This is a genomic window from Mycobacterium sp. (assembly GCF_032159565.1).
Taxonomy (GTDB): Bacteria; Actinomycetota; Actinomycetes; order Mycobacteriales; family Mycobacteriaceae; genus Mycobacterium.
In genome coordinates this window covers 1-41,846 of record NZ_JAVHWR010000074.1, presented here as the reverse complement: position 1 = coordinate 41,846, position 41,846 = coordinate 1, and the positions used below count along the sequence as shown (strand labels likewise).

Sequence of the window (41,846 nt, the reverse complement as noted above, 5' to 3'; positions counted from 1 at the left end):
CTGCCGCGCCGGAGGCGAGGAGTTTCTGGTCTCCATAGTCACTCGCCACGGTGGCTCAGAAGCTCTTGCCGAGCAATTCTGCGCCGCCATCGCCGAGCTGCCCGACGGAGTCACCGCCAGCATCGGGACACACGCCACCCCCCTGGAACGGCTGCGTGGTCGCGACCCCGACTCGTTCATCGAGGAACTCGTCGCCGCGGCCGACGCCGCGATGTACGTCGCCAAACGCAACGGTGGAAACCAGGTGCACGCCGGTTAGATCCCGTGAAGGACACGCTGATCGGATCCCATTAGGCCCAGCGCGCGAGGATCTCTTTCGCCCGCGCCGCGAGCGCGAACTGGAAGAACGGGCCGAAGCTGATTCGCCCGACGCCCAGCGGGCCAAACGACGCGGGGTCGTCCTGATCCGGGAGCGCGATCGCGTTCACCGGTAGCGGGAGCTCCGACGTCAACCGCCGCAAGACGTCCGGCTCGTGGCGACCGACCGGATACAGCACGTCGGCACCCGCCTCGGCGCACTGGACCAACCTGTCGATCGTGCGGTCGGCCCGGTCGGCTTCGTCACCCTCCTGGCGCAGGAACAGGTCGGTGCGCGCGTTGACCACCACATGCACGCCGGACGCGTCAGCCGCCGCGCGTAAAGCGCCGACCAGCTCGGCATGCTCGCCGGCCGATCGCAGCCGGCGACCCTCACTGTGCACTGTGTCCTCGATGTTCAGGCCGACCGCGCCGACCGACAACAGGCCCTCGATCAGACGAGACGGCGCCTCCGCGTACCCGGATTCGATGTCAACCGAGATCGGTAAGTCGACCGCCGCAGTGATCTGCGCGACCCGCGTGAGCAAGTCGTCGAACGTCATGCCCTCGTTGTCTGGCTTTCCGACCGAATCGGCCACCGGGTGGCTGCCCACCGTCAGCGCCGCGAACCCGGCATCCACGGCCAGCTTTGCTGACCACGCATCCCACACCGTCGGCAGAATCACCGGATTCCCGGGCTGGTGCAGTGCCAGCAGCGCCTCCGCGCGGCCCTTCAAGCGGTCGTCAGGCATGGGTTTCCTCCACTCATCAACGTGATCTGTCTCACCATTGCATTCGTGTTGTGACTAGCATCTATTGCGTAATGTGATGCCCGACACCCTTCAGCCCAAGGAGGTCACTTGTCCAGTACCACCGAACTCGCCGAGCTGCACGACCTGATCGGAAACCTCCGGCGATGCGTCACATCGCTGGCTTCCCGATACGGGAATAGCCCAGGTACGCGTCGCATCGTCAACGACGCCGAACGCATCCTCAACGATATCGACCGACTCGACATCGACGCAGAAGAGCTGGAACTCGCCCGTGGGGTCAGCGGACACCACCACAGCGGCGAGCGGATCGCGATCCCGGACACGCAGTACGACACGGACTTCTGGCGCGGCGTCGACGACGAAGGCCTCGGCGGGACGCGATAAGCGCCGCGTGCCTGCTTCGGCGGCACGTGTTCGGGGGACATAACAGCATCGAAAGGCAAACGTGAGCGCACCCACCGCCGACCGCAAAGCGACCGGCGTCTTCTCGCCTGGCCGCGCGCAGATTTCACAGCGCACACTGCGTACCGACAACTGGCTGAAATCCCCCATCCTCACCGACCTGGGGTTCGCCGCGTTCGTCATCTACGCGACGGTGCGGGCGTTCATGCAGAACAACTACTTCGTCGAGCAGTACCACTACCTCACGCCGTTCTACTCGCCGTGCATCAGCACCGGTTGCACACCGGAGGCGAGCGGATTCTGGCCGCAGATCCTGCCGGACTGGCCGATCCTGCCGTATGCGGCCGCGTCACTGCCGTTCCTGTTGCTGTTCCGGCTGACGTGCTACTACTACCGCGGCGCCTACTACCGCTCGGTGTGGCAGTCTCCGACCGCCTGTGCCGTGGCCGAGCCGCACGCGAAATACACTGGCGAGACCAAGCTTCCGCTGATCATCCAGAACACCCACCGGTACTTCTTCTACATCGCCGGCATCATCTCGGTGATCAACACCTACGACGCGATCGTGGCCTTCCACTCGCCGTCCGGTTTCGGATTCGGGCTGGGCAACGTCATCCTCGTCGTCAACGTCGTGATGCTGTGGGTCTACACCCTGTCGTGCCACTCCTGCCGCCACGTCGTCGGCGGCCGCCTCAAGCACTTCTCGAAACACCCCGTCCGCTACTGGATGTGGACCCAGGTGAGTCGTCTGAACACCCGGCACAAGTTGTATGCGTGGATCACCCTCGGCACGCTGATGCTGACCGACTTCTACGTCGCCCTGGTGGCCAGCGGCACCATTTCCGATCTCAGATTCATCGGCTGATCGGCTGGCTGACAGCCCTTCTCGAACAGCCCAGGCAAGAAAGCAAGTGAGAATTCATGACTGAACCTGATGCTCTTCGCGCAAGCGGCTCATCGGAAGTCGAACGGCATCAATACGACGTCGTCGTCATCGGTGCAGGCGGCGCTGGATTGCGCGCCGTGATCGAGGCCCGTGAGCGGGGCCAGAAGGTCGCAGTCATCACCAAGTCGTTGTTCGGTAAGGCCCACACCGTGATGGCCGAGGGTGGCTGCGCGGCGTCGATGGGCAACGCCAACTCAAAGGACAACTGGCAGGTCCACTTCCGCGACACCATGCGCGGCGGCAAGTTCCTCAACAACTGGCGGATGGCCGAATTGCACGCCAAGGAGGCACCCGACCGGGTGTGGGAACTGGAGACCTACGGGGCCCTGTTTGACCGCACCAAGGACGGCCGGATCAGCCAGCGCAACTTCGGCGGGCACACCTACCCGAGGCTGGCCCACGTCGGTGACCGCACCGGCCTGGAGATCATCCGCACGCTGCAACAGAAGATCGTGTCGCTGCAGCAGGAGGACAAGGCCGAATACGGCGACTACGAGGCCCGCATCAGGGTGTTCCACGAGTGCACGATCACCGACCTGATCAAGGACGGTGACCGCATCGCAGGCGCCTTCGGCTACTGGCGCGAGACCGGCAAGTTCATCCTGTTCGAGACGCCCGCAGTGGTGCTGGCCACCGGCGGCATCGGCAAGTCCTACAAGGTGACGTCGAACTCGTGGGAGTACACCGGCGACGGCCATGCACTGGCACTGCGGGCGGGCGCGTCCCTGATCAACATGGAGTTCGTCCAGTTCCACCCGACCGGCATGGTCTGGCCTCCGAGCGTGAAGGGCATCCTCGTCACCGAGGGCGTCCGCGGCGACGGCGGTGTGCTGAAGAACGCCGAAGGCACCCGGTTCATGTTCGATTACATCCCGCCGGTGTTCAAGGGCCAGTACGCCGAGAGCATCGACGAGGCCGACCAGTGGCTCAAGGACAACGACTCCGCACGACGCACGCCCGACCTGCTGCCCCGCGACGAGGTCGCCCGCGCCATCAACTCCGAGGTGAAGGCCGGTCGCAACTCACCGCACGGCGGCGTGTTCCTCGACATCGCGTCGCGGCTGCCCGCCGAGGAGATCAAGCGCAGGCTGCCATCGATGTACCACCAATTCATGGAGCTGGCCGAGGTGGACATCACCAAGGAACCGATGGAAGTCGGGCCCACCTGTCACTACGTGATGGGTGGTGTCGAGGTCGATCCAGACACCGCGGCGGCCACCACACCCGGTCTGTTCGCTGCGGGTGAGTGCGCGGGCGGCATGCACGGCTCGAACCGGCTCGGCGGCAACTCGCTGTCCGACCTGTTGGTGTTCGGCCGCCGCGCCGGGCTGGGCGCCTCGGATTATGTGCGCGCGCTTTCCGAGCGCCCCGCGGTGACGGACCAGGCCGTAGACGACGCCGTGAAGCGGGCCCTGCTGCCGTTCGAGACCGCGTCGAACGGGGACTCGCCGGAGAATCCGTACACGCTGCAGCTCGACCTGCAGGACACGATGAACACCCTCGTCGGCATCATCCGCAAGGAAGAAGAGGTCACCGAGGCGCTCGACAAGCTGACGGAGCTGCGGGAGCGGTACAAACGGGTCCGGATCGACGGGAACCGGCCCTTCAACCCTGGCTGGCACCTGGCGATCGACCTGCGCAACATGATGCTGGTCAGCGAGTGCATCGCCAAGGCCGCGCTGACCCGCACCGAGAGCCGCGGCGGTCACACCCGCGACGATCACCCGTCGATGGAGTCCGACTGGCGCAAGACGCTGCTGGTCTGCCGCACCGACGGTGATCCCGAGGCGTTGGTGCCCGATGTCAGCGTCACGAAGCAGGACCAGATTCCGGTGCGCCAGGACCTGCTCGACCTCTTCGAGCTGTCCGAACTCGAGAAGTACTTCACCGACGGTGAGCTGGCCGAGCATCCAGAACGGAGCAACTAGATGGCCTACCAGGCGAGCATGCGCGTGTGGCGTGGCGACGACGACGGCGGCGCGCTTGTTGATTACTCGGTCGAGGTGAACGAGGGCGAGGTGGTGCTCGACATCATCCACCGCCTGCAGCAGACCCAGACCCCCGACCTCGCCGTGCGGTGGAACTGCAAGGCGGGCAAGTGCGGATCGTGCTCGGCGGAGGTCAACGGCAGGCCGCGGCTGATGTGCATGACCCGGATGTCCACCTTCGGCGAGGACGAGACCGTCACCGTGACGCCGCTGCGGACCTTCCCGATCATCCGCGACCTCGTCACCGACGTGTCCTTCAACTACGAGAAGGCCAGGGAGATCCCGTCGTTCACCCCGCCGAAGGACTTGCAGCCCGGCGAGTACCGGATGGCGCAGGAGGATGTGAACCGGTCGCAGGAATTCCGCAAGTGCATCGAGTGCTTCCTGTGCCAGAACACCTGCCACGTGGTGCGTGACCACGAGGAGAACAAGAACTCGTTCTCCGGCCCGCGCTACCTGATGCGGCAGGCCGAGCTCGACATGCACCCGCTCGACACGCTGGAGCGCCGCCCCGAGCAGGCGCAGGAGGAGAACGGCCTCGGCTACTGCAACATCACCAAGTGCTGCACCGAGGTGTGCCCCGAGCACATCAAGATCACCGACAACGCGCTGATCCCGATGAAGGAGCGCGCCGCCGACCGCAAGTACGACCCGGTCGTGTGGCTGGGCGACAAGTTGTTCCGCCGCTGACTTTCGCGGGTAGCCTTTCGTCAGCGGCCAATCAACGACGAAAGGCAGCCACCATGTCAGAGACGCACAGCATCAACGACATTCGCACGGCCATCCGTGAGCTTTCCGCCCGCGCCGACCTGGCGCGCCGGGAGGGCAGGCCGGACGACGCAGCAGAACTCGAGCAGCGCATCCAGGGCTACCGCGAGGAGCTCGCCACGCGGCCGTAGTCGGACGACGATCAAGCGGCGAGGCACGAGCCGCGTTGAGGAGTTCGACCAGAAGACCTAGCTCAACGCCTTCAGGCGCCCAACCGCCGAAATGTGCTGCGGTGGAACACGATCGGCGGCACGGCGGAATGCACCGTGATCTCGGCGACCCGCAGAATGACAATCGTGTGATCGCCCGCGGGGACGAGTTGTTCGACGGCGCTCTCCACCCAGACGCTGGTGCCCTCGATGAACACCGCGCCACTTTGCGTCGACACCGTCGACAGGCCCGCGAACCGGTCACCGGTCTTCGCGGCGAGCGCGCGCGCAGCCTCGTCGTGGGCCTCCCCGAGCACGCTGATCCCGAGTCGAGGCAGGTCCTTGAGCTTCGGCCACGTTTCCGACGTGTTCTGCACGGCGAATGACACCAGAGGTGGATCGAGCGACACCGGAACGAAGGTGCTGGCGGCCAACCCGACACGGGTGCCGTCCACCTCCGCCGCGATGGCGATGACTCCGGACGGAAAGTGACCGAACGCCTCGCGTAGCGATGTCGGGCTCAAATCAGTCGTGCTCATATCCGGTCCATTTTCACACGTTGCCGCGCCCGGCGGCCACGTGCGCCGGGCGGTAACCTGACGCTGTCATGTGGATCACGCTGTTGGCAATGGCCGTTGCCGTCAGCCTGGAGCCGTTTCGGATCGGCATGACGATATTGATGATGAACCGCCCTCGGCCGTTGCTCCAGCTACTCGCGTTCCTCGCAGGCGGATTCGCGATGGGCATCGCGGTGGGCGTGATCGTGCTGTTCATTCTGCGGCCCGCCCTGGGGTCGGCCCATTTCACCCTGCCACGGGTGCAGATCGTCGTCGGCGTGCTCCTGCTGATCAACGCCGCGGTGGTGGCCACGGGCGTGGTGGGCAAGCGCAGGGACGGCTCTGCGGGTCCGGCCTCACGGCGATTCGAACCGCTCGCGATGCGAGTCCGACAACTCCTCAACGGGTGTTCACTGTGGACGGCGGGTGTCGCGGGTCTTGGCATCGCGCTGCCGTCCGTCGACTACCTGGCCGTGCTGGCCCTCATCGTCGCCTCGGGTGCCGCGGCATCGGTCCAGATGGGCGCCCTGCTCATGTTCAATGTGGTGGCCTTCGGGTTCGTGGAGATTCCGCTGATCTCCTACCTGCTGGCCCCGGACCGCACCCGCGCAACGCTGTCGGCGTTGCAGGACTGGCTGCGAACGCGCCGCCGCAGTGGCGTCACCATTCTGCTGACCGCGGTCGGCTGCGTGCTGCTAGGCGCGGGACTCACCGGTCTGTGACGGCTCAGACGTCCAACCGGGTGAATTGGTCCTGGCGGTACCGCTTGACGCAGGCGGCCCGCCGGATCTTGCCGCTCGTCGTGGTGGGAATCGATCCCGGCGGTACCAGAACGAGATCCTCGACATTCACACCGTGCGCATTGGAAATCGCGGAGGTGACGTCGCTCTTGACCCCGGTGAGCCAGTGCATCGCCTCTCCCGTGGAATCTGCCCGCTTCTTCAGCTCGATGACGGTGACCAGCTTCTCGGTGCTGTTCACCGGGACCGCTATCGCGGCAACCCGACCACCTGTGATCACCTGGACGGTCGCCTCGATGTCCTCTGGATAGTGATTACGTCCTCGGATGATCAGCAGATCCTTGATGCGGCCGACAATGAACAGCTCGGCGTCGGAGATGAAGCCCAGGTCGCCGGTCCTCAGCCAGGGTCCGTCCGCCGCGCCCGGTGACGGGTCGACGAGCGTCGCGCCGAAGCACTGCTGCTCTTCCGGTGGCCTGCTCCAGTAGCCGGCCGCGACATTGTCGCCATGCAACCAGATCTCGCCGACTACGCCGTCCGGGCACTCTCGGTCTGTGTCGGAATCGACAATCCGCAACATGGGCGATTGCGGCACCCTGTACTTGACCAGCTCGGTGCCTGCCCCTGCCAAAGACCGCTGAGCGCGGCCCGCGGACAATTCGTCGACATCGAAACGGACAGCCTCCGACGATTCACTCCAGGTGCCACTCGTCACGAAGACCGTTGCCTCCGCCAGGCCGTATGACGGACGCAGCATGTGGTCCCGAAAATTGAAGTGCGCAAACCGATCTGCGAAGCGTTCCAACGTCGCCGAATCGACACGTTCGGCGCCGTTGATGATGCCCCGCACCCCACCGAGATCGAGCCCGGCGAGGTCGCTGTCGCTGGTCTTGCGGGCGGCCAGGTCGAAGGCGAAGTTGGGCGCCCCCGAAAAGGCACGCGGGTTCTCGGCCAGCGCGCGCATCCACCTGGATGGCTTCTCAAGGAACGCAACCGGGCTCGTCAGCTTTGCGGGAAAGCCACCGAGGATGGGCGCGCAGACGCCCAGCACCAATCCCATGTCGTGGTAGAAGGGCAGCCACGACACGATCGTGACATCGGTTGAGGAATTGGCGTTCGCATCCGCGAACAAGCTACGCATCAGCTGCTCGAAGTTCACCTGGAGGTTGCGGTGCGAGATCATCACCCCGGTTGGCAGTCGGGTCGAACCCGAGCTGTACTGCAAATACGCCGTGCTAGGGAAATCAGCTATCGAAATACCCGGTCCACCATCGGCGTCCAGATTCATCGAATCGATCTCGACGATCTTCGGAGCGGTGTCCATCCGCGATTGATCAACGTAATCGCCGACGTCTTCCGCGGCCGTAGACGTTGTGAGAACAACCGACGGCGACGTATCGGCCAGGACTGCACCTACCCGCTCATCACTCGAGCCGCGGTGCGGCAGCGGGAGCGGAACCGCGATCAGCCCAGCCTGCATGGATCCCAGGAATGCCGCAACGTAGTCAAGGCTTTGCGGAGCCAGGATCAACGCTCTGTCTCCGACCGACGCATGAAGGCCGAGCTCGCGTGCCACATTCATTGTTCGGCGGGATAACTGTGACCACGTGACACTCTCGGGAACGCCCGCCCAGTCCTTTTCGTAGTCGGTGAACGTGAACGCAATGTCATTGGGGCGCAGGCTGGCTCGTCCGTGCAGCATCGAGAGAATGGAAGACTGAGGCGAAGGCGTCACATCACGTCCGTAGTAACTAGTCGAATTAATCGGGCTGGAAGTCGTTGTCAGCCGCCGCTGTGGTTCAGCACGTACTGGAAGCCGGACAGCAACTGCGACACAGGGTCGGCCGCACCGCCGAAGGCGGCCTGCGTGGCCGGTGCGGTGACGGCGGCCGGGTCGTAGCCGCGTACCGGATCCACCGTGATCGGAGCGGTCAGCGGATCGTCGTTTCGTGAATACCCGGCATCCACCATCGGCTTCAGCACCCCGTCAAGCTTATTCAGCGTGCCTTCATCCACCCCGAGGTATTTGAACGGCAGCACCAGAGGGAGGTGCTCCTCCGGAATCATGTATGTCGTCGTCTTCGCACCCTTGGAGTTGACGGCCGTCCTGATATTCTGCGGCGGCACGTTACTCGGGTTGGTGAAGGCCACCGCGGTGTGGCCGGTCGCGAGACCCACGACCGCGTTGGCGAGGGACATCCAATTGTCCGGCCTGTCCGGCCAGTCGGCGATGCTGTCGTACGCAGAGACGAATTGGTAGGTGTCGTACTGGCTTTCCACCGGAGCCGGCATGCGGAAGTCGAGCGAGGGCACGACGCTGCCGACGGGGAACATCTGGGTCAGGAAGCTCTCGCCGAAGGCGTGCCTGGCAAGCGGGTCGCCATACGTCGCGAAGCTCAATTTATCCGGTGGCGGCGCGGTCGGATCGTTTGCGAGCTTCGCCTGAACGGCGTCGAGCACCATCGCTCCCTCGGACAACCCGATCGCGGTGCCGGGACCGCCGTTGCGGATCGCCGTTTCCAGGTTGCCCTCGCCGTCGTCGACCGACTCACCGATGCTGGGGCCGTCGATGCCCAGGCCAGGAAAGCCGTCACCCAGCCGGCCGATGCCCGGAAACAACCGTTCCAGGGTGTGCCCCTGGACCTGACCCGCGGGATAGTCGACGATCTGCCTGTCCAGTCCGGGGAACCAGTCGGCGCCGGTGCGCTTTATGTACTCGTCATAGGGAATGCCCAGAACGTGCGCACCGCCCAGCGCGTAACCTCTGCCCGGCGTCCCCAGGGGCGGCGGCCCGTCGGTCGGCGCGCCGTGGTCCGGCGTCCAGCCGGCTTGCTTGTCATCGGCTGCCGCGATCGCGGATCCGAAATACCCTGTGGCGCTGACGGTTACCAGCGCAGTGACCACTGCGACCAGTCTCCGCATCCCTGCTCCCGCCTGCTGGCTACGCGTCCGTAGCGGTCCCGACATTACTCCGCCTGGCCCGCTGTTGCCCGCGGCGACCGCTGGTCGCTCAGTCGTGAGGGCCACCAGTTCGCCCGCCCCACCAGCGTCGCCATGGCGGGCACCGTGACGGTCCGCACCAGGAAGGTGTCCAGCAGGACGCCGACACCGATCACGAATCCGCCCTGGACCACGGTGGTGATGCTGGAGAACAGCAGACCGCACATCGAGGCGGCGAAGATCAAACCAGCTGCAGTGATCACCCCGCCGGTCGACGTCAGGGTGCGAATGACGCCGTAACGCATGCCGTGCGGAGATTCGTCGCGCATTCGCGATACGAAGAGCAGGTTGTAGTCGGCGCCCACCGCAACCAGAACCACGAACGCCAATGGCGGTACGCTCCAATGCAATTGCTGGCCGAGTAGGTATTGAAACGTGAGCACGCTGATACCCAGTGCGGCGAAGTACGAGACGATTACGGAGCCGATCAGATAGAGCGGCGCGACGATCGCACGCAACAGCGCCATCAGGATGAGGAGAACGACGACCAGGGTCACGACGATGATGAAACGAATGTCGTGCTCGTAGTAGTCGCGCGTGTCCCGCAGCGAGGCGGGAAATCCACCCATCGATATCTTGGCGTCCGCCAGTTGGGTGTTCGGTTGGGCGCTTTGCGCGGTGTCACTGATCTGGTTGACCTGATCCATCGCTTCGGAGCTGAACGGGTTGAGTGTGGTTTGCACCAGGTACCGGGCCGTGTGGCCGTCCGGCGAGATGAAGATCTTGGCGGCCTTCTTGAAGTCGTCGAGTTGGAGGATTTGGGCCGGAATGTTGAACCCCGCCATCGACGGATCTGCCGCCTCATTCCGCATCGCCAACAAAAACGCGGCGGCCTCATCGAGGCCGGCGCCCATCAGCTTGACTTGGCCGACGAGTTGGTCCACTCCGCCTGCCACCTGCTTGCTGCCGTCTGCCAGCCGATTCGCGCCCTGCCTGACCTGGGTCAGGCCCGCCTGCAGACCTCCGGGTCGATCGAGACCCATGGAGCGCACCGCCGAGCTGAAGTTCGAGAGCGTGTCGTTGAGTTGTTTCACCGTTGCGTTGAGGGTCTGTTTGTCTCCGAACCCCTGTAGTTGCCCGGCCAGAGTATTGATCTGGTCGAGGCGTCCGTCATTCCGGGCGTCGACCAGTTTCTGAAACTGAATGCGGGTGGCGCTGCACGACGGATTGGCATCGCAGATCGCGTTACCGTTCAGCGCCGCCAACACCGGACCCACCCAGGCGAACATGTCCCTGACGGTGGAGAAGTTCACGCCCATTTCGTTACCGAGTGCATTGATGCTCTGCACGAGTTGGGCGGCGGCTTGGACGTCTTTGACCAACTTGTCACCGCCCAGTTGGCTTCGCATCGACGATATGGCGTCGATCAGACGTTGCATGCCGGGAGCGATCCGATTGATCTGAGCCCGCACGTCGCCGAGGCTGTCGGCCAGCGTGCCTGCCCCGTTCGTCAGTCGCTTGAGATCTTTGGTGTTGTCGTTGATCACGGCCGAGCCTGCGGCCATCCGATCACCGACAATGCCCGCTTGATAGGTGGCTCTGAACTCCGGCGGCACGCTTCCGGTGGGCCGGGTGATGCCGCTGATGAGACCGATGTTCGGCAGTTGGCTGATCCGCTGTGCCATCTGCTCCAGGTCCGCGAGGGCCTGCGGCGTGCGCAGGTCGCGCGGCGACTGAACGAGGATGTATTCGGGCACGGCCTGACTGATGGGGAAATGACGTTCCAGCGCGGCGTACCCGACCGAACTCTCCGCCGATGGTCCAACGGCCTTGCGATCGTCGTAGTTGTAGCGCACCAAGGTTGCACAGCTGGCCAGAACGATCAGCACGAGCAGGCTGGCAACCAGATGGGTCTTCGGCCGCCGCACGATGCGTACCCCCGAACGTCGCCAGAACCGCGTAGTCAGTTCGCGCCGCGGTTTGACCCAGCCGCGCGGCCCGGCCAGCACCAGGATCGCCGGCAGCAACGTGATCGCGGCAAGGAAGGCCACCCCGACCCCGATCGCGCACGCCACACCGATCGTCGAGAACACCCCCATCCGGGCGAAGCTGATCCCGAGGAAGGTGACTCCCACGGTGGCCGCTGACGCGGTGATCACCTTGCCGATCGAGATCAACGCCCGCCGCACCGCGTCATCGAGGGCTGCCCCTTGCCGCAGATAGTCGTGATAGCGGCTGATGAGAAAGACCGCATAGTCCGTTCCCGCGCCCGCGATCATTGCGCTCAGAAAGATCACAGACTGGTTCGAAACACCTATTCCGAAGAGTTCCGAGACCCCGGCCACTACGGCCTGTGCTGTCACCAGGGAAATCCCGATGGCCGCCAACGGCAGGAGCATGGTGACGGGGTTGCGGTACACCAATAGAAGAACGAGGAGTACCAGGACGCCGATCGCAATCTCGATGGGCATTCGGTCCTGCTCGCCGGCGACGGTGAGGTCGGCGACGGTGGCCGCGGGCCCGGTGACGTGCACGGTGAGTGGGCCGCCGGCGACGGCGTTGTGCTTGATGATGTCGGCAACTCGGTTGTAGGCCTCGTAGGCACGCGGCGTGCCCAACTCACCCGCAAGGCCTACCGGCAGCACCCAGGTCGTCTTGTCCTTGCTCGTCAAAAACGGCCTCAACTGCGGCGTGGTGATGAAGTCCTGAACCATCGCGACATCGGTCATGTCGTCGCGCAACGCGTCCACCACCTTGCGGTAGGTGGCTTCGTCGACGGGCTTGAGCCCCGTGTCGTTGATAAAAGCGACTACCAGAAGATTGTCCGAGCCCGATTCGTGAAACGCTTCGGTCATCTGCCGGGTGGCGACGCTCGACGGGGCGTCGCTGGGCAGGATGGCCAGCGGATGCCTCTGGGCCATCTCGCTCAGGCTGGGGAAAGTCAGCGGAAGCGCGACCGCGATCGCGATCCAAACCCCGATCACCGCCCAGGGCCATCGCACTACAAGATCGGCGAGCCGTCGCATACCGTCCCTACCTCGTTTTCGCTTTTTGGCTAGGCAACGCGCCCCCAGTGCCCACTGTCAGCCACCAGCACGGTCGTGGACCTCATCGCCTTCATGTAGCGGGCCACCGACTTCTTGGCGATCGGATTGTCGGGATGCATGATTGCCATCACCGTGCCCTCGCCATACCGAAATATGTAGATGGTCAGCTGGTAGGAGAATCGGCCGTCGGGATAGATACCGATATTGTTTGCAAGGCCCATGTCGGCGGCCGCCAGAATGGCGTTGAGCGGAGCGGCGCCGCCGTGCAGGAAGTTCGACACCGGAAAGTTCGGCTGCGGCCATTTTAACGATGGCGCCAATTCCAACACCCGGTAATACGGAACTTTCGCCATGCTCAGACCCGAGTCGAAAGAAGCCTGCGCTGCCCATGCGGCGTGACCGAATGAGGCAGCGCCTATCGGGACGGTGATCGGTATCAAGCCGGTAAACCAACCCTGTGTCATGAAATTATCTGTGGCGGTGCGTGAATCCCTTGGGGTAAGCCCGTAATACGTGAGAGCGCCCGTTAACTCGTGCTCCACCTGAGCAAGGCAGGCGAACAAGCCGCCGACGAAGCGCGCGCCTGCCGCCGTGCAAGCCGATTCGAACCGGTCCGTCTGTGCCGTGTCCATCAAGACTTCAGAGGTCATGCCGCTGCTGGTCGACTCAAGGGGGTTGCCAAGCGGAAGCGGGAACTCGGGAAAGCCGCCGCTGTTCGCCTCGGCGAAGTCGGTCCACGCCTGCACCGCGGGTGCATCCACAGTTAACTGCGACGTGTGCTCGCGCTCGCGCACACAGAAGTCGTCGAAGCTACCGGCATCGGGAAGCGTGAGGGCGTCGCCGCCTCCGCTCAGCGCCGAATACATTCCGTTGGCTTCCAACATTGTCGTGCCAATCAACGTTGCGTCCCCGTGAACATGATCCATGGCGGCGAAGAAGGTAAAGTGGCCTTCGTTCTGGACTATTCCGAAGGTGAAGCAACCCCACTCCAACGGATTCGGTATGCCGACGACATGTGCGTGTATCTCGTCGATTGTCATGGTGCCGTGATTGACCGGCACGAACTCGATATCAGCTGGATCGTTGATCGCATGCCGGATGAACCCTCCATCATCGGAGGGTGCGAACCAACTGCGGAACGTGTCGTGCCGCCTTAGGTATGCATTGACGGCGTGATCCATGGCTGGGATATCACACTGGCCGGCCACTTCACAACTGGCGATGATTTGCCGGGAGAAGTTCAATCCCGCGGCCGTCCGTTCGCAGTAGTTGCGAAGATGCTGGCGCTGCATGTAGCTCACCGGCACCGAACTGACCGGCGCTCGGCGAGCCTTTTCGGCAGCCGCGGCCGTCGGGTGCCAAGACGTGACCGAGCCCGGATTCAACGGCCATTCATCAAGTGCGCCAACAGTTATTTTCCCGATGCGCAAAACGTCGTCCTCCCGGCTTGGCCGGCTCCGGTCCGGCATCACTCGTGGCGCGTCAAACATACCTCCGAATCAATAGCCGTCGCCCGCTGCCGACCCCTCGGAAACCTCGCGTGTCACAGGTTCGCGTGCAATAGTTTTCGACGGCGCTGATTTTGCCGCGCCAACTCTCTCAGGATCACACTCTGACCGTCGAGGCAGGTAGCAAGGAGAACAACCGCATGGGATCCGCCGAACGTCCGACCGAGCCGGCCCCCCGTTTTGCAATCGTCGGCTATGCAGCGCGTTTTCCGGGAGCCCCGGATACCGAAGAGTTTTGGGACGTGCTGCGCGAGGGCCGCGACGCGATATCGGAGGTGCCCAAGGACCGGTGGGATGTCGACGAATTCTTCGACCCTGAACCCGGTGCGGCCGGCAAGGTTGTCACCCGTCGTGCGGGTTTCGTCGATGACGTGGCAGGGTTCGACGCGCCGTTCTTCGGTATGTCGACGCGCGAGGTCAGGTCGATGGACCCGCAGCATCGGCTTTTGCTGGAGACGGCGTGGGCCGCGGTGGAGCATTCGGGCACCGCACCAACGGCGTTGGCCGGCAGCAACACCGGTGTGTTCGTTGGCTTGGCCACCCACGACTACCTGGGAATGGCATCCGACGAGCTGACATACCCCGAGATCGAGGCCTATATGGCCATCGGCACGTCGAATGCCGCAGCAGCGGGACGAATCAGCTACCGGTTGGGGCTGCAAGGTCCCGCCGTCGCCGTCGACACGGCGTGCAGTTCTTCGCTGGTGGCAATCCATCAGGCGTGCCAGGCGCTGCGCCTTGGGGAATGTGACCTTGCGCTGGCCGGCGGCGCGAACGCGCTGCTCACACCGGCGACCATGATCACGTTTTCCAGTGCGCACATGCTTGCGCCCGACGGCCGGTGCAAGACCTTCGATGCGGCCGCGGACGGCTATGTGCGCGGCGAGGGTTGCGGTGTGATCGTCATCAAGCGCCTCGAGGACGCGATTCGCGACGGCGACCGGATCCGGGCCGTGATCCGCGGCAGCGCGATCAACCAGGACGGCGCGTCGGGTGGATTGACGGTGCCGAATGGCATTGCCCAGCAACGGGTTATCGCCGATGCGCTGCAGCGCTCCGACCTAGTACCCAGCGATGTCGGGTACCTGGAGGCACACGGCACCGGGACATCGCTTGGCGACCCGATCGAGGCCCAGGCCGCGGGTGCGGCGTTCGGCGCCGGACGCGAGGCCGGCCAGCCGCTGTTGATGGGTTCGGTGAAGACGAACATCGGACACCTGGAAGCGGCGGCGGGTATCGCGGGCGTCATCAAGGTCGTCCTGTCGCTCGAGAACGAGTTGCTGCCCCGTCATCTCCACTTTGAGAACCCGTCACCCCACATTCCCTGGGACCGGCTTGCGGTGCAGGTGGTCAAGGAGGCCACCGCCTGGGAACGCAACGGTCGGCCGCGCATCGCGGGAGTCAGCTCGTTCGGGTTCGCCGGCACCAACGCTCACGTCATCCTCGAGGAAGCCCCCGAGGAAGCGGTAGCGCCCGCTGCGGCTCCCGGGTTGGATGTCGCCGCCGCTGCGGCTCCGGGCCTGGATGTCGCCGCTGCTGCGGCTCCCCGGTTGGATGTCGCCGCCGCTGCGGCTCCCCGGTTCAGCATTCTTCCCCTCTCGGCGCGGACGCCAGCAGCATTGGTGCAGGTCGCCGACCAATACCGCAGCTGGTTGAGCAAGCACCCCGAGGCCACCCTGGCGGACGTTTCCTTCACTGCCGGTGTGGGGCGAGCACACCTCGAGCACCGGGCCGCGTTGGTGATCAATTCGACAGAGTCTGCCGTCGAGCTGCTCGGCGCGCTTGCCGACGACCGCCCGGCGCTCGGTTTGGCTCGCGGAGAATCCCATGACACACCGAAGACGGCGTGGCTGTTCACCGGTCAGGGCAGCCAGTACCCCGGCATGGCCCGAGAGTTGTTCGACACCGAGCCGGTGTTCGCCGAGACGGTGAATCGCTGCGCCTCAGTGGTGGCCAACATTCTCGAAAAGCCTTTGCTGGATGTCATTTTCGATGTTGATGGCCCGGACAGCGAAGAGGCGCTGCGGCAAACCTCCTACGCGCAGCCCGCCTTGTTCGCGGTGGAGATGGGCCTGGCCCGCCTCTGGCAGTCGTGGGGCTTCGAACCCGACGTGGTGCTGGGCCACAGCGTCGGCCAGTATTCGGCGGCGTGTGTCGCGGGTGTATTCGGTCTCGAGGACGGCGCGCTGCTGATGGCCGAGCGCGGCCGCCTCTTCGGCAGTTTGCCTGCGGGCGGCCGGATGGTCGCGGTGTTCGCCGCCGCCGAGCGCGTCGAGACCCTCACCGACGAGTTCCCGAGTCTGTCGGTCGCCGCTTACAACGGCGCCAACACCGTGCTGTCGGGACCCGCTGACGATTTGGACCGGGCGGTGGCCGCGTTGACGTCCGACGGTGTCCGGTGTGACTGGCTGGACACCAGCCACGCGTTCCACTCGGCGCTGCTGGACCCGATCCTCGACGAATTCGAGTCGTATGCCGAGCGCTTGAGTTACAAGACGCCACAACGGATTCTCATCGACAACCGCACTGGCGGCACGCTCGGCAGGAGCGTGAAACTCGATGGCTCCTATTGGCGCCGTCACGCGCGCCAGCCGGTGGAATTCGCCAAGAGCGTGCGCACCCTTGCCGAACTGAATTGCAAAGTGTTGCTCGAGATCGGCCCACAGCCGGTGCTCACCGCCGCAGCTCTGCGGGCATGGCCTGACCCGGCCACCGCACCGCGGGCGATCGCGTCCCTGCGCCGGAAAACCTCCGACCAGCGACAGATCACCGAAGCCGTTGCCGACGCATATGTCTTGGGCCATCTGCCCGACTTCGGTGCATTCCGGCAGGCGCACGCGCGAAAGCTCGACCTACCGACCTATCCGTTCGAGCGTCGCCAGTACTGGTACAGCGACAATCGGGAGCGGGCCACCCGGCAACAGCACCTCGACGGACCGCGTACCGAAGCCGTCCGCCTGCTCGAGGACGGCCGGATCGAAGAACTCGCGGCCTTGCTCGACGGTGCGAGCGGCGACCGTCAGACCTTGGATGTGCTGACCAAGCTTGCCGCACAACACAACCAACAACGGACGAACCAGTCCCTCGCCGACGACCGCTACGAGTTCCGCTGGCAGAAATCCACTGTTCCAACCTCCGGCGCGGACGCCGGCGAGGATCCCGCGTGGATCCTTGTCGGCGATGGGCCCGACGCGGTCCAGCCGTTGGTCGACGTGCTGACTGCACGAGGCCACCGGTACCGGATCCTCGGGTTGCCGGTGTCCGACGCCGACGAGGAAGAACTCGCAGACGCGCTGCGCGCCGCGGCAGCAGACGATCCGGCGCTACGTATCGTGCATGTCGCGGCCCTCGACTCCGAAACCGCACCATCGATGAGGTCTCTGTTGCAGATGCAACACCGGATCCTGGGCGGAACTCGGCGGCTCTTCCGTGCCGCCGTAGCCGCCGAACTGCGTACACCCATCTGGGTGGTGACCAGGGGCGCTCAACGAGTCACTGACGCAGACACCGTGTCGCCGGATCAGAGTTGCCTATGGGGATTCGGTCGGGCCGCAGCGCTGGAGCTTCCGCAGGTGTGGGGCGGACTGGCGGATCTGGCCGGCGGCACTGCCGACGAATGGGCCTCGTTCATCAACCGGATCACGCCGCCGCGCAGTTCGGCCATCCGGGAAGACCAGATCGCGCTTCGCGGTCAAGCGGTCTATGTTCCGCGGTTGGTTCGACGGGTTGGCCAGCCGAATACGAAACCGGTGGAACTGCGCGATGACGCATCGTATTTGGTGACCGGCGGCCTGGGCTCGATCGGACTGGAGATCGCCGGATACCTGGCCGCCCGCGGCGCCAACCATCTCGTGCTGACCAGCCGACACGCGCCCAGCGATGCCGTGCAACAGCGCATCGATGCGCTCGGCGAACAACACGGCTGTGAATTCCGCGTCGTCACCGCCGATGTCGCCGACGCGCACGACGTCGCACGCCTGCTGGCCACCGTGCGGACCGAGCTACCGCCGTTGGCCGGCATCGTCCATGCGGCGGGCGAGATCGGTACCACCCCACTGAGCAACCTGGACGATGCCGAGGTTGATCGCGTCTTCGCGGGAAAGGTCTGGGGTGCTTGGCATTTGAGCGAAGCAGCAGCTGACCTGCAGCTCGACTTCTTCATCAGCACCTCGTCGATCGCCTCGGTTTGGGGCGGATTCGGTCAGACCGCCTACGGCGCAGCCAACGCCTTCCTCGACGGCCTGGCCTGGCGGCTGCGGGAGCAGGGCATCTCCGGGATCAGCGTCAACTTCGGCCCCTGGTCGGCAGGCATGGCCGACGAGGAGTCCCGTGCGCGCCTCGATCAGCGCGGAGTCCGGACACTGTCACCCGCCGATGCATTGGCGGGTCTGGCCGACCTCATGACGGGCTCGGCAGCACAGGGCGTCGTGGCCCGGATCGACTGGGCCCGTTTCCTTCCGCTGTATCAGCAGGCGGGCAGGCGGGCATTCCTGGCGGAGTTGGAGCGCGAGGTCCCCACCCAGCCGGCGGGAGTGGCACCGCCTGCAACTCTGTCGGGGAAAACCGCGTTCGTCGAGCGGCTCACCGACGCTCCGGTGCAGCAGCGCAGGAAGCTCGTGACCGACTACCTGCGCGACGCGGTAGCAGAGGTGACGCGCGTGGATCCCGCGGAGATCCGCGAGGAGGCGGGGTTTTTCGACCTCGGCATGGATTCGTTGATGGCCGTCGAGTTGCGGCGCCGCATCGAACAGGGAATCGGCAAGGAGATTCCGGTCACCCTGGTGATGGATCACCCCCGGCTGTCCGACGCGGCCGAATACCTGCTCGGCGAGGTGCTCGGCCTGCGCGAGCAGGAATCCGACAAAACAGGGCATCAGCCGCCGTCAGTGGTGACGACGCGCACGGACGAAGCGATCGCAATCATCGCGGTGTCGTGCCGGTTCCCGGGCGCGCCCGACCCGGAAGCTTTCTGGGAGGTGCTGTCCGGCGGCGTCGATGCGATCCGGGAAGTCCCGGAGGACCGATACGACATCGACGAGTTCTACGACCCGGATCCAGAGACTCCCGGCAAGACCTACACGCGCTTCGGCGGATTCCTGGACGGAATCGACGGATTCGATCCCGAATTCTTCGGCATCTCCCCGCGCGAGGCTGTGTGGATCGAACCCCAGCAGCGGCTGATGCTCGAAACGGCATGGGAGGGTATCGAAAGGGCCGGCTACTCGCCAGCGGCCTTGCGCGGCAGCCTAACCGGAGTCTTCGTCGGGGTGGCCGCCAACGAGTACGCGCATCTGCTGTCGTCTGAGTCGATCGACAAAATCGAACCGCACTTCATCACCGGCAATGCGCTCAATGCCATCTCCGGTCGGGTCGCCTTCGCGTTCGGACTCGAAGGACCGGCAGTGGCGGTGGATACCGCATGCAGCTCGGCGTTGGTGGCCGTCCATCAAGCCTGCCAGGGATTGCGCTCCGGTGACTGCGACATGGCGTTGGCCGGCGGTGTGAATGTCCTGCTGAGTCCGGTGACAGTCGTCGCTGCATCTCGCGCCAGGATGCTTTCCCCCGTCGGGCGATGCAAGACCTTCGACGCCTCCGCCGACGGCTACGTGCGCAGTGAAGGCTGCGGGATTGTGGTGCTCAAGAGGCTGAGCGATGCGGTGCGCGACGGCGACCAGATTCGCGCGGTCATCACTAGCAGCGCGGTCAACCAGGACGGCGCGTCCAGTGGTTTGACGGTGCCCAACGGCGGTGCACAGCAACGACTTATCGGAACGGCGCTGGCCCGCGCCGGTTTGGCAGGCGGAGACGTCGACTACCTCGAGGCGCACGGGACGGGCACACCGCTGGGTGACCCGATCGAGGTGCAGGCGGCCGCGGCCGCCTACGGTGCCTCGCGTGACGCGGACCGCCCGTTGCTGATGGGATCTGTGAAGACCAACATCGGCCACCTCGAGTCCGCCTCCGGTGCAGCAGGTCTGATCAAGGTCGTGTTGTCGCTCCAGCACGAAGTGCTGCCCCAGAGCCTGCACTTCGACAAGCCGTCGCCGCACATCCCGTGGGATTCGCTGCCGGTGCGGGTCGTGGACAAGGCCATTCCGTGGCAGACCAACGGCAGGCCGCGGCGCGCCGGCGTGAGTTCGTTCGGGTTCACCGGCACGAACGCGCACCTGCTGATCGAAGAGGCACCACCCCAACCGGTGACCGCCGACGGCCAGTCGGAACAGGACACTGACAAGCAACATGTCGATGTGCTGCCGCTGTCCGCCCGGTCACCGGAAGCACTGGTGGCCTTGGCGCGGCGTTATGAGAACTGGTTGGAGAACCACCCGGATGTCGATCTCGCCGACGTATGCCTGACCGCCGGGACCGCCCGTTCGCATTTCGAACATCGGGCCGCGCTGGTCGTGGACTCGGTCAGTGCCGCCCGCGATGGCCTGGCCGACCTCGCCGAGAACCGGCAGCGACCGGGTGTGTTGCGCGGCCAGCACACCAACCGGCCGACAACGGCGTGGTTGTTCACCGGGCAGGGCAGCCAGTACCCGCGGATGGCCCGCGAGTTGTTCGACGCGGAGCCGGTTTTCGCCGAGACCGTGACGCACTGCGCGGACGTGGTCAATGAGCTCGTGGCGCGCCCGTTACTTGAAGTGCTGTTCGCCAACGACGTCGAGGCCGGAGAAGCTCTGCGGCACACGTCATTTGCGCAGCCAGCACTTTTCGCCGTCGAGATGGGTCTGGCCCGGCTGTGGCAGTCGTGGGGCGTCGAACCCGACGTGGTGCTCGGACACAGCGTCGGGCAGTACGCAGCAGCATGTGTGGCAGGAGTTTTCAGCCTCGAGGACGGCGTGCGGCTGATGGCCGAACGCGGCCGGCTGTTCGGCAGCCTGCCCGAAGGGGGCCGAATGGTGGCGGTGTTCGCCGACGCCAAGCGGGTCGAGGAGGTCGCAGGAGAGTTCCCGCGGGTGTCGGTCGGCGCCTACAACGGACCCAACACCGTGCTTTCGGGGCCGGGTGAGGACCTGGAACAGATAGTCGCCAGATTCGGTGACGAAGGCATCCGCTGCACCTGGCTGCAGACCAGTCATGCCTTCCATTCAGAGTTGCTTGATCCAGTGCTCGGCGTATTCGAGTCGTACGCAGCGCAGTTGCAGTTCGCCGTCCCAACGCTGCCACTGGTCTGCAACCGCACCGGCGCCGTGCTCACGTCCCAGACCCCGCTCGACGCCGGCTACTGGCGGCGGCACTCCCGCCAGCCGGTACAATTCGCCGAAAGTGTGCGCACCGTAGCGGCATTGGGGTGCTCAGTGCTGATGGAGATCGGTCCGCAACCGGTGCTAACCGGGGCCGCGGTGCAGGTCTGGCCGGAGCACTTGGCGGCGCCGCGGGCGATCGTCTCGCTGCGTAAAGGCGTTGGTGACCGGCGCCAGATGGCCGACGCACTGGCCGCGGCCTACGTCGGCGGTCACCGACCCGATTTCGCTGCGGTGCACCGTCAGCCCCGTCGCAGACTGGATCTGCCCACCTATCCATTTCAGCGCCGTCGCTTCTGGCCGAGAACTTCTGGAATCACCGACTCCGGTTTCCAGGGTCAGGCGGTGTCGGGAATCCTGGGCAATGCGAAAGACCTCGCCTCCGGTGACTCCGTCTACACCAGCAGGTTGTCCGTCAAATCGCAGCCGTGGCTTTCCGACCACGTCATCTATGGCACCGTCGTCGTTCCCGGGGCGACGTATGCCGCGATGGCGTTGGCCGCAGTCGGTCCACCGGCGCGCGTGAAAGACGTCTTCTTCTACGAGCCGATCATCCTGCCCGAGAAGGCCTCGCGCGAAGTGCAGCTGACATTGCACCCGCTCGAGAACAGCGGTGAGTGGAGCTTCCAGGTGCACAGCCGCCCATACGGTGAACGCGGCGCCGAGTGGGCGTTGAACGCCGATGGCAATGTGGTCAGCGGTGTCGATGACGAGCCGGCACCCGCGGATCCTGCGGACTCCATCGACGCGGCAGTCGAGCGGTTGAACCGCATGCGTCCGCAGGAGCTGTTCGAGACCTTCGCCGACATGGAACTTGCATGGGGGCCCAACTGGTCAGGTTCCCTTAAGTCGCTGTGGCTCGGCGACGGTGAGGCGATCGGCGACATCATCGTCGGCGAAGAACTCGCCGAACAACTCGGCACGGAGCCGATGCACCCGGTGCTGATGGACCTGTGCACCGGAGTCGCCTTCCCTGCGTTTCCGGCACTTCTCGCGGCCGAACAGGGCGTCAACGATCTGTTCTTGCCGTTGCGGTACGGGCAAGTGATGCTGCGGGAGAAGATGCCTCGGCGGTTCTACTGCCGCGCGAGATGGCACACCAGCGAACTCGACAGCGAGATCCAGGTCTTCGACCTCGATTTCGTCGAGCGGGATGGCCGCCACCTCGGCGGGATCCGCGAGTTCACGGTCAAACGCGCACCGCGCGAAGCGTTGCTGCGCGGCCTCGGTGGCGACGCCACCAGGCTGCTGTACACCCTGGGCTGGCACGAGGTGCCGCCACCGGCGTCGAGTGACGACACCGCAAGTGTGAACGGCACCTGGCTGATTGCCGGATTCGACGAACTGGCCGCCAACGTGCCTGGCTGCATCCCGTTCGACGGGATCACCGATCCGGAGCCGTTGGGACAGCTGTTGGAACAGGCCCACGAGCGCGGTCTGCCGTTTGCAGGCGTCGTTTGGCGCGCCAGTGCACCCGGCGCAGCTGAGTCGAGCGCCAAAATCGCCGCGCGGCTCGAGGCCGAGATCGCCAACCTGCTCAGCGCCGTGCACACCGTGCAAGGCGGCGAGGTGAAGCTGCCCGGCGGCCTGTGGATCGTCACCGACCACGCCGTGGCCACCGAGTCCGGCGAACCGGTCGACCCGGTGCAGGCGGCGCTGTGGGGATTCGGGCGCACCACGATCAACGAGGAACCGGCGCTGCGCTGCAAACTGGTCGACTGCGACGGATCAGCGCAGGCTGTGCAGGCGCTGACCAACCTACTGGCAACACCGGTCGATGAGCCGGAACTTGCACTGCGGCAAGGAAAGTTGCTGGCATCGCGGTTGTTGCCATGGGCGCGCAGCGGTCATCTGACGGTCCCGCGCTCGACCGACTACGTCCTGGCGCCCACCGAACGAGGGGCGATCGACAATCTGCGTCTGACGGAGACGGACGTGCCGACGCCGGATGAGGGCTACGTGCAGGTCCGGGTGGACGCCGCTGGCCTCAACTTCCGGGATGTGCTCAACGTGCTCGGTCTCTACCCGGGCGACCCCGGGCCGATCGGCGGGGACTTCGCCGGCATCGTCACGCAGTTGGGTAGCGGCGTCACCGGGCTCGAGGTGGGCCAGCGCGTCTACGGCTTCATGCAGGGCGCGTTTTCCAGCCGGTTCAATGTGCCGGTCCAGTTGGTCGCGCCAGTACCCGACGGGACAGGCGCGGTGGCGGCGGCCACCATCCCCGCTGCGGCTCTCACGGCCCGACTCGCATTCGACTGGGCGCAGTTGCAGCCCGATGATCGCGTGCTCATCCACGCCGCCAGCGGCGGCGTCGGGCTTGCCGCCATCCAGATGGCACAGCAGCACGGCGCCACCGTCTTCGCGACTGCGAGCACCTACAAGCGCGCGACGCTGCGCAAAATGGGTGTGAAATATGTCTACGACTCGCGCACAACGGAGTTCGCCGACCAGATCCTCGCCGACACCGACGGCGCGGGCGTCGACGTGGTGCTCAACAGCCTGACCAACGAGGGATTCCTCGAAGCGACCGTGCGGGCCACCGCCCAGAACGGCCGTTTCGCCGAGATCGCCAAGCGCGACATCTGGACACCGGAGCAGATGGCGGCGGCCCGTCCCGATATCGCCTACGAGATCGTCGCGCTGGATGCGACAACCCTGCAGAACCCCGAGCACATCAAGCGGTTGCTGACCGAAGTGTCGGACGGGATGGCGAGCGGCGAGTGGACACCACTGCCCGCCGAAATCTACCCGCTCACCGAGGCGAGGGCCGCGTTCCGGCGCATGCAGCAGGCGCGGCACATCGGCAAGATCGTCCTGCAGATACCGAAACCCCTCCAGCCACAAGGGGATCGGAGCTATCTGGTCACCGGCGGGCTCGGCGCGATCGGTCTCCACACGGCGTCGCATCTGGCCCAACTCGGCGCCGGTGACATCGTGCTGACCAGCAGGCGCGCGCCCGATGCGGACGCACAGAAGGCGATCGACGACATCACCGAGCGCTATCGGTGCCGGATCCACACCTTCGCGGCCGATGTCAGCGACGAGTCAGCGGTCGCGAAACTGCTGGAGCGGATCCGCGCGGAGTTGCCGCCGCTCGCCGGGGTGGCCCATCTGGCCGGCGTGCTCGACGATGCGCTGCTGTCACAGCAGAGCCTGGAGCGATTCCGAACGACGCTGGCGCCCAAGGCGTTCGGCGCCTACCACTTGGACCGCCTGACGAAGGACGACGATCTGGACTTCTTCATCGTGTCCTCCTCGGTGTCCAGCTTGTTCGGTCCGCCCGGTCAGTCCAACTACGCGACTGCCAACGCACTGCTCGACGGACTGGTCGCGCATAGAAGGGCGCAGGGCCTGCCTGCGACCGGTGTCAACTTCGGTCCATGGGCCCAAGGTGGCATGGCGTCTTCGGAGGCCGCGACCGCCAATATCAGTGCCCAGGGCCTGGTTCCGCTGGAACCGTCGGCAGCGCTGGGCGCCCTCGCCGAGGTCGTCGCGAACGGAACCGGCCAGGCAGCCGTCATCAAGGCCAACTGGCAGCGTGCGGCAAAGGTGCTTGGCAGTTCTCGTCCACCGATTCTCGACCTCGTGTTGCCCAGTGCCGTCGGGGAGGTGACCGGTGACAGCGAGTTGCTTCGGCAGCTGCAGGAGGTGCCGGTGGCGCAGCGCGCCGGTTTCGTGACCGAATTCCTTCAGCGCGAGGTGCAGAACTTCCTGCGGCTCGCGCAACCGCCCGCCGCAACCAGCCGGTTCCTCGACCTGGGCACGGATTCACTGATGGCGATCGAACTCCGCAACCGGTTGCACAGTCAGTTCGGCGGCGCGTTCACGATCAACGCGACCGCGGTATTCGACTATCCGACCATCGGGGGCCTCGCCGAGTACCTCGTGGGTCAGCTGCCCGACGCGGAATCGCCGCCGCAGGAGGGTGAGGTGGAGTCCGTCGCGAGCGCCGACTAATCGCTGGTCCACCGCTGTGCCTCCACTTCGGGAGGCAGCGGCGGGTGGATCGGCACGTCGAGTCCGTCGTAGATGCCCGGCTTCTGCGTCGCCAGCCACCCGATGGCGCCGAGTAGCCGGTTCGCAGCCGTGGTGTTGCCGCCGTCCGCCCGCGTGCCACCCGCCACGTCGGCCCTGCTGACCAGGGTGAGCTCGGGATCGCCGTGCACGATGACGCGGTGGTCGCCCGCGCCCTGGTCGGGCTGCGGCCAGTCCGGCGCACACGAGGGGTGGATGCGGGTGATGTGGTCGATGACGATGCGCTCGCGCCCGCCCACCTTTCCGATCACCTTCAGCCAGAAGGCACCCTGGGTGCCCTCGTCGAACCGGCCCATCACGGTGTCGACCGGCGTTTCCAGTGGCCGGCGCTGCACATCTTCGGTGATCTCCTCGATCTCGAGGCCGAGACCACGGCCGATCAGCCGGAGGTTGCCGCCCCACACCATGGTCGGTATCGACGGCAGCAGCATCATCGGCGTCTCGTCCATCGAGCCGCCGAACCCGCACAACACCTTCACCGCGTGCGGCTGGTTGTAGGTCGAGTAGTCGAAGATCTCCTGGCAGTGAATCGACCGGATCCGGGTGCACAGGCCCGCGGCGATCACCGCGAGTGCGTCGTTTCCCCATCCCGGGTCCACCCCGCTGACGAGCAGCGTCGACCCTCCCTCTTCCGCGGCCGCGGTCAGCCGCTCGACCCATTCCGGCGGCGCGGACCGCGGGTCGTAGAGCGAGTACAGCGACGGCGTGACGACGTGCCTGCCCGCGCGCAGGCAGCGCTCGATGTCGTTGACGGCCTCGTCGGGCCGGATGTCGCCCGAGGCCATGTAGGCGACGGCATCGCAGTCGGCGAGGGCAGCGTCGACGTCGGTCGTCGCCGCGACTCCCGTCGGGCTGTCGAGGCCGACGAACTCGGCCGCGTCCATGCCCTCTTTCGACTCGGACGACGTGATGATGCCGCACAGCCCCAGGCCGGGAAATGCCAGCGCCGACCGGATGGCCGTCGACCCCATATTGCCCGTCCCCCACACCACCACGCGTTGTTGCATTCGTTCACTTTAGTGGTGGGTGTGACGACGCTGTGGCAAGTATCACAACCTGGCGTATCCGCAGCTCATTCACCGTTTTGGCCGGTAGATCGGGGCCCGACCAACCGCCTGGTTACTTAGCTCATGGAAATTGCTCCCGGCGGCTTTGCGTTGAAGTTACCAGCGGGTATATTGGGCCGTAGTTACTGGTGGGTAACTTAGCCAAAAGTACCCAACCTATGTGGCATTCTCATCGAGGAGGACAACGTGAGCCACTACAAGAGCAACGTCCGTGACCAGGTATTCAACCTATTCGAGGTGTTCGGTCTCGACAAGGCGCTCGGCCAGGGCGAGTACGCAGATCTCGACGCCGACACCGCCCGCGAGATGCTGGGCGAGATCGCCCGGCTGGCCGAGGGACCCGTCGCCGAATCGTTCGCCGACAGTGATCGCAATCCCCCGACCTTCGATCCCAAGACGTTTTCGGTCACGCTGCCCGAGCCGTTCAAGAAGTCGGTGCGCGCCATGCTCGACGGCGGCTGGGACCGCGTCGGCCTGGACGAGGAACTCGGCGGCGTGCCCGCGCCCAAGGCGCTCATGTGGGCGCTGCACGAGCACATCCTCGGCGCCAACCCTGCAGTGTGGATGTACGGCGGTGGCGCAGGCTTCGCCAACATCCTCTATCACCTCGGCACCGACGAGCAGAAGAAGTGGGCCACGATCGCCGCAGAGCGCGGCTGGGGCTCGACGATGGTGCTGACCGAGCCCGATGCGGGTTCCGACGTCGGCGCGGGCCGGACCAAGGCCGTCAAGCAGGACGACGGTTCCTGGCACATCGACGGCGTCAAGCGCTTCATCACCTCGGGTGACTCCGGCGACCTGTTCGAGAACATCTTCCACCTGGTGCTGGCCCGCCCCGAGGGCGCAGGCCCCGGCACCAAGGGTCTGTCGCTGTTCTTCGTGCCGAAATTCCTTTTCGACTTCGAGACCGGCGAGATCGGCGAGCGCAACGGCGTGTACGTCACCAACGTCGAGCACAAGATGGGGCTGAAGGTCTCGGCCACCTGTGAGCTGTCGCTCGGTCAGCACGACAAACCCGCCAAGGGCTGGCTGGTCGGCGAGACTCACGAGGGCATCGCGCAGATGTTCGACGTCATCGAGCAGGCCAGGATGATGGTGGGCACCAAGGCCATCGCGACCCTGTCCACCGGTTACCTCAACGCGCTCGACTACGCGAAGAATCGCGTGCAGGGCGCCGACATGACGCAGATGACCGACAAGACCGCGCCGCGTGTGACCATCACGCATCACCCCGACGTGCGCCGGTCGCTGATGACCCAGAAGGCCTACGCCGAGGGTCTGCGCGCGCTGTACCTGTTCACGTCGACCTATCAGGACGCCGCCGTGGCCGAGGCGCTGCACGGCGTCGACGCCGAGCTGGCGGTGAAGGTCAACGACCTGATGCTGCCGATCGTCAAGGGTGTCGGCTCGGAGCAGGCGTACGCCAAGCTGACCGAGAGCCTGCAGACCTTCGGTGGCTCCGGCTTCCTGCAGGACTACCCGATCGAGCAGTACATCCGCGACGCGAAGATCGACTCGCTCTACGAGGGCACCACGGCCATCCAGGCGCAGGACTTCTTCTTCCGCAAGATCGTCCGCGACAAGGGTGTGGCTCTGGCGCACGTGGCCGGTCAGATCGAGCAGTTCGTCAAGAACGAGTCGGGCAACGGCCGGCTGAAGGCCGAGCGGGTGCTGCTGGCGACCGCGCTGGAGGATGTCCAGGGCATGGCCGCCACGCTGACCGGCTATCTAATGTCGGCGCAGGAGAACCCAGAGAACCTGTACAAGGTCGGCCTGGGTTCGGTGCGCTTCCTGATGAGCGTCGGCGACCTGGTCATCGGCTGGCTGCTCGCGCAGCAGGCCGCCGTGGCGATCGAGGCGCTCGACGCCGGAGCCGGAGGGCCGGCGACATCCAGCACCGGATCCGGAGCGGATGACCGCGCCTTCTACGAGGGCAAGGTCGCGGTGGCGTCGTTCTTCGCCAAGAACATGCTGCCGCTGCTCACCAGCACGCGTGCGGTGATCGAGACCGTCGACAACGACATCATGGAACTGGACGAGGCGGCCTTCTAAAGCCTTCTGGAGCCGCTTCGACCAAAAAGCCCCCGGGACTCTTCCCCGGGGGCTTTTTGTTGCGGCGCGGATCGCTACCCGCTCGACGACCCTGACTGCAATGCGGTGTCCGGTGCCCCGCACCGAACTGGCACCGCCGATGGCGTAACGGCGCATGACCACGGTTTCACGCTGCCTGCCCGCGACGGCTTCGGCACTCACGCCGGCCGCGGCACACCCGAGACGTCATGTTTCTTCACCGACAGCGTGTTGAGGGCGTACTGGGCGCAATTCGGCAACGGCTCCGACTCCTGATGAAGTGCCAGCAGTACACCGGGGACGAATGGATCACGTGCACCGGAGGGCAGAGCGCGCGGGTTTACTTGTGGTGATGCAACGAAGCGGACTCATTGCCGCCGCCATCGTGGTGCTGGCGTCGGCCCTCCCGATTGTCGGGGCCGGGGCCGCACAGGCGTCGCCGATCGAGGGTATGTCGGTCTTCCTCGACCCCGGCCACAGCGGAGTCCCGAGCGATGCGTCGATGACCAGACAGGTGCCCAACGGCCGAGGCGGCACGAAGGACTGCGACACGTCGGGCACCTCAACCGCTGACGGATATCCCGAACACACCTTCAACTGGGATGTCGCAACACGCGTGCGCGCCGCACTCGTGCAGATGGGCGTCCACACCGAGATGTCGCGGGCCGACGACAGCTCCGTCGCGCCGTGCATCGACCAGCGGGCGGCGGCGGCCAATCAGATGCATCCCGACGCGGACGTCAGCATCCACGCCGACGGCGGACCAGGCTCCGGACGCGGTTTCCACGTCAACTATTCGGCACCCCCGCTGAACGCCGCGCAGAGTGGGCCGGCCATGCAATTGGCCGCCACCATCCGCGACTCGCTGATCGCCACCGGGCTGCAGCCGTCGACGTACATCGGCTCCAACGGCATGTACGGACGCGCCGACCTCGCCGGTCTCAACCTCGCCGAGTATCCCGCTGCCCTCGTGGAGACCGGCAATATGCGCAACCCGGACGACGCGGCTCAGATGGAGACTGCAGACGGGCGTCAGCGCTACGCCGACGCCATCACTGCGGGCATCGTCGCGTTCCTGACCGGGCAATAAAAAGGGCGGGTTCGGGAGGACATACGAGGTGCGTCACATTGGTCTCGCGCGGCCGGCTTTCACCTCTTGCCGACTCTTTGGATCGGTCACTCCCGAACCCGTCGTGCGCTCGACTGTACGCCTGTGACAACAGTCACACCAGAGCGAAATTCCGGCCGTCACGCGTCCTTCGACAGCAGCAGCGCACGGGTGCGTTCGCGCACCTCAGGCGAGGTGTCGAAGACGACGGCGGAGACCTCGTCGACGCCGAGCGCAGCCAGCTCGTCGAGCCGATCGGACACCGTCTTCTCGTCGCCGATGATGGCCGCATCCTCGGGATTCGCGTAGCCCTCCCGGTCCAGCATCGCGCGATAAGCCGGCAGGCTTCCGTAGTTCCCGAACTGCTCGGAAGCCTGCGCGCGCGCACCGGCGACGTCGTCGGTGACGCTGATGGGCAGGCCCGCCACCACTCGAACCGCGGTCGGCGGCCGCCCTGCTTCCTCGGCCGCCGCACGCAGCGTCGGGCCGATGTGTTCGCCCAACGTCTTCGGTCCGCACATCCACGTCAGCGTGCCTGCCGTGCGCCGTCCGCACAGCTTCAGCATCTGCGGCCCCAGCGCGGCGAGATACACCTCGGGCTCCGGAGCGCCGGATATCTGCAGGGCCCCGCGTGCCGTCACGGTCTCACCGACCGCGTTGACGGCCTGCCCGGCGAGCAACGGCTGCAAGGCGTCGAGGTATTCGCGCATCCGGCGCACCGGCTTGTCATAGGGGATCCCCCACATCCCCTCCGCTACCGCCTGATGCGTCAGGCCGAGGCCGAGGATGAACCGGCCACCCGCGATCGAGTTGAGCGTCAGGGCCCGCTGGGCGAGCAACATCGGGTGCTGGTTCTGGATCGGTAGCACAGCGGAACCAACCTCGATGCGGTCGACTTCGCGCATCGCCACCGCCAGCACGGTCAACAGGTCGCCGTCGTTTGGCATCTGCGCCATCCACACTCTGCGGAAACCCTCGTCACGCAACTTCGCAAGCGCCTTCACTATCGAATCGATCGGCGATGTACCGACGGCCATGGCGAGATTGAGGCTGATCCGCATGACCTCCATCGAAGCACGCGCGTGAAACGATGTGCACCCATGACAACGGAATTGGCGCGGCTGCAGAACTTCGGGCCGAATTGGTTCGCGTCGGTGATGGGCACCGGCATCGTCGCCACGGCGGGCGTCACGCTTCCAGTGCACGTGCCCGGGCTGCGCGGGTTTTCACACATCGTGTGGGTGGTCGCCGCGGCGCTGCTGGTGGTGCTCATCGTCGCGGTGACAATTCAGTGGGCGCGCCATCCCACGGTGGCGCGCAGCCATGTGCGCAACCCGCAGATGACGCACTTCTACGGCGCCGCGCCGATGGCACTGATGACGGTGGGCGCCGGTGCCCTGTTGACGGGCAGGGACCTGATCGGCGAGCGGATCGCCGTCGACCTCGCCTGGGTGTTGTGGAGCGCAGGCACCCTTGGCGGCCTGTTCACCGCCGCGACGATCCCGTTCCTGATGTTCACCCAGCTCAACGTCGAACCCGATGCGGCGTTCGGCGGCTGGCTGATGCCGGTCGTGCCACCGATGGTTTCGGCGGCGACCGGCGCCCTGCTGATACCGCACATGGCGCCGGGCACGGGGCGCACCACGATGCTGTACGGCTGCTATGCGATGTTCGGCCTTTCGCTGATCGCTGGGCTCATCATCATCACGATGATCTGGAGCAGGCTCGCGCTCTACGGGACGTCTGGGACGACACGGGTGCCGACACTGTGGATCGCCCTCGGTCCGCTCGGCCAGGGCATCACGGCGGCCGGCCTGCTCGGTGCGAACGCCGCGTTGGCCGTCTCGCCAGGACTGGCAGGCGCGATGAACGCCTTCGCAATCCTCTTCGGCGTCCCGGTATGGGGATTCGCGGTGCTGTGGATCACGCTGGCCGGCCAGCTGACCGTTCGCACTCTGCGTCGCGGCATGCCGTTCGCACTGACGTGGTGGAGTTTGACGTTCCCCGTCGGGACATTCGTCACCGGCACCACGCAACTGGCCAACCACACCGGCCTGCCCGCATTCCGCGTCGCCGCCGTCATCGCCTATGCCGGGCTGCTGGGTACGTGGGGGTTGGTCGCGGTGCAGACCGCTCGGGGCAGCGTCGGCGGAAGTCTGTTTGCGCCGCCGCCGCAGGCGGGACCGATCAAGGCGATCAAGGACCCGCCGAAGTAGTCGCCCCGTGTTGCCGTCGGGTCGGGGGGTCAGACGACAACACGGAGCTATCCCGTGTATCGGGGGTTCCCGCCGGGCCGTTACACCCCTGTCGAAGTTTCTCCGTCAGGCCTCGAGAATGGCCGCGACGCCCTGCCCACCGGCAGCGCAGATGGAGATCAGGCCGCGCACCGGCTTGCCGCTTTCCTTCTTCTTCTCGGCGAGCTGCTTGGCCAGTTGCGCGACGATCCGGCCGCCGGTCGCGGCGAACGGATGGCCCGCCGCCAGCGACGAGCCGTTCACGTTCAGCTTGGACCGGTCGATCGAGCCCAGTGCCTTGTCCAGGCCGAGCCGCTCCTTGCAATACTCCTCGGACTCCCAAGCCTGCAGGTGCGCCAGCACCACCGATGCGAACGCCTCGTGGATCTCGTAGAAGTCAAAGTCCTTCAGGCTCAAGCCGTTTCGCGCCAGCAGTCTCGGCACCGCGTAGGTCGGCGCCATCAGCAGGCCATCCTTGCCGTTGACGTAATCCACCGCCGCCGTCTCGGCGTCGACGTAGTACGCCAGCGGTTCGATGCCGTGTGCCGACGCCCACTCCTCGGTGGCCAGCAGCGACACCGAGGCGCCGTCGGTCAGCGGAGTGGAGTTGCCCGCGGTCATCGTCGCGTCGCCGGACTTCACGCCGAACACCGGCTTGAGCTTGGCCAGCTTCTCCGCCGACGAGTCGGCCCGCAGGTTGTTGTCCCGGTAGACACCGAGGAACGGGGTGACCAGGTCGTCGAAGAAGCCGCGGTCGTAGGCGGCCGCCATGTTGTTGTGGCTGGCGGCGGCCAGCTCGTCCTGATCGGTGCGCTTGATGCCCATCTGCTTGGCGGTGATGGCCTGGTGTTCGCCCATCGACAGACCGGTGCGCGGTTCACTGTTGACCGGGATCTCCACACCCAGCGACGCGGGCAGCTTGCCGACCAGCTTGAGGCGGTCCAGGTTGGACTTCGACCGGCGCAGCCCGAGCAGCACCCGGCGCAGGTCGTCGCCGAACGCGATCGGTGCGTCCGAGGCGGTATCAACACCGCCGGCCGCCGCCACCTCGTACCGCCCTGCGGCGATTCCGTCGGCCGCGGCGATGGTCGCCTGCAGGCCGGTGCCGCAGGCCTGCTGGATGTCGAACGCGGCGGTGTAGGACGACAGCGCGCTGCCCAGCACGCATTCGCGCATCAGGTTGAAGTCGCGGCTGTGCTTGAGCACCGCGCCGCCGATCACGGCGCCGAGCCTCTCGCCCGCCAGATCGAAGCGGTCGATCAGCCCGCCGAGCGCGGCGGTGAACATGTCTTGGTTGGAGGCGCTGGCGTACGCGCCGTCGGAGCGTGCGAACGGGATCCGGTTGCCGCCGAGAACGGCAACGCGGCGACTCGACTGGTTGGCCATGGGGGCCATATTACGCACCCTTATTACTCAAGAGTAAGTTCGGTGTCGTGGCCACCGACCTGTACTCGCAAATCGTTCATTCAGCGCCGGGAAACTTCCTCGCCAAGCAGCTCGGCATCCCGCAGCCCGAGACGCTGCGCCGCTACCGAGCGGGAGAACCTCCGCTGGCGGGTTCCCTGCTCATCGGTGGTGACGGCCGCGTCGTGGAACCGCTGCGCACCGCGCTGGCCGAGGACTACGACGTGGTGTCCAACAACCTCGGCGGACGCTGGGCCGACTCGTTCGGCGGCCTGGTGTACGACGCCACCGGCATCACCGAGCCCGCCGGCCTGAAGGGCCTCTACGACTTCTTCACGCCGCTGCTGCGCAACATCGGGCCGTCGGGCCGCGTCGTCGTCGTCGGCACGACGCCGGAGGAGGCGGGCAGCCCGCACGAGCAGATCGCGCAGCGGGCGCTGGAGGGCTTCACCCGATCGCTGGCCAAGGAGATGCGGCGCGGCGCCACGGTGGCGCTGGTGTACCTCTCCCCCGACGCGAAGCCCGCCGCGACCGGACTCGAGTCGACGATGCGGTTCATCCTGTCCGGCAAGTCGGCCTACGTCGACGGCCAGGTGTTCCGCGTCGGTGCGGCCGACGCAGCCCCGCCCGCCGACTGGGACAAGCCGCTCGACGGCAAGGTCGCGGTCGTGACCGGTGCCGCACGCGGTATCGGCGCCACCATCGCCGAGGTGTTCGCCCGTGACGGCGCGAAGGTGGTGTGCGTCGACGTCGAAGGAGCTCACGAACCGCTGGGAGTGACGGCGACCAAGGTCGGTGGCACCGCGCTCACGCTCGACGTGACCGCCGCCGACGCCGTCGACCGCATCGCCGAGCACGTGCGCGAACACCACGACGGCCGCCTCGACATCCTGGTCAACAACGCAGGCATCACCCGCGACAAGCTGATGGCCAACATGGACGAGCCGCGGTGGGACTCTGTCGTCGCCGTCAACCTCCTTGCCCCGCTGCAGCTGACCGAGGGCCTGGTCGACAACGGCACCCTTGGCGAGGGCGGTCGGGTGATCGGCCTTTCGTCGATGGCGGGTATCGCCGGTAACCGCGGCCAGACCAATTACGCGGCCACCAAGGCGGGCATGATCGGCCTGACCGACGCGCTCGCGCCGAAGCTCGGCGACATGGGCATCACGGTCAACGCCGTCGCGCCCGGCTTCATCGAGACGAAGATGACCGAGGCGATCCCGGTGGCCACCCGCGAGGTGGGCCGTCGGCTCAACTCGCTGTATCAGGGCGGTAAGCCCGTCGATGTCGCCGAGACCATCGCCTACTTCGCGAGCCCCGCGTCGGTGGCGGTCACGGGCAACACCATCCGGGTCTGCGGGCAGGCCTGGCTGGGCGCCTAGGGTTAGCACTGTGACACAGCCGTCTGGCCTTTCGAATCTGCTCCGCGCGGCCGCGGGTGCGCTGCCGTTCGTTCCGCGCGGCGACTCCCTCCCCGACCGGACCCTGACCGTCGACGAGCTTGCGATCGATCCGGCCAACGTCGCCGCGTACGCCCATGTCACCGGTCTCCGGTTCGGCGACACGGTCCCGCTGACGTATCCGTTCGCGCTGACCTTCCCGACCGTGATGGCGTTGGTGACCGGCTTCGACTTCCCTTTCGCCGCAATGGGTTCGGTGCACATCGAGAATCACATCACCCAGCACCGGCCGATCACGGTGACCGACACCGTCGGCTTCGCCGTCCATGCGGAGAACCTGCGCGAGCACCGCAAGGGCCTGTTGGTCGACATCGTGACCGACGTGAAGGTCGGCAACGACACCGCGTGGCATCAGGTGACGACGTTCCTGCACCAGCAGCGGACCAGCCTGTCGGATGAACCCAAGCCGCCGCCGGAGAAGCAGCCTAAGCTCGGGCCGCCGAATGCGGTGCTGCGCATCACGCCCGGGCAGATCCGCCACTACGCCTCGGTCGGCGGCGACCACAACCCGATCCACACCAACCCGATTGCCGCGAAGCTGTTCGGCTTCCCGACCGTGATCGCGCACGGCATGTTCAGCGCCGCAGCGGTGCTGGCGAATATCGAGGGCCAGCTGCCGGACGCGGTGCGCTACTCGGTGCGGTTCGCCAAGCCGGTGGTGCTGCCTGCGAGCGCCGGCCTGAATGTCGACCGTGTTTCGGACGGCTGGGAGCTGAACCTGCGAGACCTCAAGAAGAGCGAACCTCATCTGAAGGGCAGCGTCACCTTCCTGTCCTAGAGTCGGGCGGTGACCACCGCCCCGAAAGTACCGCCCGCCAAGCTGGTCCGCGTCGTCGAACGTGTCCGTCACGTTCTCGGCCGCGCACACCAGCGCAGCGCACCGCCCGCGGCGGCGATGCTGGAGATGATCTTGGGAGGTTGGAGAGCGCAAGGTATAGCGGCTGCCGCGCAGCTGAAGGTCGCCGACGCACTCGCCGACGGTCCATTGCGGATCGACGAGCTGGCCCGCCGCGTCGACGCTGATCCCGACGCACTGGCCCGGTTACTGCGGGCATTGATCGGCGAGGGTGTCTTCGCCCAGCGGCGCGACGGACGCTATGCGCTCAATGCCCTCGCAGATACCCTGCGATCGGGCGGTCCGATGTCGGTTTCGGGAATGGCCCGACTCGTCGGCTCACCCGAACACCGCACTCACTGGAGCCATCTCGCCGATGCCGTCAGGACCGGCGAGGCCGTGCCACCCAAGCTGTACGGCATGAGCGCCTGGGATTACATCGAACAACATCCGGAGCTCGCCGCCATCTTCAACGACGCGATGACGAGTATGTCGGAGTTGGCCGTCGATCCTCTTGTCGCGGGATACGACTGGTCGCAACACCAGACCATCATCGACGTCGGGGGCGGCCACGGCCGGTTACTCGCGGCGATCATCGCGGCGACCCCGGGAGCCGAGGGCGTTCTCTACGACCTACCGCAGGTCGTGGAGGGCGCGCCGGAACTGCTGCGGAAGCACGGGGTGGCAGACCGGGTGCGCACCGCAGGCGGGTCGTTCTTCGAAGCGGTGCCGGAGGGCGGCGACGCGTACTTGCTCAAGACGGTCATCCACGACTGGCGCGACGCCGAGGCGGTGGCGATCCTGAGTAACGTCCGAAAGGCGGCCAAGCCGGGGACCACTCTGCTTCTCGCGGAGTTCGTGATTCCAGAGCACAACCAGGGATTCGTCGGCAAGTGGACGGACATGGAGATGCTGGTTCAGGCCGGCGCCCGCGAGCGAACTGCCGACGAATACCGAAAGCTGTACGAGCAAGCCGGTTTTCAGATGACACGGGTGGTGCCGACCGCCGCCCCGATCAGCCTGGTCGAGGGCAGGGCGGTCTAGCCGCCGGTCGCCCTCGACGCACTGGCCCTGGAGGCGGCATCCTTGTCGCTCGGCGTGCCCTTCAGGCCTCGCCAGAACAGGTTGATCATCAGCTCGGCGGCCTCGTCGACGTCGGCGTCGCCCGTGCTGACCCGGGTGGCCACCGCCTCGCCCGCGCCGACGAGGGCGACGGCCATCATGTTGAAATCGGCGTCGGGCTCGGGGTGTCGGGTGCCCGACGCCAGCAGCCGCGCCACCAGGTCGACGATCCGTTCGCGACCCTCGCGCACCGTGTGCGCGAACGCCTGCGAGCTCGTGGCCTGGCTGTACAACACGATCCACGAGGCGCGGTTGGTGTCGATGTAGTTCAGGAACGACAGCACCGCGTTGCGCAACAAATCCTTCGGGCTCCGGCTGAAGTCGATCTCCGATCGCACCGTTTCGACGAACCGGCCCAGTTCGCGATTCAGGCACGCGCCGAAGAGTTCCTCCTTGGAACCGTAGTAGAGGTAGAGCATCGGCTTGGAGATCTCCGCCTGCGCGGCAATCGCATCCATCGACGTCTCGTGATAACCGTTGATCGAGAACATCTGCACCGCAGCGTCCAGCATCTGCTGCTCCCGGACGGCACGCGGAAGCCGTTTGGTACCACCTGCCATCGGTCCAGAATACCGGGTCAGGGCAGCAGTTCGGTTCGGCGCTGCTCCTCCCACAGCGCCATCCGCGTGCGCGCCGGTTCGCCGATTGCGTCCATCACCAGCGGAATCAAGAGCTCGGTCAGCAGAAATCCCGCAGCCATGCTCTGGTACGTCGTTCCCACGGTGCTGGAGGCGGCGAGCACCACCTCGGCGTCGGGCGCGACCGGACACGCCAGGTCATCGGTGACGAGGAGCACTGTCGCCCCCGCCCGATGCACACGCAGGGCGAGCTCGGCGGCGCTGCGCTGGTAGCGGTGATAGTCGAACAACACGACGACGTCGGCGCGCGACAGTTCGAGCATCGCACCCATGTCGCTTCCGTCCGGATCGGCGAGCAAGCGCACACCGGGCCGCAGCTGTTCGAGGTGGGCGGCCAGGTGCACGGCAAGCAGGTGCGAGAAGCGCCCGCCGTGCAGATAGACCGCCCGGCCGGTATCGGAAAGCAGCGCGACCGCGGCCTCGATCGCCGAATTCGGCAGCGCGGCAAGCGTTTCCACGGCCCGCTCGTTCTGGGCCCGGGCCTGCTGCAGCAGCCGGTCCAGAAGGCCGCCTGCGGGCTGCGCGTCGGGCAACCGGGTGATCGGGCCGTTCGACTGGGCCGTCAGCTCCGCCCGCAACGCGACCTGAAGGTCGGTGAACCCGTCGTAGCCAAGCGACTGCGCGAACCGCAGCACGGTCGGCGGACTGACCTCGGCGCGTTCGGCCAGCCGGGCTGCGCTGGCCAGACCGGCGCTCGGATAGTCCGCGAGCAGCGCCCGACCGACCCGACGCTCCGCCTTGCTGAGTGCCGGCAACGCCGAACCCGCCCGCACGGCGACTGTTTCGCCGGTCACGGTGTCGAGTTCGTCATGAGCGGCAGGGTCGTCATCGACAGGTCGCACATCGAGATCGTCGTGACGCTCTCCGACTCGAGCGGTCGCCAGGCGAGTTCGCCGAAACCGGTCGACGCGATCACGACCGTATCCTCGTCGACACGTGCCCAGCGCATCCCGAAGTAATCCTCGAGGTGCTCCGCCGGCAGATCTGCCGCCGTGATCTCGGCGATGTCCTCGTCGGGCAACCGGCTGCGGGCGTGCGCATGCACGGCGACCAATTGATCCTCGCCGAGGATCAAGGCGTTGAGGCTGGCGTCGGGAAAGAGTTCGCGCAGCTGGGACACCGCTCTGCGGACCGCCTCGGCCAGATTCGGTGACGAGGCGCGGTGCTGGCGGATCAGAGCGAAATAGCGCTCGCTGTCGGTGGAGCCGCGAAGCGTCGCCGCGATCTCCGGGGTGACCATCTTCTCGAGCCGGGCGATCGGCTTGACGGAACCGTTGTGCGCCATAGCGATTCGGTCAGCCAGGAACGGATGGGAGTTCTCCGGCCGCACGGCGATCCCAGTCGTCGCCCAACGCAGGTGGACCAGGCTGGCCGCCGACCGCTTGTCGTGCGTCGCCGCGGCGAAGTCCGGATCATCGAGCGCACTGCCTGCCGACACCTCGGTCTTCGGGTGCTGCCCGGGCAACCGGACCCGCGCCACCCCCCAGCCGTCGCCGTGGATTCTCGTCAGGGCGACGAAGTCCTTCAGGACATGCTCACCGACTGCCTGCGACACCGACACCGGGGTGGCAGAGACGACTCCCAGCAGCCGGCACATGGCAACACCCCTTCGACGGACAAGACACGAAATTTAATGAATGATTCCTCTAGCGCAGATCTTAGAGATTATGAAACATTTATGACATAAATGGCACGCAGACTCGTGACGTGCGAGGAGGTTCAATGCCGCTGCCCACCGCGGAGGAACTGCGCGCCGACGGCGTCGCCCTGATAGCCGGTTCGATCACCGACCTGGCCGGCGTGACCCGCGCGAAGTACGTGCCGTTGAGCCGCCTGGCTGCATTCCAACGCTCCGGCATGGGTGTTTCCCCGTCGTGGAGCGTCTTCTGTGTCGACAGCGGTATCGCGTTCACCCCGAACATCGGCGTGGACGGGGACCTCCGGATCCGTATCGATCCCGCCGATCTTCGGCTGGTCGAAGATGGGGTGGCGTGGGCACCGGGTGATCTCACCGACCAGCAGGGCGACGCTGCGGCGCTGTGCACGCGCTCGCTGCTCAAGGGCATCGAATCCGGATTGACCGCACACGGTTTGACAGCCTTGGTCGGCGCCGAGCTCGAGTGCACGATGCTGGCCCCCGACGCAGGCCATGCGTCTGCTGATCCGTGGTCGCCCTATGGTGTGCGCACGTCGTTGGAGCGCTCAGCATTCCTCGTCGACCTGGCGGCCGCCGCCGAGCGGGCCGACCTGCCCGTCGAGCAGATCCATACCGAGTACGGCCACGACCAGCTCGAGGTATCGCTGGCACCGACTACTCCTGTCGCCGCCGCCGACGCCGTCGCGGCGGCACGCATCGTCATCGGGCGTGCCGCCGCACGGCATGGCTTGCGCATCTCGTTCTCGCCCGTGCCGTTCGAGGGTGAAGCCGGCAACGGCGCGCATCTACACCTGTCGCTGGCCGATGAAGACGGGCCGCTGTTCTCCGGTGGCCAAGGCCCGTATGGCATGCGGCCCGCGGGTGAGTCCGCGATCGCGGGGGTGCTGCAGACACTGCCCGACCTGCTCGGCGTCTACGCGGGTTCGGTGCTGTCGTCGGCCCGGTTGAAGCCGGGCAACTGGGCGGGCGCGGCGCAGTGCTGGGGACTGGAGAACCGGGAAGCGGCAGCGCGATTCGTGGCGGCCACGCCGGGCACGCCGCACGGCGCCAACATCGAGCTCAAGCTCATCGACCCCAGCGCTAACCCCTATCTGGCCACGGTGGCGTTCGTCGGCAGCGCTCTGCGCGGCATCGACCAACGGCTGGACCTGCCCGCCGAGGTGCCGAAGGACCCATCGACGGCCGCGCTGCCACCGCCGATGCTGCAGACCGACCAGCAGACGGTGATCAAGGCCCTCGAGGCGTCGCCGGTCGCCGCCGAATTGCTGACACCGGCGGTCATCGAAGGCCTTGTCGCGGTCCGGCGCTACGAGATCACCACCTACGGCGACCGGCCATCGGCCGAAACCGCCCAGGCACTGCGACTGGCCTGGAGCTGTTGACCCGTTTTTTTCGACAGAAGGAGACATCGATGACCACGGACACACCGGCAGGACAGGCGGACGAGGTCGACCAGATTCCGCGGCGGCAGCTGCCGTTCTGGGTCGCACTCGCACTGTCGGTGGCCCTTGTCGGGCCTACCCTCGCGATGTCGGGCAACGGCCAGGGCCTGATCGGCACTGTGGGGAAGTCGATCCCGCTGGTGTTCTTGATCGGCCTGGTCGGCGTCTCACTGGTCGGTTACAGCTTCGTGCGGCTGACCCGACACCTCAACCACGCCGGGTCGTCCTACGGTCTGGTCGGCGGCACCATCGGACCCAGGGCCGGGTTCTTCGCCGGCTTCGCGATGCTCGGCGCCTACTGGGCGTTCTCCATCGGCACGCTCGCGTTGACCGCGGCGTTCACCAACGCGTTCATCGCCGCGCTGCAGCCCGACAGCGACAACCCATACCAGGCGCCGTGGGTGGTGATCGTCGTCATCGCCGCCGTCGTCTCGTTCCTTCTGTCCGGCCGCGACATCAGGCTGCTCGCCAAGATCCTGCTCGCGATCGAGGGCATCGGGATCCTGGCCATGGTCATCCTCGTCATCGTGATCTTCGCGAAAGGCGGTGCGCCGTCGACGGGTATCGACTTCTCGGTGTTCTCCTTCTCTGGGGGCGGCGTCACACCTTCGGCGGTGCTCGCAGGCGTCGTCGCGGCGTTCCTGTCCTGGGCGGGTTTCGAGGCGTGCGCATCGATGGGTGAGGAGACCGACGACCCCGGCCGCAACATCCCGCGGGCGCTGGCAGGCACTCTGCTGCTGACCGGCGTGCTGTTCGTCGTCGTGATGTTCGCACAGGTCAACGGTTTCGGCACCGACCAGGCCGGCCTCGATGCCTTCCAGAGTTCGGGAAATACGTTGGGCGACCTGGGCACTTCCTACGTCGGTCAGTGGTTCGGCCTTGTCGTCATCTTCACCGCGATCGTGTCCGCATTCGGCTGCCACCTGGCGACTTCGGCGACCTCGGGCCGAATGCTCTACGCGTTCGCCCGCGACGGCTTCGGCCCGAAGGCGCTGGCGCACATCCACGCCGCCACCGGCGGCCCGCGCCGCGCCACCTGGCTGGTCGTCATCGTCGCGTTGGTGGTGAACCTCATCTGCGCCGCCGTCGGCTGGCCGGACATGGGCACCGGCAACGACGCGATCGACACCTACTTCCTGTTCGCCGTCGCCGGTTCGGTGTGCCTGATGGTGTGCTACCTGCTCGTCGAGATCGCCGCGGCATGGTTCGTCGGCTCACCGAAGTTCCTCAGTGTGCATGGCGGCAAGGGCAAGGTGCCCGGCATCGTGCTGCCGCTGCTGGGTGCGTTGGTCATCGTGGTGGTGCTGTGGTTCAACGTCAAGGTTGCCGAAACATGGTCGGCGGCACCGCTTCTCGGCCTGTACTGGTGCCTCGTCGGATTGGTAATTGCCATCGCCGCATCGGGTATCGCC

Annotated in this window: 28 protein-coding genes and 1 pseudogene; 17 read left to right on the top strand and 12 right to left on the bottom strand. The window is 66.1% G+C overall.

Features of this window, described 5'->3' with window-relative positions:
* Positions 1 to 259 (top strand): annotated as a pseudogene (locus QOC76_RS09350) (GGDEF domain-containing protein); the annotation flags it as partial.
* 31 nt (positions 260 to 290) lie between these two features.
* On the opposite strand, the gene QOC76_RS09345 reads toward QOC76_RS09350, so the two are convergent.
* The gene (locus QOC76_RS09345) at positions 291 to 1,049 is read right to left on the bottom strand and encodes an isocitrate lyase/PEP mutase family protein (protein ID WP_526356503.1); all 759 of its coding nucleotides are present in this window, start codon (positions 1,047 to 1,049) and stop codon (positions 291 to 293) included.
* A 108-nt stretch (positions 1,050 to 1,157) separates the two neighbouring features.
* Between QOC76_RS09345 and QOC76_RS09340 the strand changes: the two genes are divergently transcribed.
* The 5 genes from QOC76_RS09340 to QOC76_RS09320 all read left to right on the top strand — a co-directional run bounded on the left by QOC76_RS09340 (position 1,158) and on the right by QOC76_RS09320 (position 5,305).
* Positions 1,158 to 1,454 (top strand): Rv0250c family protein, encoded by a 297-nt coding sequence (locus QOC76_RS09340; protein WP_526356501.1) that lies wholly within the window; start codon positions 1,158 to 1,160, stop codon positions 1,452 to 1,454.
* Positions 1,455 to 1,515: 61 nt separating this feature from the next.
* Entirely contained in the window at positions 1,516 to 2,337 is an 822-nt protein-coding gene (gene sdhC / locus QOC76_RS09335) for a succinate dehydrogenase subunit SdhC (RefSeq protein WP_526356499.1), read from the top strand.
* 56 nt (positions 2,338 to 2,393) lie between these two features.
* Positions 2,394 to 4,346: a fumarate reductase/succinate dehydrogenase flavoprotein subunit gene (locus tag QOC76_RS09330; RefSeq protein ID WP_526356497.1), complete on the top strand. Its 1,953-nt coding sequence runs from the start codon at positions 2,394 to 2,396 to the stop codon at positions 4,344 to 4,346.
* Complete coding sequence (locus QOC76_RS09325; protein WP_526356495.1) at positions 4,347 to 5,096, top strand: succinate dehydrogenase/fumarate reductase iron-sulfur subunit; 750 nt, start codon at positions 4,347 to 4,349, stop codon at positions 5,094 to 5,096.
* A 53-nt stretch (positions 5,097 to 5,149) separates the two neighbouring features.
* Positions 5,150 to 5,305 (top strand): hypothetical protein, encoded by a 156-nt coding sequence (locus QOC76_RS09320; protein ID WP_526356493.1) that lies wholly within the window; start codon positions 5,150 to 5,152, stop codon positions 5,303 to 5,305.
* 71 nt (positions 5,306 to 5,376) lie between these two features.
* Here the strand turns inward: QOC76_RS09320 and QOC76_RS09315 are convergent, their stop codons facing one another.
* Positions 5,377 to 5,862, bottom strand: a complete 486-nt coding sequence (locus QOC76_RS09315) for a flavin reductase family protein (protein ID WP_526356491.1) — start codon at positions 5,860 to 5,862, stop codon at positions 5,377 to 5,379.
* Between the two features lie 68 nt (positions 5,863 to 5,930).
* Between QOC76_RS09315 and QOC76_RS09310 the strand changes: the two genes are divergently transcribed.
* The gene (locus QOC76_RS09310; RefSeq protein WP_526356489.1) at positions 5,931 to 6,602 is read left to right on the top strand and encodes a GAP family protein; all 672 of its coding nucleotides are present in this window, start codon (positions 5,931 to 5,933) and stop codon (positions 6,600 to 6,602) included.
* 4 nt (positions 6,603 to 6,606) lie between these two features.
* On the opposite strand, the gene QOC76_RS09305 is transcribed toward QOC76_RS09310, so the two are convergent.
* The 4 genes from QOC76_RS09305 to QOC76_RS09290 are packed head-to-tail and all read right to left on the bottom strand — an operon-like array spanning position 6,607 to position 14,037.
* Positions 6,607 to 8,355 (bottom strand): fatty-acid--AMP ligase, encoded by a 1,749-nt coding sequence (locus QOC76_RS09305; RefSeq protein ID WP_526356487.1) that lies wholly within the window; start codon positions 8,353 to 8,355, stop codon positions 6,607 to 6,609.
* Between the two features lie 47 nt (positions 8,356 to 8,402).
* The gene (gene pe, locus QOC76_RS09300; protein WP_526356485.1) at positions 8,403 to 9,542 is read right to left on the bottom strand and encodes an acyltransferase PE; all 1,140 of its coding nucleotides are present in this window, start codon (positions 9,540 to 9,542) and stop codon (positions 8,403 to 8,405) included.
* A gap of 44 nt (positions 9,543 to 9,586) precedes the next feature.
* On the bottom strand, positions 9,587 to 12,586 hold the full coding sequence (locus tag QOC76_RS09295) for an MMPL/RND family transporter (protein WP_526356483.1): 3,000 nt from the start codon (positions 12,584 to 12,586) through the stop codon (positions 9,587 to 9,589).
* Positions 12,587 to 12,615: 29 nt separating this feature from the next.
* On the bottom strand, positions 12,616 to 14,037 hold the full coding sequence (locus QOC76_RS09290) for a condensation domain-containing protein (RefSeq protein ID WP_526356505.1): 1,422 nt from the start codon (positions 14,035 to 14,037) through the stop codon (positions 12,616 to 12,618).
* A 218-nt stretch (positions 14,038 to 14,255) separates the two neighbouring features.
* Here QOC76_RS09290 and QOC76_RS09285 point away from each other — a divergent pair, with 218 nt between their 5' ends.
* Positions 14,256 to 25,319: a type I polyketide synthase gene (locus tag QOC76_RS09285; protein ID WP_526356481.1), complete on the top strand. Its 11,064-nt coding sequence runs from the start codon at positions 14,256 to 14,258 to the stop codon at positions 25,317 to 25,319.
* Here the strand turns inward: QOC76_RS09285 and QOC76_RS09280 are convergent.
* The gene (locus QOC76_RS09280; protein ID WP_526356479.1) at positions 25,316 to 26,404 is read right to left on the bottom strand and encodes an NAD(P)H-dependent amine dehydrogenase family protein; all 1,089 of its coding nucleotides are present in this window, start codon (positions 26,402 to 26,404) and stop codon (positions 25,316 to 25,318) included. The genes QOC76_RS09285 and QOC76_RS09280 overlap by 4 nt on opposite strands.
* Positions 26,405 to 26,650: 246 nt before the next feature.
* Here QOC76_RS09280 and QOC76_RS09275 point away from each other — a divergent pair, with 246 nt between their 5' ends.
* The 3 genes from QOC76_RS09275 (at position 26,651) to QOC76_RS09265 (ending at position 29,624) form a co-directional block, all read left to right on the top strand.
* Positions 26,651 to 28,516, top strand: a complete 1,866-nt coding sequence (locus tag QOC76_RS09275) for an acyl-CoA dehydrogenase family protein (protein ID WP_526356477.1) — start codon at positions 26,651 to 26,653, stop codon at positions 28,514 to 28,516.
* A gap of 105 nt (positions 28,517 to 28,621) precedes the next feature.
* A complete protein-coding gene (locus QOC76_RS09270) occupies positions 28,622 to 28,810 on the top strand; it encodes a hypothetical protein (RefSeq protein ID WP_526356475.1) in 189 nt (62 codons plus the stop codon).
* A 76-nt stretch (positions 28,811 to 28,886) separates the two neighbouring features.
* Positions 28,887 to 29,624 (top strand): Rv3717 family N-acetylmuramoyl-L-alanine amidase, encoded by a 738-nt coding sequence (locus QOC76_RS09265; RefSeq protein ID WP_526356473.1) that lies wholly within the window; start codon positions 28,887 to 28,889, stop codon positions 29,622 to 29,624.
* A 158-nt stretch (positions 29,625 to 29,782) separates the two neighbouring features.
* Here QOC76_RS09265 and QOC76_RS09260 read toward each other — a convergent pair whose 3' ends face one another.
* Positions 29,783 to 30,712 carry a TIGR03564 family F420-dependent LLM class oxidoreductase gene (locus QOC76_RS09260; protein ID WP_526356471.1) on the bottom strand — a complete coding sequence of 310 codons (930 nt, stop codon included), beginning with the start codon at positions 30,710 to 30,712 and terminating at the stop codon, positions 29,783 to 29,785.
* 30 nt (positions 30,713 to 30,742) lie between these two features.
* On the opposite strand from QOC76_RS09260, the gene QOC76_RS09255 reads away from it, so the two are divergent.
* Positions 30,743 to 31,858, top strand: coding sequence for a TDT family transporter (locus QOC76_RS09255; RefSeq protein ID WP_526356469.1), 1,116 nt, complete (start codon positions 30,743 to 30,745; stop codon positions 31,856 to 31,858).
* A 105-nt stretch (positions 31,859 to 31,963) separates the two neighbouring features.
* Here the strand turns inward: QOC76_RS09255 and QOC76_RS09250 are convergent, their stop codons facing one another.
* Complete coding sequence (locus QOC76_RS09250; protein ID WP_526356467.1) at positions 31,964 to 33,262, bottom strand: acetyl-CoA C-acetyltransferase; 1,299 nt, start codon at positions 33,260 to 33,262, stop codon at positions 31,964 to 31,966.
* 47 nt (positions 33,263 to 33,309) lie between these two features.
* Here QOC76_RS09250 and QOC76_RS09245 point away from each other — a divergent pair, with 47 nt between their 5' ends.
* From QOC76_RS09245 to QOC76_RS09235, 3 genes are read left to right on the top strand one after another with little or no spacing between them, the layout of a single operon-like run.
* Positions 33,310 to 34,662 carry a 3-oxoacyl-ACP reductase gene (locus tag QOC76_RS09245; RefSeq protein WP_526356465.1) on the top strand — a complete coding sequence of 451 codons (1,353 nt, stop codon included), beginning with the start codon at positions 33,310 to 33,312 and terminating at the stop codon, positions 34,660 to 34,662.
* Positions 34,663 to 34,672: 10 nt separating this feature from the next.
* A complete protein-coding gene (locus QOC76_RS09240) occupies positions 34,673 to 35,518 on the top strand; it encodes a MaoC/PaaZ C-terminal domain-containing protein (RefSeq protein ID WP_526356463.1) in 846 nt (281 codons plus the stop codon).
* 9 nt (positions 35,519 to 35,527) lie between these two features.
* The gene (locus QOC76_RS09235) at positions 35,528 to 36,619 is read left to right on the top strand and encodes a methyltransferase (RefSeq protein ID WP_526356460.1); all 1,092 of its coding nucleotides are present in this window, start codon (positions 35,528 to 35,530) and stop codon (positions 36,617 to 36,619) included.
* Here QOC76_RS09235 and QOC76_RS09230 read toward each other — a convergent pair.
* Genes QOC76_RS09230 through QOC76_RS09220 form a run of 3 tightly spaced genes read right to left on the bottom strand, consistent with a single transcriptional unit; the run spans position 36,616 to position 38,932 of the window.
* Positions 36,616 to 37,257, bottom strand: a complete 642-nt coding sequence (locus QOC76_RS09230) for a TetR/AcrR family transcriptional regulator (protein ID WP_526356457.1) — start codon at positions 37,255 to 37,257, stop codon at positions 36,616 to 36,618. The genes QOC76_RS09235 and QOC76_RS09230 overlap by 4 nt on opposite strands.
* A gap of 17 nt (positions 37,258 to 37,274) precedes the next feature.
* Complete coding sequence (locus tag QOC76_RS09225; protein WP_526356455.1) at positions 37,275 to 38,177, bottom strand: MurR/RpiR family transcriptional regulator; 903 nt, start codon at positions 38,175 to 38,177, stop codon at positions 37,275 to 37,277.
* Positions 38,126 to 38,932 carry a class II glutamine amidotransferase gene (locus QOC76_RS09220; protein WP_526356453.1) on the bottom strand — a complete coding sequence of 269 codons (807 nt, stop codon included), beginning with the start codon at positions 38,930 to 38,932 and terminating at the stop codon, positions 38,126 to 38,128. The genes QOC76_RS09225 and QOC76_RS09220 overlap by 52 nt, the downstream gene beginning before the upstream one ends.
* A 125-nt stretch (positions 38,933 to 39,057) precedes the next feature.
* On the opposite strand from QOC76_RS09220, the gene QOC76_RS09215 reads away from it, so the two are divergent.
* Together QOC76_RS09215 and QOC76_RS09210 are read left to right on the top strand one after the other, a co-directional pair.
* A complete protein-coding gene (locus QOC76_RS09215) occupies positions 39,058 to 40,374 on the top strand; it encodes a type I glutamate--ammonia ligase (RefSeq protein WP_526356451.1) in 1,317 nt (438 codons plus the stop codon).
* A gap of 29 nt (positions 40,375 to 40,403) precedes the next feature.
* Positions 40,404 to 41,846: amino acid permease (locus QOC76_RS09210; protein ID WP_526356449.1), on the top strand; the 1,443-nt coding region annotated here is incomplete at its 3' end.

Excerpts from the sequence above, each read along its gene's own strand:
- QOC76_RS09215 (WP_526356451.1), top strand. The coding sequence starts at position 39,058 with ATGCCGCTGCCCACCGCGGAGGAACTGCGCGCCGACGGCGTCGCCCTG.
- QOC76_RS09280 (WP_526356479.1), bottom strand. The coding sequence starts at position 26,404 with ATGCAACAACGCGTGGTGGTGTGGGGGACGGGCAATATGGGGTCGACG.
- QOC76_RS09255 (WP_526356469.1), top strand. The coding sequence starts at position 30,743 with ATGACAACGGAATTGGCGCGGCTGCAGAACTTCGGGCCGAATTGGTTC.
- QOC76_RS09250 (WP_526356467.1), bottom strand. The coding sequence starts at position 33,262 with ATGGCCAACCAGTCGAGTCGCCGCGTTGCCGTTCTCGGCGGCAACCGG.
- QOC76_RS09315 (WP_526356491.1), bottom strand. The coding sequence starts at position 5,862 with ATGAGCACGACTGATTTGAGCCCGACATCGCTACGCGAGGCGTTCGGT.
- QOC76_RS09345 (WP_526356503.1), bottom strand. The coding sequence starts at position 1,049 with ATGCCTGACGACCGCTTGAAGGGCCGCGCGGAGGCGCTGCTGGCACTG.
- QOC76_RS09295 (WP_526356483.1), bottom strand. The coding sequence starts at position 12,586 with ATGCGACGGCTCGCCGATCTTGTAGTGCGATGGCCCTGGGCGGTGATC.
- QOC76_RS09320 (WP_526356493.1), top strand. The coding sequence starts at position 5,150 with ATGTCAGAGACGCACAGCATCAACGACATTCGCACGGCCATCCGTGAG.
- QOC76_RS09260 (WP_526356471.1), bottom strand. The coding sequence starts at position 30,712 with ATGGAGGTCATGCGGATCAGCCTCAATCTCGCCATGGCCGTCGGTACA.
- pe (WP_526356485.1), bottom strand. The coding sequence starts at position 9,542 with ATGCGGAGACTGGTCGCAGTGGTCACTGCGCTGGTAACCGTCAGCGCC.
- QOC76_RS09230 (WP_526356457.1), bottom strand. The coding sequence starts at position 37,257 with ATGGCAGGTGGTACCAAACGGCTTCCGCGTGCCGTCCGGGAGCAGCAG.
- QOC76_RS09265 (WP_526356473.1), top strand. The coding sequence starts at position 28,887 with ATGCAACGAAGCGGACTCATTGCCGCCGCCATCGTGGTGCTGGCGTCG.
- QOC76_RS09325 (WP_526356495.1), top strand. The coding sequence starts at position 4,347 with ATGGCCTACCAGGCGAGCATGCGCGTGTGGCGTGGCGACGACGACGGC.
- QOC76_RS09285 (WP_526356481.1), top strand. The coding sequence starts at position 14,256 with ATGGGATCCGCCGAACGTCCGACCGAGCCGGCCCCCCGTTTTGCAATC.
- QOC76_RS09330 (WP_526356497.1), top strand. The coding sequence starts at position 2,394 with ATGACTGAACCTGATGCTCTTCGCGCAAGCGGCTCATCGGAAGTCGAA.
- QOC76_RS09220 (WP_526356453.1), bottom strand. The coding sequence starts at position 38,932 with ATGTGCCGGCTGCTGGGAGTCGTCTCTGCCACCCCGGTGTCGGTGTCG.
- QOC76_RS09310 (WP_526356489.1), top strand. The coding sequence starts at position 5,931 with ATGTGGATCACGCTGTTGGCAATGGCCGTTGCCGTCAGCCTGGAGCCG.